General features: G+C 73.3%; 54 protein-coding genes and 7 tRNA genes (2 of these 61 cut by a window edge). 42 read left to right on the top strand and 19 right to left on the bottom strand.

Annotated elements, in window-relative coordinates; genetic code table 11:
- The 8 genes in view from AB0G56_RS08315 to AB0G56_RS08280 are tightly spaced (at most 44 nt apart) and all read left to right on the top strand, a layout consistent with a single transcriptional unit that may run on beyond the window.
- Positions 1–2,243, top strand: partial view of a YfhO family protein gene (locus AB0G56_RS08315; RefSeq protein WP_360965511.1) — the 3' portion only. It extends 811 nt beyond the left edge of the window; only the last 2,243 of its 3,054 coding nucleotides appear in the window; the start codon falls outside the window, past its left edge; its stop codon occupies positions 2,241–2,243.
- A gap of 24 nt (positions 2,244–2,267) precedes the next feature.
- Complete coding sequence (locus tag AB0G56_RS08310; protein ID WP_360965508.1) at positions 2,268–3,218, top strand: glycosyltransferase family 2 protein; 951 nt, start codon at positions 2,268–2,270, stop codon at positions 3,216–3,218.
- On the top strand, positions 3,218–3,613 hold the full coding sequence (locus AB0G56_RS08305) for a GtrA family protein (protein ID WP_360965505.1): 396 nt from the start codon (positions 3,218–3,220) through the stop codon (positions 3,611–3,613). Before AB0G56_RS08310 ends, AB0G56_RS08305 begins: the two co-directional genes overlap by 1 nt.
- 44 nt (positions 3,614–3,657) lie before the next feature.
- Positions 3,658–4,686, top strand: a complete 1,029-nt coding sequence (gene argC, locus AB0G56_RS08300) for an N-acetyl-gamma-glutamyl-phosphate reductase (protein WP_360965502.1) — start codon at positions 3,658–3,660, stop codon at positions 4,684–4,686.
- On the top strand, positions 4,683–5,861 hold the full coding sequence (gene argJ, locus AB0G56_RS08295) for a bifunctional glutamate N-acetyltransferase/amino-acid acetyltransferase ArgJ (protein ID WP_360965499.1): 1,179 nt from the start codon (positions 4,683–4,685) through the stop codon (positions 5,859–5,861). The genes argC and argJ overlap by 4 nt, the downstream gene beginning before the upstream one ends.
- Positions 5,858–6,760, top strand: a complete 903-nt coding sequence (argB, locus tag AB0G56_RS08290) for an acetylglutamate kinase (RefSeq protein ID WP_360965496.1) — start codon at positions 5,858–5,860, stop codon at positions 6,758–6,760. The genes argJ and argB overlap by 4 nt, the downstream gene beginning before the upstream one ends.
- A complete protein-coding gene (locus AB0G56_RS08285) occupies positions 6,757–7,959 on the top strand; it encodes an acetylornithine transaminase (protein WP_360965493.1) in 1,203 nt (400 codons plus the stop codon). The genes argB and AB0G56_RS08285 overlap by 4 nt, the downstream gene beginning before the upstream one ends.
- A gap of 20 nt (positions 7,960–7,979) precedes the next feature.
- Entirely contained in the window at positions 7,980–8,531 is a 552-nt protein-coding gene (locus AB0G56_RS08280) for an arginine repressor (protein WP_360965490.1), read from the top strand.
- Here AB0G56_RS08280 and AB0G56_RS08275 read toward each other — a convergent pair.
- The 3 genes from AB0G56_RS08275 to AB0G56_RS08265 are packed head-to-tail and all read right to left on the bottom strand — an operon-like array spanning position 8,525 to position 11,118.
- Positions 8,525–9,268, bottom strand: coding sequence for an FAD:protein FMN transferase (locus AB0G56_RS08275; RefSeq protein WP_360966043.1), 744 nt, complete (start codon positions 9,266–9,268; stop codon positions 8,525–8,527). The genes AB0G56_RS08280 and AB0G56_RS08275 overlap by 7 nt on opposite strands.
- Before the next feature lie 40 nt (positions 9,269–9,308).
- Complete coding sequence (locus tag AB0G56_RS08270) at positions 9,309–9,758, bottom strand: FMN-binding protein (RefSeq protein WP_360965487.1); 450 nt, start codon at positions 9,756–9,758, stop codon at positions 9,309–9,311.
- A gap of 7 nt (positions 9,759–9,765) precedes the next feature.
- Entirely contained in the window at positions 9,766–11,118 is a 1,353-nt protein-coding gene (locus AB0G56_RS08265) for a ferredoxin reductase family protein (RefSeq protein WP_360965484.1), read from the bottom strand.
- A 154-nt stretch (positions 11,119–11,272) separates the two neighbouring features.
- Between AB0G56_RS08265 and AB0G56_RS08260 the strand changes: the two genes are divergently transcribed.
- On the top strand, positions 11,273–12,022 hold the full coding sequence (locus AB0G56_RS08260) for a response regulator transcription factor (RefSeq protein WP_360965481.1): 750 nt from the start codon (positions 11,273–11,275) through the stop codon (positions 12,020–12,022).
- 86 nt (positions 12,023–12,108) lie between these two features.
- The gene (locus AB0G56_RS08255) at positions 12,109–13,668 is read left to right on the top strand and encodes a HAMP domain-containing sensor histidine kinase (protein WP_360966040.1); all 1,560 of its coding nucleotides are present in this window, start codon (positions 12,109–12,111) and stop codon (positions 13,666–13,668) included.
- Between the two features lie 28 nt (positions 13,669–13,696).
- Here the strand turns inward: AB0G56_RS08255 and AB0G56_RS08250 are convergent, their stop codons facing one another.
- Positions 13,697–14,284, bottom strand: coding sequence for a pyridoxamine 5'-phosphate oxidase family protein (locus tag AB0G56_RS08250; RefSeq protein WP_360965478.1), 588 nt, complete (start codon positions 14,282–14,284; stop codon positions 13,697–13,699).
- A gap of 256 nt (positions 14,285–14,540) precedes the next feature.
- Between AB0G56_RS08250 and argH the strand changes: the two genes are divergently transcribed.
- The 4 genes from argH to AB0G56_RS08230 all read left to right on the top strand — a co-directional run bounded on the left by argH (position 14,541) and on the right by AB0G56_RS08230 (position 19,239).
- Positions 14,541–15,968, top strand: a complete 1,428-nt coding sequence (gene argH, locus AB0G56_RS08245) for an argininosuccinate lyase (protein WP_360965475.1) — start codon at positions 14,541–14,543, stop codon at positions 15,966–15,968.
- Between the two features lie 53 nt (positions 15,969–16,021).
- Positions 16,022–16,993, top strand: coding sequence for an aldo/keto reductase (locus AB0G56_RS08240; protein WP_360965472.1), 972 nt, complete (start codon positions 16,022–16,024; stop codon positions 16,991–16,993).
- A gap of 171 nt (positions 16,994–17,164) precedes the next feature.
- Entirely contained in the window at positions 17,165–17,731 is a 567-nt protein-coding gene (locus tag AB0G56_RS08235; protein WP_360965469.1) for a helix-turn-helix domain-containing protein, read from the top strand.
- Positions 17,728–19,239, top strand: coding sequence for an MFS transporter (locus AB0G56_RS08230; protein WP_360965467.1), 1,512 nt, complete (start codon positions 17,728–17,730; stop codon positions 19,237–19,239). The genes AB0G56_RS08235 and AB0G56_RS08230 overlap by 4 nt, the downstream gene beginning before the upstream one ends.
- A 144-nt stretch (positions 19,240–19,383) precedes the next feature.
- On the opposite strand, the gene AB0G56_RS08225 is transcribed toward AB0G56_RS08230, so the two are convergent.
- Positions 19,384–20,136: a lysophospholipid acyltransferase family protein gene (locus AB0G56_RS08225; RefSeq protein ID WP_360965464.1), complete on the bottom strand. Its 753-nt coding sequence runs from the start codon at positions 20,134–20,136 to the stop codon at positions 19,384–19,386.
- Positions 20,137–20,396: 260 nt separating this feature from the next.
- Between AB0G56_RS08225 and AB0G56_RS08220 the strand changes: the two genes are divergently transcribed.
- From AB0G56_RS08220 to AB0G56_RS08210, 3 genes are all read left to right on the top strand, one after another.
- A complete protein-coding gene (locus AB0G56_RS08220; protein WP_360965461.1) occupies positions 20,397–21,659 on the top strand; it encodes a glycerophosphodiester phosphodiesterase in 1,263 nt (420 codons plus the stop codon).
- A 76-nt stretch (positions 21,660–21,735) separates the two neighbouring features.
- Complete coding sequence (locus AB0G56_RS08215; RefSeq protein ID WP_360965459.1) at positions 21,736–22,242, top strand: sigma-70 family RNA polymerase sigma factor; 507 nt, start codon at positions 21,736–21,738, stop codon at positions 22,240–22,242.
- Between the two features lie 44 nt (positions 22,243–22,286).
- Entirely contained in the window at positions 22,287–22,784 is a 498-nt protein-coding gene (locus AB0G56_RS08210; RefSeq protein WP_360965456.1) for a GNAT family N-acetyltransferase, read from the top strand.
- A gap of 40 nt (positions 22,785–22,824) precedes the next feature.
- On the opposite strand, the gene AB0G56_RS08205 is transcribed toward AB0G56_RS08210, so the two are convergent.
- Together AB0G56_RS08205 and AB0G56_RS08200 are read right to left on the bottom strand one after the other, a co-directional pair.
- Positions 22,825–23,265 (bottom strand): hypothetical protein, encoded by a 441-nt coding sequence (locus AB0G56_RS08205; protein ID WP_360965453.1) that lies wholly within the window; start codon positions 23,263–23,265, stop codon positions 22,825–22,827.
- A gap of 1 nt (position 23,266) precedes the next feature.
- Positions 23,267–23,626, bottom strand: a complete 360-nt coding sequence (locus AB0G56_RS08200) for a hypothetical protein (protein WP_360965450.1) — start codon at positions 23,624–23,626, stop codon at positions 23,267–23,269.
- Positions 23,627–24,206: 580 nt separating this feature from the next.
- On the opposite strand from AB0G56_RS08200, the gene AB0G56_RS08195 reads away from it, so the two are divergent.
- The 8 genes from AB0G56_RS08195 (at position 24,207) to AB0G56_RS08160 (ending at position 36,141) form a co-directional block, all read left to right on the top strand.
- Positions 24,207–25,241, top strand: a complete 1,035-nt coding sequence (locus AB0G56_RS08195; protein ID WP_360965448.1) for an ATP-binding cassette domain-containing protein — start codon at positions 24,207–24,209, stop codon at positions 25,239–25,241.
- On the top strand, positions 25,238–26,011 hold the full coding sequence (locus tag AB0G56_RS08190) for a methionine ABC transporter permease (protein ID WP_360965445.1): 774 nt from the start codon (positions 25,238–25,240) through the stop codon (positions 26,009–26,011). The genes AB0G56_RS08195 and AB0G56_RS08190 overlap by 4 nt, the downstream gene beginning before the upstream one ends.
- A 99-nt stretch (positions 26,012–26,110) precedes the next feature.
- Positions 26,111–26,944, top strand: coding sequence for a MetQ/NlpA family ABC transporter substrate-binding protein (locus AB0G56_RS08185; protein WP_360965442.1), 834 nt, complete (start codon positions 26,111–26,113; stop codon positions 26,942–26,944).
- A 137-nt stretch (positions 26,945–27,081) separates the two neighbouring features.
- On the top strand, positions 27,082–27,720 hold the full coding sequence (locus tag AB0G56_RS08180) for a GNAT family N-acetyltransferase (protein WP_360965438.1): 639 nt from the start codon (positions 27,082–27,084) through the stop codon (positions 27,718–27,720).
- A gap of 126 nt (positions 27,721–27,846) precedes the next feature.
- Positions 27,847–29,073, top strand: coding sequence for a precorrin-6y C5,15-methyltransferase (decarboxylating) subunit CbiE (cbiE, locus tag AB0G56_RS08175; RefSeq protein WP_360965436.1), 1,227 nt, complete (start codon positions 27,847–27,849; stop codon positions 29,071–29,073).
- Positions 29,074–29,467: 394 nt separating this feature from the next.
- Positions 29,468–33,754, top strand: coding sequence for a nicotinate-nucleotide--dimethylbenzimidazole phosphoribosyltransferase (gene cobT / locus AB0G56_RS08170; RefSeq protein ID WP_360965433.1), 4,287 nt, complete (start codon positions 29,468–29,470; stop codon positions 33,752–33,754).
- Positions 33,755–33,962: 208 nt separating this feature from the next.
- Complete coding sequence (cobA, locus tag AB0G56_RS08165) at positions 33,963–35,192, top strand: uroporphyrinogen-III C-methyltransferase (protein ID WP_360965430.1); 1,230 nt, start codon at positions 33,963–33,965, stop codon at positions 35,190–35,192.
- A gap of 130 nt (positions 35,193–35,322) precedes the next feature.
- On the top strand, positions 35,323–36,141 hold the full coding sequence (locus AB0G56_RS08160) for an RNA methyltransferase (RefSeq protein WP_360965427.1): 819 nt from the start codon (positions 35,323–35,325) through the stop codon (positions 36,139–36,141).
- 89 nt (positions 36,142–36,230) lie between these two features.
- Here the strand turns inward: AB0G56_RS08160 and AB0G56_RS08155 are convergent, their stop codons facing one another.
- On the bottom strand, positions 36,231–37,781 hold the full coding sequence (locus AB0G56_RS08155) for a protein kinase (RefSeq protein ID WP_360965423.1): 1,551 nt from the start codon (positions 37,779–37,781) through the stop codon (positions 36,231–36,233).
- Positions 37,782–38,370: 589 nt separating this feature from the next.
- Here AB0G56_RS08155 and AB0G56_RS08150 point away from each other — a divergent pair.
- From AB0G56_RS08150 to AB0G56_RS08140, 3 genes are all read left to right on the top strand, one after another.
- Complete coding sequence (locus AB0G56_RS08150; protein WP_360965421.1) at positions 38,371–38,565, top strand: hypothetical protein; 195 nt, start codon at positions 38,371–38,373, stop codon at positions 38,563–38,565.
- Positions 38,566–38,928: 363 nt separating this feature from the next.
- A complete protein-coding gene (locus tag AB0G56_RS08145) occupies positions 38,929–39,852 on the top strand; it encodes an aminoglycoside phosphotransferase family protein (RefSeq protein ID WP_360966038.1) in 924 nt (307 codons plus the stop codon).
- An 80-nt stretch (positions 39,853–39,932) separates the two neighbouring features.
- Entirely contained in the window at positions 39,933–40,220 is a 288-nt protein-coding gene (locus AB0G56_RS08140; protein ID WP_360965418.1) for a zf-TFIIB domain-containing protein, read from the top strand.
- A 108-nt stretch (positions 40,221–40,328) separates the two neighbouring features.
- Here AB0G56_RS08140 and AB0G56_RS08135 read toward each other — a convergent pair.
- The 5 genes from AB0G56_RS08135 to AB0G56_RS08115 form a co-directional block, all read right to left on the bottom strand.
- Positions 40,329–40,400 (bottom strand) — tRNA-Val (locus AB0G56_RS08135).
- A 34-nt stretch (positions 40,401–40,434) separates the two neighbouring features.
- A tRNA-Val gene (locus AB0G56_RS08130) sits at positions 40,435–40,506 on the bottom strand.
- A 36-nt stretch (positions 40,507–40,542) separates the two neighbouring features.
- Positions 40,543–40,614: transfer RNA gene (locus tag AB0G56_RS08125), tRNA-Val, on the bottom strand.
- 1 nt (position 40,615) lies between these two features.
- A tRNA-Cys gene (locus AB0G56_RS08120) sits at positions 40,616–40,689 on the bottom strand.
- Positions 40,690–40,725: 36 nt separating this feature from the next.
- Positions 40,726–40,798 (bottom strand) — tRNA-Gly (locus AB0G56_RS08115).
- Between the two features lie 177 nt (positions 40,799–40,975).
- On the opposite strand from AB0G56_RS08115, the gene AB0G56_RS08110 reads away from it, so the two are divergent.
- The 3 genes from AB0G56_RS08110 to AB0G56_RS08100 all read left to right on the top strand — a co-directional run bounded on the left by AB0G56_RS08110 (position 40,976) and on the right by AB0G56_RS08100 (position 43,800).
- Complete coding sequence (locus tag AB0G56_RS08110) at positions 40,976–42,040, top strand: chorismate-binding protein (protein WP_360965416.1); 1,065 nt, start codon at positions 40,976–40,978, stop codon at positions 42,038–42,040.
- Positions 42,037–42,858 carry an aminodeoxychorismate lyase gene (locus AB0G56_RS08105; protein ID WP_360965414.1) on the top strand — a complete coding sequence of 274 codons (822 nt, stop codon included), beginning with the start codon at positions 42,037–42,039 and terminating at the stop codon, positions 42,856–42,858. The genes AB0G56_RS08110 and AB0G56_RS08105 overlap by 4 nt, the downstream gene beginning before the upstream one ends.
- A gap of 117 nt (positions 42,859–42,975) precedes the next feature.
- A complete protein-coding gene (locus AB0G56_RS08100; protein WP_360965411.1) occupies positions 42,976–43,800 on the top strand; it encodes a GNAT family N-acetyltransferase in 825 nt (274 codons plus the stop codon).
- 82 nt (positions 43,801–43,882) lie between these two features.
- Here AB0G56_RS08100 and AB0G56_RS08095 read toward each other — a convergent pair whose 3' ends face one another.
- Complete coding sequence (locus AB0G56_RS08095) at positions 43,883–44,410, bottom strand: DsbA family protein (protein WP_360965408.1); 528 nt, start codon at positions 44,408–44,410, stop codon at positions 43,883–43,885.
- A gap of 301 nt (positions 44,411–44,711) precedes the next feature.
- On the opposite strand from AB0G56_RS08095, the gene AB0G56_RS08090 reads away from it, so the two are divergent.
- Both AB0G56_RS08090 and AB0G56_RS08085 read left to right on the top strand, forming a co-directional pair.
- Positions 44,712–45,173 (top strand): hypothetical protein, encoded by a 462-nt coding sequence (locus AB0G56_RS08090; RefSeq protein WP_360965405.1) that lies wholly within the window; start codon positions 44,712–44,714, stop codon positions 45,171–45,173.
- 178 nt (positions 45,174–45,351) lie between these two features.
- The gene (locus tag AB0G56_RS08085; RefSeq protein WP_199811652.1) at positions 45,352–45,504 is read left to right on the top strand and encodes a hypothetical protein; all 153 of its coding nucleotides are present in this window, start codon (positions 45,352–45,354) and stop codon (positions 45,502–45,504) included.
- 67 nt (positions 45,505–45,571) lie between these two features.
- Here AB0G56_RS08085 and AB0G56_RS08080 read toward each other — a convergent pair whose 3' ends face one another.
- Together AB0G56_RS08080 and AB0G56_RS08075 are read right to left on the bottom strand one after the other, a co-directional pair.
- A complete protein-coding gene (locus tag AB0G56_RS08080; RefSeq protein ID WP_360965402.1) occupies positions 45,572–46,132 on the bottom strand; it encodes a CGNR zinc finger domain-containing protein in 561 nt (186 codons plus the stop codon).
- A gap of 220 nt (positions 46,133–46,352) precedes the next feature.
- On the bottom strand, positions 46,353–46,766 hold the full coding sequence (locus tag AB0G56_RS08075; protein WP_004002642.1) for an SsgA family sporulation/cell division regulator: 414 nt from the start codon (positions 46,764–46,766) through the stop codon (positions 46,353–46,355).
- 191 nt (positions 46,767–46,957) lie between these two features.
- Between AB0G56_RS08075 and AB0G56_RS08070 the strand changes: the two genes are divergently transcribed.
- The 5 genes from AB0G56_RS08070 to AB0G56_RS08050 all read left to right on the top strand — a co-directional run bounded on the left by AB0G56_RS08070 (position 46,958) and on the right by AB0G56_RS08050 (position 48,536).
- Positions 46,958–47,422 (top strand): TIGR02611 family protein, encoded by a 465-nt coding sequence (locus tag AB0G56_RS08070; protein ID WP_360965400.1) that lies wholly within the window; start codon positions 46,958–46,960, stop codon positions 47,420–47,422.
- Positions 47,423–47,528: 106 nt separating this feature from the next.
- Positions 47,529–47,600, top strand: a tRNA-Val gene (locus AB0G56_RS08065).
- A 73-nt stretch (positions 47,601–47,673) separates the two neighbouring features.
- Positions 47,674–47,817 (top strand): hypothetical protein, encoded by a 144-nt coding sequence (locus tag AB0G56_RS08060; RefSeq protein ID WP_360965398.1) that lies wholly within the window; start codon positions 47,674–47,676, stop codon positions 47,815–47,817.
- Between the two features lie 161 nt (positions 47,818–47,978).
- The gene (locus tag AB0G56_RS08055) at positions 47,979–48,425 is read left to right on the top strand and encodes an SRPBCC family protein (RefSeq protein WP_360965395.1); all 447 of its coding nucleotides are present in this window, start codon (positions 47,979–47,981) and stop codon (positions 48,423–48,425) included.
- A 39-nt stretch (positions 48,426–48,464) separates the two neighbouring features.
- A tRNA-Val gene (locus tag AB0G56_RS08050) sits at positions 48,465–48,536 on the top strand.
- 38 nt (positions 48,537–48,574) lie between these two features.
- On the opposite strand, the gene AB0G56_RS08045 is transcribed toward AB0G56_RS08050, so the two are convergent.
- Entirely contained in the window at positions 48,575–49,303 is a 729-nt protein-coding gene (locus AB0G56_RS08045) for a 3'-5' exonuclease (protein ID WP_360965392.1), read from the bottom strand.
- Between the two features lie 270 nt (positions 49,304–49,573).
- Between AB0G56_RS08045 and AB0G56_RS08040 the strand changes: the two genes are divergently transcribed.
- The 3 genes from AB0G56_RS08040 to thrS all read left to right on the top strand — a co-directional run bounded on the left by AB0G56_RS08040 (position 49,574) and on the right by thrS (position 53,456).
- Positions 49,574–50,140 carry a DUF4365 domain-containing protein gene (locus AB0G56_RS08040; RefSeq protein ID WP_360965389.1) on the top strand — a complete coding sequence of 189 codons (567 nt, stop codon included), beginning with the start codon at positions 49,574–49,576 and terminating at the stop codon, positions 50,138–50,140.
- Entirely contained in the window at positions 50,137–51,378 is a 1,242-nt protein-coding gene (locus AB0G56_RS08035; protein WP_360965386.1) for a hypothetical protein, read from the top strand. Before AB0G56_RS08040 ends, AB0G56_RS08035 begins: the two co-directional genes overlap by 4 nt.
- 101 nt (positions 51,379–51,479) lie before the next feature.
- A complete protein-coding gene (thrS, locus tag AB0G56_RS08030) occupies positions 51,480–53,456 on the top strand; it encodes a threonine--tRNA ligase (protein ID WP_360965383.1) in 1,977 nt (658 codons plus the stop codon).
- 43 nt (positions 53,457–53,499) lie between these two features.
- Here thrS and AB0G56_RS08025 read toward each other — a convergent pair whose 3' ends face one another.
- Positions 53,500–54,159: a potassium channel family protein gene (locus tag AB0G56_RS08025; RefSeq protein WP_360965380.1), complete on the bottom strand. Its 660-nt coding sequence runs from the start codon at positions 54,157–54,159 to the stop codon at positions 53,500–53,502.
- A 67-nt stretch (positions 54,160–54,226) separates the two neighbouring features.
- Between AB0G56_RS08025 and AB0G56_RS08020 the strand changes: the two genes are divergently transcribed.
- Positions 54,227–54,784 carry an HIT domain-containing protein gene (locus tag AB0G56_RS08020; RefSeq protein WP_360965377.1) on the top strand — a complete coding sequence of 186 codons (558 nt, stop codon included), beginning with the start codon at positions 54,227–54,229 and terminating at the stop codon, positions 54,782–54,784.
- A 22-nt stretch (positions 54,785–54,806) separates the two neighbouring features.
- Here the strand turns inward: AB0G56_RS08020 and AB0G56_RS08015 are convergent, their stop codons facing one another.
- Positions 54,807–55,559, bottom strand: the 3' end of a protein-coding gene (locus tag AB0G56_RS08015) for a hypothetical protein (RefSeq protein WP_360965374.1). The gene runs 903 nt beyond the window's last position; 753 of the gene's 1,656 nt are visible here — the last part of the coding sequence; the start codon falls outside the window, past its right edge; it ends in the stop codon at positions 54,807–54,809.

Genomic DNA, 55,559 nt, shown 5'->3' with positions numbered 1-55,559 from the left:
TCGGCGTGGGCCTGTCGGCGCCGCTGGTGACGGTGATCTACCGCGGCACGCAGCACGCCTACCCGGGCCGGGTCACGCACTTCTCGCCGGTGCCCACCGAGGACGTCCTGGCCCGCCTGCTGCCCACGACGTACGGCTTCGGCAGCCCGGCCCTCTTCGTGGGCACCACGGCCCTGCTGCTCGCCCTCGCCCTGCCCTTCCACCGCGCGGCCCCGAAGCGGGTGCGCGCCGGATGGCCCCTGCTGGTGGCCGCCGTGACGCTGTCCCTGCAGTGGACGCCGACCCACCTGGCCTGGCACGCCTTCGCCACCCCGAACGGCAGCCCCTACCGCCAGGCCTTCGTCCTGTGCGCGCTGCTGGTCATCGCGGCCTGGCACACCCTCTCGTACGGCACTCCGGGCCCGCGCGCGCTGGGGGCGGCTGCCACGCTGCTCGCCCTGATCGCCGCCGTCGCGAGCGGCAGCGGCCTGGTCCGCTCCTTCGCCTGGCCGGTACTGCTCCTGGCCGCGGCGGGGGCCCTCGCGGGACTGCTGCTCCTCGGCCGCGCGGAGCGGGGGGCGGCCGCCGATGGCGGGGGCTCGGCCACCGAGGACGCACGGGGGTTCGCCGACGGCGGGGGATCCGCCACCGAACGCGCGCCTGTGTCCGCCGACGCCGGGAGAACGTCCGCCGACGGCCGACGCCTGCCCGCCGACGGCTCGGAGTCCTCCGCCGCCGGCCCGCACCCGCCCGGCACCGCCCGGGCCGCAGGAGCCGGCGCAGGCCCGCCCACCGCCCCGCGTCCGCCCGCCGTCCGCCGGCCCGGCCCCGGCGGTGCGCCGTCGCCCGCCGGTCGCAGGCAGCGGCGCCGTACCGCCCTCGCGGGACTCGCCGTGGTGCTGCTCACCGCGGTGCAGTTGGGGGAGGCCACCGCCACCTCCGCCGTGGCGACCCGGCTGCGGCTGGCCCACCTGGACGACTACGCGCCCTGGGGGGCGCGGCAGCAGCGGCAGGCGGACGCGATCGCGCGGGCCGAGGACTGGCCCCGCTACCGCACCGACCCGGGCCGGGAGCAGACCGTGGGCAACGACCCGATGATGGTCGGCGGTCAGGGGGCCCAGTACTACAGCAGCCTCACCGCCGACGTCCTCAGCCGCATGCTCACCGCCCTGGGCGACGGCTGGACCTCCCGCGGGCGCAACCTGCAGAGCCTGGACAACGCCGTCACGGACGCCGTCTTCTCCGTGGGCGCCCGCGTGCACTCACCGCCGGACCCGCACCAGGACTGGTACGCGCGCGACCCCAGCCCCCCGTCCGTGTCCCGCCAGGACGTGCCCCCGCTGGTGACCGTACGCCCGTCCGGCGCCGCCGGGCCCGCGCGCGCGGGTGTCGCCGCCTTCGGCCCCTCGCCGTACCGCAACCAGGAGCTGGTCCTCGGCGCCCGCGTCTACACCGTGCCGCGCCTCACCATGCGCACCTGGGCCGGGGAGCAGCCGGACCGCAGCGCCGACGCGGCCCGTCCCGGCCTGCGGTTCGGCGCCGCCCGCCGCGCCGCGGGGGCGCTCCCGGCGCCGAAGCCGTCGATCACCGCCCGCTGCCCGGCCGGCAGCGAGGTCTACCTGTGGGCGCCGCACTTCTACGGCACCGCCCGGCTCACCGCCGCCCCGGCGGGCGGAACCGGAGCGGGCGCCGCGCACGGCTACGGCCCGACCGGACGGTTCAGGTCCGACGCGGCCAAGATCGCCGCCATGCAGCGGCTCGGCCGGGTCCCGGCCTCCGGGCGGTTGCGGATCGAGCTGACCCCCACCAGGGCCGGCACGGTCCCGGACGGTGCGGTCGGCTGCCTGGACACCGCCCGGCTGCGCACCGCCGTCGAGCACCTCGAGGCCACCGGCGCGAGCGAGGTGAGCGTCTCCGACGGCACGCTGCACGCCCGGCTCCCGGCCCACAGCACCGGAACCGCCGTCGTCGCCGCGCCCCGGATCGCCGGCTGGCGGTGTGCCGCGGGCAACGGCCCCGCCGTCCCCGCCGAGCAGTACTACGGCCTGATCGCCGTGCCCCTGGACGGTTCCGCGACCAGCGTCACCTGCACCTTCCACCCGCCCGGCCTGCGCCTGGGCACCGCCGTCGGCGGTGCCTCGCTCGTGGTCCTGGCCCTGCTGGGCGCCCTCGGCGCCGTCCGCCGCCGACGGCGGACCGCCGGCCGCCCCGCCCCGCACCCCACGCCCACACGCCCGCGCGAGCGCACGACCAGCGCTCTCTGACCGCGCCCCCCGGGGAGAACAACCATGCTCATCTCGATCGTCGCGCCCTGCTACAACGAGGAAGACGTCATCGAACGCTTCCACGAGGCGGTCCAGAAGGTCGCCGAAGACCTCCTGCCGCTCGGCCACGACATGGAGTTCGTGTACGTCGACGACGGCAGCCGCGACCGGACACTGACGCTGCTCCAGCGACTGGCCGCCGCCGACGCACGCGTGCGCTACGTTTCGTTCAGCCGCAACTTCGGCAAGGAGGCCGCCCTGCTCGCCGGCCTGCGCCACGCCTCGGGAGACTCCGTGGTCGTCATGGACGCCGACCTCCAGCACCCGCCGGAGCTGATCCGGCGCATGGTCGAGCTGCGCGGCCAGGGCTTCGACCAGGTGCTGGCCCGGCGCAGCAGGAACGGCGACCGGTTCACCCGCACCCTCACCGCCCGCCTGTACTACCGGCTCGTCAACCGGCTCGTCGACGTGGAACTCAAGGACGGCGTGGGCGACTTCCGGCTGCTGTCGCGGCGCGTGGTGGAGGCGGTGCTGGCGCTGACCGAGTACAACCGCTTCTCCAAGGGCCTGTTCGCCTGGGTGGGCTTCCCCACCACCACCTTCGAGTACGAGAACGCGGTACGCGAGCACGGCAGCAGTTCCTGGAGCCTGAAGTCCCTGCTCAACTACGGCCTCGACGGACTGCTCTCGTTCAACAACAGGCCGCTGCGCGCCGCCCTCCACCTGGGCATGTGGCTGCTGCTGTGCGCCGGGGTGTACACCGCGTGGATCGTGGGCGCCGCCCTCGTCAACGGAGTGCAGACCCCCGGATATGTCACGATCATCACGGCCGTCACCGCGCTCGCCGGCGTGCAGATGGTCATGCTCGGCGTCATCGGGGAGTACACGGGCCGGATCTACTACGAGGTGAAGGGGCGCCCGCACTTCCTGGTGAAGGAGAGCAACGTGGAGCGAACGAAGGATCTCATTTCCTGATGCGTAACCCGATGACGAGGCAGATCGTCACCTTCGCCGTGGTCGGCGTTCTCAACACGGCGACGTACTACGTTCTTTACCTGCTGTTCCTCACGCGTCTGCCGTACCTCCTCGCGCATGTGCTCGCCTTCTTCCTCAGCATGATCGGCTCCTTCTTCCTGAACGCGCGCTTCACCTACCGGACCCGGCCGACCTGGCGGAAATTCCTGCTGTTCCCGCTGACGAACGCCGCCAATTTCCTGATCACCACGGCGGGCGTGTACGTGATCGTCGACGTGCTGCACGCCGGGAGCCGGTTCGCCCCGCTGCTCGCCTCCGCGGCGGCGATCCCGGTGACCTTCGTCGTCTCCCGCTGGATCATGCTCCCGAAGGCGGACCCGCCCAGGATTGCATAAACGTGCATCCATACGTATAGTCATGCCATCAAGGAGGAGGGCTCATGGCTGTACGTGTGGCGATCGCCGGTGCCAGCGGATACGCGGGCGGAGAAGCGCTGCGTCTGCTGCTCGCGCACCCCGAGGTGGAGATCGGTGCCCTGACCGGCAACTCCAACGCCGGTCAGCGGCTCGGCGCGCTCCAGCCGCACCTGCTGCCGCTGGCCGACCGGGTGCTCGCCGAGACCGCCCCCGAGGCACTGGCCGGGCACGACGTCGTCTTCCTCGCGCTGCCGCACGGCCAGTCCGCGGCCGTCGCCGAGCAGCTCGGAGACGACGTCCTCGTCATCGACATGGGCGCCGACTTCCGGCTGAAGGACCCGGCCGACTGGGAGCGGTTCTACGGCTCCCCGCACGCCGGCACCTGGCCCTACGGACTCCCCGAACTTCCGGGTGGCCGCGCCGCGCTGGAGGGGTCCAAGCGCATCGCGGTGCCCGGTTGCTACCCGACCGCCGTGTCCCTGGCCCTCGTCCCCGCCTACGCGGCCGCACTCGTCGAGAACGAGGCGGTGGTCGTCGCCGCCTCCGGCACCTCCGGCGCGGGCAAGGCGGCCAAGCCGCACCTGCTCGGCTCCGAGGTCATGGGCTCCATGTCCCCCTACGGCGTAGGCGGCGGCCACCGGCACACCCCCGAGATGATGCAGAACCTCGGCGCGGCGGCCGGCGAGCCGGTCACCGTCTCCTTCACGCCCACCCTGGCCCCGATGCCCCGCGGCATCCTCGCCACGTGCAGCGCCAGGGCCCGCGCGGGCGTCACCGCCGAGACCGTCCGCGCCGCCTACGAGAAGGCGTACGCCGACGAGCCCTTCGTCCACCTGCTGCCCGAGGGGCAGTGGCCCGCCACCGGCGCCGTGCACGGCTCCAACGCCGTCCAGATCCAGGTGGCGTACGACCCCGCCGCGCACCGCGTCGTCGTGATCAGCGCCATCGACAACCTGACCAAGGGCACCGCGGGCGGCGCCGTGCAGAGCATGAACATCGCCCTCGGACTCGACGAGACCACCGGACTTTCCACGATCGGAGTCGCACCGTGAGTGTCACGGCCGCAAAGGGATTCACGGCTGCGGGCATCGCCGCCGGGATCAAGGAGAACGGCAACCCCGACCTGGCCCTCGTGGTCAACACCGGGCCGCGCCGCGCCGCCGCGGGCGTCTTCACCTCCAACCGTGTCAAGGCCGCGCCGGTGCTGTGGTCCGAGCAGGTCCTCAAGGGCGGTGAGCTGACCGCCGTCGTCCTCAACTCCGGCGGCGCCAACGCCTGTACGGGTCCCAAGGGCTTCCAGGACACCCACGCCACCGCGGAGAAGGCGGCCGAGTCGCTCAACACCGCGGGCCACGACGAGACGGGCGGCCACGCGCCCGGCCAGGTCGCCGTCTGCTCCACGGGCCTGATCGGTGTGCTGCTGCCGATGGACAAGCTGCTGCGGGGCGTGGACAAGGCGGTCGCCCAGCTCAGCCCGCACGGCGGCGAGAAGGCCGCCATCGCCATCAAGACCACCGACACCGTGCACAAGACGTCCGTCGTCACCAAGGACGGCTGGACCGTCGGCGGCATGGCCAAGGGCGCGGGCATGCTCGCCCCGGGCCTGGCCACCATGCTGGTCGTGCTCACCACGGACGCCGACCTGGAGGCCGACGTCCTCGACAGGGCCCTGCGCGCGGCCACGAAGGTCACGTTCGACCGCGTCGACTCCGACGGCTGCATGTCCACCAACGACACCGTGCTGCTGCTCGCCTCCGGCGCCGCCGAAGTCACGCCCGGCTACGAGGAGTTCGCCGAGGCCGTACGGACCGTCTGCGCCGACCTCGGCCGCCAGCTCATCGGGGACGCCGAGGGCGCCGGCAAGGACATCCAGGTCGAGGTGGTGGGCGCGGCGACCGAGGCCGACGCCGTCGAGGTGGGCCGCTCCATCGCCCGCAACAACCTCCTCAAGTGCGCCATCCACGGCGAGGACCCCAACTGGGGCCGCGTCCTGTCCGCGATCGGCACCACCGGGGCCGCCTTCGAGCCGGACCGGCTGAACGTCGCCATCAACGGCGTCTGGGTCTGCAAGAACGGCTCGGTCGGCGAGGACCGCGAGAAGGTCGACATGCGCTACCGCGAGGTGCACATCGTCGCCGACCTCGCCGCGGGCTCCGAGACCGCCACCATCTGGACCAACGACCTCACCGCCGACTACGTCCACGAGAACAGCGCCTACTCCTCATGACCACGACGCGGAAACACACGGCACTGCCCAAGGCCAAGATCCTCATCGAGGCCCTGCCCTGGCTCACCCGCCACCACGGCAAGACCGTCGTCATCAAGTTCGGCGGCAACGCCATGATCGACGAGGAGCTGAAGGCCGCCTTCGCCCAGGACGTCGTCTTCCTGCGGCACGCCGGACTCAAGCCCGTCGTCGTGCACGGCGGCGGCCCGCAGATCAGCGCCGCCCTCGACCGGCACGGCATCGTCAGCGAGTTCAAGGCGGGCCTGCGCGTCACCAGCGAGGACGCCATGGACGTCGTCCGCATGGTGCTGGCCGGGCAGGTCCAGCGCGAACTGGTCGGACTGCTCAACCAGCACGGCCCGCTCGCCGTCGGCCTCACCGGCGAGGACGCCCACACCATCACCGCCACCAGGCACACCCCCGAGATCGACGGCGAGCCGGTCGACATCGGGCGCGTCGGCGAGATCACCGCGATCGACACCGGCGCGCTCGAAACCCTGCTCGCCGACGGCCGCATCCCGGTCGTCTCCTCGATCGCCCGCTCCCAGGACGACGGACATGTCTACAACGTCAATGCTGATACGGCGGCTGCGGCACTCGCTGCGGCACTGGGCGCCGAAACCCTCATGGTCCTCACCGACGTCGAGGGCCTCTACGAGGACTGGCCCAACTCCGAGGAGGTGATCAGCCGCCTCACCGCGAGCCAGCTGGAGAAACTCCTGCCGGAGCTGTCCTTGGGCATGGTGCCGAAGATGCGCGGCTGCCTGCACGCCGTACGCGGCGGCGTGAACACGGCCCGCGTCATCGACGGCCGGGTCCAGCACTCGATCCTGCTGGAGATCTTCACCGACGAAGGCATCGGCACGATGGTCGTGCCGGACGAAGAGGGGGAGTCGTGAGCAACGCCGAACTGACCGCCCGGTGGCGGGGCGCGCTGATGAACAACTACGGCACGCCCCGCCTGCCCCTGGTCCGCGGCGAGGGCACGAAGCTCTGGGACGCCGACGGCAAGCAGTACCTCGACTTCGTCGGCGGCATCGCGGTCAACGCGCTCGGCCACGCCCACCCGGCGGTCGTCGAGGCCGTGAGCCGGCAGATCGCCTCGCTGGGCCACGTCTCCAACCTGTTCGTCGCCGAGCCGCCGGTCGCCCTCGCCGAACGGCTGCTCCAGCACTTCGGCCGCGACGGCAAGGTGTTCTTCTGCAACTCCGGCGCCGAGGCCAACGAGGGCGCCTTCAAGATCGGCCGGCTCACCGGGCGCACCCACATGGTCGCCACCCGGGGCGGCTTCCACGGCCGCACCATGGGCGCCCTGGCCCTGACCGGCCAGCCCGGCAAGCAGGAGCCCTTCCTGCCGCTGCCCGGCGACGTCACCCATGTGCCCTACGGCGACGCGCAGGCGCTGGCCGCCGCGGTCACCGAGGACACCGCCCTGGTGGTCATCGAGCCGATCCAGGGCGAGAACGGTGTCGTCGTACCGCCGGCCGGCTATCTGAAGGCGGCCCGCGCGATCACCGCCGCCACCGGTGCGCTGCTCGTCCTGGACGAGGTGCAGACCGGCATCGGCCGCACCGGGCACTGGTTCGAGTACCAGGCCCACGACGGCGTCCTGCCGGACGTGGTCACCCTCGCCAAGGGCCTCGGCGGCGGGCTGCCGCTGGGCGCGACGGTCGCGTTCGGCCGCGCCGCCGACCTGCTCGGGCCCGGACAGCACGGCACCACCTTCGGCGGCAACCCGGTCGCCTGCGCCGCCGGACTCGCCGTCCTGGACACCATCGCGGGCGAGGGACTGCTGGAGAACGTCAAACGGCAGAGCGAGTCGCTGCGCCAGGGTGTCGAGGCGCTGGGCCACCCGCTCGTCGACCACGTCCGGGGCGCCGGCCTGCTCCTGGGTATCGTGCTCACCGGGCCGCACGCGCCACAGGTGCAGCAGGCGGCCCAGGAGGCCGGCCTGCTCGTGAACGCGCCCGCTCCCGACGTCATCCGGCTGATGCCGCCGCTGAACCTCGGCGACGACGACGTGGACGCGCTCCTGCGGGCGCTGCCCGGCATCCTGGACCAGGCCGACGAGGCCGACGTGGCCGACGGGGAGGGATGATCCGCAGAAATGGGACGACGATGAGTCAGGCACAGGACCACGAGCACAGTGACGGCTCAGCCGCCGGGCCCGCCCTGCCGCAGACCCGCACCGCACGCCACCGCCGGATCGTGGACATCCTCAACCGGCAACCGGTGCGCTCGCAGAGCCAGTTGGCCAAGCTGCTGGCCGACGACGGGCTGAGCGTCACGCAGGCGACGCTCTCGCGCGACCTCGACGAGCTGAACGCGGTCAAGATCCGCAACAACGACGGCGACCTCATCTACGCGGTCCCCAGCGAGGGCGGCTTCCGCACGCCGCGCGCCCCGCTGGGCGAGTCCGCCAAGGAGGAGCGGATGCGGCGGCTCTCACAGGAACTGCTGATCTCGGCGGAGGCGTCGGCGAACCTCGTGGTCCTGCGCACCCCGCCGGGCGCCGCACAGTTCCTGGCGTCCGCGATCGACCAGGCCGAACTGCAGGACATCCTCGGCACCATCGCCGGTGACGACACGCTGCTCCTGATCAGCCGGGACCCGAGCGGGGGCCAGGCCCTGGCGGACCACCTGCTGAGGCTCGCGCAGAACGGTCACTGAGCGGCGAGGTACCCGCTCAGCCCCGGCGTGCCCCGCATCTCCCCGTCCGCCGTGATCAGCAGGGCCTCCACGCCGGGCAGCGTCTCCAGCCAGGCGAGCGCGCCCTGCGAACCCCGGGCGAAGGCGGCGGTGGCCCAGCAGTCCGCCCAGGTCAGGCGGGGCGCCAGCACCGTGACCGAGAGCAGGTCGGTGGCGGCGGGCCGGCCGGTGCGCGGGTCGAGGACGTGGGCGCCGCGCTCGGCGGTGCCCGAGGTGGCCACGGCCAGTCCCGCCGCACCGGCCGCCGAGACCACCGCGGCCAGCCGGCCGGGGCGCACCGGGTCCGCCACCCCGACCCGCCAGGGCCGGTGCGGCCCCGGGGAGCCCAGCACCTGCACGTCGCCGCCGCCGTTCACGCTGACCGCGCCGGCTCCCGCAGCCGCGAGGTGACGGGCGGCCCGTTCGGCCGCCCAGCCCTTGACGATGCCCGTCGGGTCCAGTGGCCCCCGGTGGCGCAGGCAGAACCAGCCGCCGCTGGTCTCCTCCGCCTCGGCGCCCAGGGCGAGCACCTCGGCGACCTCCGGATCGCACTCCCGCTCCGCGATTTCACCGCGCGCCAGCCGGGAGACCTGGCTGTCCGGGCGGTAGGTGCTGAAGCGCTCGTCGACCCGGTGCAGCGCGGCCACGGCCTCGGCCAGCGCGGCGCGGACCGCGCCGGGTTCCCCGCCGCGGACGTCGAAGGAGAAGACCGTCCCCATGACCTCCTCCGCGTGTCGCACGGCGGCCGGGGCCGCGGCCTCAGCCACGGCCCCGGTCCAGCGCCGACTGCAACGACCGCCGGTAGCCGTCACTGGTGTACGTGGCCCCCGAGACCGAGTCGATGTCCGCGCTCTGCGCGGCCAGCGCCTCCCTGCGCAGCGCGGGCAGGGCGTAGCTGTTGATCTCCTGGTCGCGCGGGTTGTCCGTGGGGTAGGCGACCGCCGTGACGTCGGTGATCCGGCCGCCTTCGACCGTGATCCGCACCTGGACGGGACCCCAGCGGGTCTGCGCCGTCTCACCGGTGACGCTCCTGGTGCCGGAGGAACCGCCGACGGCAGCGGGGCTGCCCGACGGGACGGGCACCGGCGCCGCGGCGATCCGCGGCGGCGTGTGCGGCTTGAGCGACAGCAGCATCACCAGGCCGGAGACGGTCGCGGCGCTCGCCAGCACGATCCGGCGCAGCGGACGGTTCTTCCTCAACGGGTGCACGGCGGCCTCACAGCTCGAACGACTCGTGGTGGATACGGCGGTCCGGCACGCCGGCGGCGCGCAGTGCCGCGTACACGTCCCGGGCGAAGGCGTGCGGACCGCACAGGTACACGTCGTGCCCGGCGAGGTCGGTGACGGTCGCGCGCAGCGACTTCGGGGTCAGGGCGGGGCGCCGGCCGTGCGGGCCGTTGAGTGCGTACAGCACCCGGGCGCCGCGCCGGCGGGCGATGGCCTCCAGTTCGCCGCCCAGGGCCAGATCCTCGGCGGTGCGCGCCCGGTACAGCAGGGTGACCTCGCCGGGCAGCGTCTCGAACAGCGCCCGCAGCGGGGTGATGCCGACCCCGGCCGCGATCAGCAGCGACCTGGGCGAGGTCTGCCGGTCGGCGGTCAGCGCGCCGTACGGGCCCTCCGCCCACACCCGGGTGCCCGGCCGCAGCAGCGGCACGGCCGCGCTGTGGTCGCCGAGCGCCTTCACGGTGATGCGCAGCAGGCCGGGGCGGGGCGGCGCGGACAGCGAGTACGGCGTCGACGTCCGGCCCATGCCCTCGGACAGGAACCGCCAGCGGAAGAACTGGCCGGGGCGGGCGCCGAGTTCGTCGAGGCGGTGGCCGCGGACGACGACCGAGTACACGCCGGGCGCCTCCCGGTGCACCGACTCGACCCGCATCCGGTGCCGCAGGTTGAGCCGCACCGGCACGAGGACGCGGAACCACAGCACCAGGACGCTCACGCCTCCGTACAGCGCGTACCAGGCGGCCGTGGCGGCGGGCCTGCCGTTGAACTGCTCGCCCAGCGCGAGCTGGTGCCAGAAGGCGAGGAAGACGGCGGCATAGGTGAGCAGGTGCGTCCAGTACCAGAACTCGTGGCTGGTCCTGCGGCGCACCGCACGCGCGGAGGTGACGCCGACGGCGAGGAGGATCAGCGTGCCCGCGGTCGCCATCAGCATGTCCGGGTAGTCCAGGACCACGGTGACCGCCTCGTGCAGCACCGAGGAGCGGTCCTGGGCGGCGTACCCGGTCAGGACCAGCACGACGTGCGCGGCCAGCAGACACACCGTGTACCGGCCGGCCATCGCGTGCCAGCGGGCCACCCGGTCCGAACCGATCCGGTTCTCCAGCAGCGGCACCCGGGCCATCAGGGCGACGAGCACCGCGCAGGAGTAGCCGCACAGCAGTCCCGTGATCCGCCCGGCGCCGGTCAGCTCGCCCGCCGCCCCCACGACGGAATGCGTGTCGTGCCACCACAGGGCGACCACCGCCGCGGCCCCCGCCCACAGCAGGGCCGGCAGCGCCCCGGCGGGCACGCGCCGCGGCGCCGCCGGCACGGGGGGCGCCGTCCGCCGCTCGTCCACCGTGGTCATGCCATCCACGTCCTCTCACCGGGTCCGGGACGCCACTGTGCGGGCCGAACCTCTGAGCGCGCTCTGAGCAGCGGGCCCGCGCGGGCCACTCACAGAGAACTCAGAGCCACCTCGCTCGCCGCACCGGGAGCGGGTCGGCGATGCTGGGAGGGCCATGGACACCTCCCGGCCGGGCCCCTCCGGCCTCCCCGCGCTCACCCGACCCGACGGCAGCCCCGTGCGGGTCCTGGTCGTCGACGACGATCCCGACCTCGCCGAGGTCCTCTCGGGCGCCCTGCGCTACCAGGGCTGGGAGGTGCGGGCCGCGGGCGACGGCGCGGCGGCGGTCGCCGGGGCCCGCGCGCTGCGCCCCGACGCCGTGGTGCTGGACGTGATGCTCCCCGACACCGACGGCTTCGCCGTGCTGCGGGAGCTGCGCGGGGTACGGCCGGACGTCTGCGTGCTCTTCCTGACCGCGCGGGACGCCGTGGAGGACCGGGTCGCGGGCATCACCGCGGGCGGTGACGACTACGTCACCAAGCCGTTCAGCCTTGAGGAGGTGGTCGCGCGGCTGCGCGGGCTGCTGCGCCGCGCCGGCATGGCCCGGCAGCAGGCGGACGGCCCGCGGCTGACCGTGGGCGACCTGGTCATGGACGAGGACGCCCGCGAGGTCACCCGGGCCGGGGAGCTGATCGAGCTGTCCCCGACCGAGTACGAGCTGCTCCGCTTCCTGATGCACAACCCGCGCCGGGTGCTCAGCAAGCCGCAGATCCTCGACCGCGTGTGGTCCTACGACTTCGGCGGCCAGGCCCACGTGGTCGAGCTGTACATCTCCTACCTGCGCAAGAAGGTGGACGCGGGCCGCGAACCGATGATCCACACGGTGCGCGGGGCCGGGTACGTCCTGAAGCCGGCGACGAGGTGAGCGCGACGCCCGAGCCCCGCGCCCCGGGCGGCGCCCCGCGCGCGGCCGGTCCGCACCGGCGCCACGTCCCGCGCCGGCCGCTTTGGCTGCCGTGGCCGCGTACGCTGCGGGCCCGGCTGACCGCCGGTCTCGTCGTGCTGCTCGCGGTGAGCTGCGCGGCCGTCGGCGTGGCGGCGGTGCTCGAACTGGACGGCTTCCTCACCGGCCGGCTCGACGAGCAGCTGCGCCAGACCGGGACGGGTTTCGCGCAGAGCCTGGAACACGGCACCGGCGGGCTGCCCGGGTCCGAGGACACCGTCAAGCCGTCCGACCACGACGGCGACGAACACGGCGACACCCGCCGTCAGGCCGCCGAGACCTTCGGCGCCCGGCTGGTCGGCGGCCGGATCACCAACGCGGCCGTCGTGCCCTCCCGCTACCACCCGGCCTTCGGCGTCACCTTCACCGCCGCCGACCGCGCGGCCCTGGCGGCCCTCCCGGCGGACCGCACCGGTCGCACGGCACACCTGTCGGCTCTCGGTGACTACCGGCTGGTGGCCTGCCCGGGGCGCGACGGCGACGTTCTCGTCACCGGTCTGCCCATGGAGCCCGTCCGGGCCACGGTCCACCGGCTGGAACTGGTCGCCGGGGGCGTCTTCGGCCTCGCACTCGCCGCCGCGGGGGTCGCGGGGGCCCTGTGGGTGCGCTGGTCGCTGCGACCGCTGAGCCGGGTGGCGGCCACCGCCACCCGCGTCAGCGAGCTGCCGCTGGCCAGCGGCGAGGTGGCGCTGCCGCCGCGCACGGGCGCCACCGATCCGCGCAGCGAGGTCGGCCGGGTCTGGGCAGCCTTCGACCGCATGCTGCACCACGTCGAGGACGCGCTGACCAAGCGGCACGCCAGCGAGGAGCGGCTGCGCCGCTTCGCCGCCGACGCCAGCCACGAGCTGCGCACACCGGTCGCCTCCGTGCGCGGCCACGCCGAGCTGGCGCTGCTGCACCCGGGCCCGGTACCGCCCGAGGTCGCCCGCGCCCTGGAACGCATCGCGGCCGAGTCCGCGCGGATGGGCGAGCTGGTCGACGAGATGCTGCTGCTCGCCCGCCTGGACGCCGGCCGCCCCCTGGAGCGCCGCCCGGTCGACCTCACCCGCCTGGTCCTGGACGCCGTGACGGACGCCCGGGCCGCGGGCCCGGGGCACCACTGGGCGCTGGAGCTGCCCAAGGACCCGGAGACGGTGACCGGCGACGCGCACCGGCTCCACCAGGTGCTGGCCAACCTGCTGGCCAACGCGCGGCAGCACACGCCCGCGGGGACGAAGGTGACGGTGTCCCTGGAGCGGGCCGCGGAGACCGGCGGTGTGTGGGTGCTCCTGCGTGTCCACGACGACGGCCCGGGCGTCCCCGAGGAGGTCCGGCCGGGCGTCTTCGAGCGTTTCACCCGCGCCGACCGCCGCCGCGCCGCTTCCTTCGGCGGCGCCGGGGCGGGCCTCGGGCTGTCGATCGTGGCCGCGGTGGCCGAGGCGCACGGCGGCACGGTGGACGTGGAGAGCCGCGCCGGCTCGACGGCGTTCACGGTCCGGCTGCCCGCGGGCGAGGACGGGGGAGCGGGCGGGGGCGACGGCACGGGCGAGCGCCGGCCGGCCGGCGGGGGCGACGGCTGCCCCGGATGACCGTCCTCCGGGCGGCCGGGCGCGCGGCTCAGACCGGGGACGGCGGCAGCGGCAACGGCAGCCCCGGCAGCCCGTCCAGGCTGGTGGCGATGTGCTCCTTCCTGGTGAAGTACTCGCTCAGCGAGGTGTCGTCCTCCCGGGCGAAGCGCCTGCCGTGCAGGTCGCGGTCCTCCTCGTAGGCCATGAAGGGCACCGCGTAGCCGCAGGTGTCCCGGATCAGCGACGCGTGCACGACGACGACGGCGCGCAGCCCGTGCGCCGCCGGGTCGATGTCGGGGAAACGGGCGAGGAGTTCCGGGAAGCGGGGGTCGTCGCGGAAGACCGGCTCACCCCGGCCGTGCACCCGCACGATGTTGGGCGGGCCCTGGAAGGCGCACCACATCAGGGTGATGCGGCCGTTCTCCCGCAGGTGCGCGACGGTCTCCGCGTTGGACCCGGCGAAGTCCAGGTAGGCCACGGTGTGTTCGTCGAGCACCGCCAGGGAGCCCTTGAGGCCCTTGGGGGAGAGGTTGACGGTGCCGTCGCCGGCGAGCGGCGCGGTCGCGGTGAAGAAGAGGGGCTGTTCCTCGATGAACGTACGCAGCCTGCCGTCTATGCGGTCGTAGGTCTTTCCCATGTCCGCCGATTATCCGCGCAACTCTTTCGACCGTCTAAGGATTTGCGGCCCCGGCGTGCCACTGACGCGTCCCCGGCGCACCACTGGCGCACCCCGGACCGACCGGCGGCACCCCGTCGCTCGATTGACGATCCATGCATAGTTCTGCATACTCATGCATGCCAGCTCGCCGCGCGGCGCGATCCGCGGGCACGGCCCGGCGCGGACCCGGCACGAGTACGGTTCGTACACCCACACCTCCCTAGGAGCAGAGCGAGTGAGCAGCAACAGCGGTGACGTACGGCTCTGGGGCGGCCGTTTCGCCGACGGACCCGCCGAGGCCCTGGCGAAACTGTCCGCGTCCGTCCACTTCGACTGGCGGCTCGCCCCCTACGACATCGCCGGTTCGCGTGCCCACGCGCGCGTGCTGCACCGGGCGGGCCTGCTCACCGAGGACGAGCTGACCCGCATGACCGCCGGGCTCGACCGGCTGGAAGCCGATGTGGCGGACGGCTCCTTCACCGGAACCGTCGCCGACGAGGACGTCCACACCGCCCTGGAGCGCGGCCTGCTGGAGCGCGTCGGCCCCGAGCTGGGCGGCAAACTCCGGGCCGGCCGGTCCCGCAACGACCAGGTCGCCACCCTGTTCCGCATGTACCTGCGCGACCACGCCCGGATCATCGGCGCTCTGATCGCCGACCTCCAGGACGCCCTGATCGGCCTCGCCGAGGCGCACCCGGACGTGGCGATGCCCGGCCGCACCCACCTCCAGCACGCCCAGCCGGTCCTCTTCGCCCACCACGTCCTCGCGCACGTGCAGTCCCTGACCCGGGACGCCGAGCGGCTGCGCCAGTGGGACGAGCGGACCGCCGTGTCGCCCTACGGCTCGGGCGCCCTCGCGGGCTCCTCGCTCGGACTCGACCCGCAGGCGGTCGCCCGCGACCTCGGCTTCGAGCACGGCAGCGTCGCCAACTCCATCGACGGCACCGCCTCCCGGGACTTCGTCGCCGAGTTCGCGTTCGTCACCGCGATGATCGGCGTGAACCTCTCCCGCATCGCCGAGGAGATCATCATCTGGAACACGAAGGAGTTCTCCTTCGTCACCCTGCACGACGCCTTCTCCACCGGCTCGTCGATCATGCCGCAGAAGAAGAACCCGGACATCGCGGAGCTGGCGCGCGGGAAGTCGGGCCGTCTCATCGGCAACCTGACCGGCCTGATGGCGACGCTCAAGGCCCTGCCGCTCGCCTACAACCGCGACCTCCAGGAGGACAAGGAGCCCGTCTTCGACTCCTGCGACCAGCTGGAGATCCTGCTGCCCGCCTTCACCGGCATGATGGCCACCCTCACCGTCCACCGCGAGCGCATGGAGGAACTGGCCCCGGCCGGCTTCTCCCTGGCCACCGACATCGCCGAGTGGCTGGTCAAGCAGGGCGTGCCGTTCCGGGTGGCGCACGAGGTCGCCGGCGAGTGCGTCAAGGCCGCCGAGGCCGAGGGCAAGGAGCTGGACGAGCTGACCGACCAGCAGTTCGCGAAGATCTCCGCCCACCTGACCCCCGAGGTGCGCACGGTGCTCGACGTCCCCGGCGCCCTCGCCTCCCGCAGCGGGCGCGGCGGCACCGCCCCGAGCGCGGTCGCCGTCCAGCTCGCCGAGGTCAAGGCGGACGTCGCCGCCCAGCACGCGTGGGCCGGGGCGAAGAACTGACGTGAGGGCATCGCGGGTTAGGTTGGTCGCGAGCCGACCGAACGGAGCCCGCGATGCCTTTCACCCGACTGGCCGCAGCCACGACCCCCACCTGCCACCTCGGCCTCGGCCTCGCCGCCGTCGGGCGGCCCGGGTACATCAACCTCGGCCGTGACCGCGACCTCGGCGCCGACCGCTCCGTCGACGCCCTGCGGGCCCGTACCCACGAACTCCTGGACGCCGCCTACGCCCAGGGCGTGCGCTACTTCGACGTGGCCCGCTCCTACGGCCGCTCCGAGGAGTTCCTCGCCGGCTGGCTGCGCTCCCGCCCGGAGATCGACGACGTCGTCGTCGGCAGCAAATGGGGCTACACCTACACGGCCGACTGGCGCACCGACGCCGAGCGGCACGAGGTCAAGGACCACGGCCTCGCCACCTACGAGCGCCAGCGCGCCGAGAGCGCCGCACTCCTCGGCGACCGGCTCGACCTCTACCAGATCCACTCGGTGACGCCGGACAGCCCGGCCCTGACCGACAAGGAACTGCACGCCCGGCTCGCCGAGGCAGCCGCCTCCGGCCTGACCGTCGGCTTCTCCACCAGCGGCCCCGCGCAGGCCGACGCGATCCGGGCCGCCCTCGCCGTGACCGTCGACGGCGCGCCCCTCTTCCGTACGGTCCAGTCGACGTACAACGCCCTGGAGACCTCCGCGGGGCCCGCCCTCGCCGAGGCCCGCGACGCCGGCCTCACGGTGATCGTCAAGGAGGGCATGGCCAACGGGCGGCTGGCCGGCCCCGGGGCGCCCGAAGCGCTCAGGGACGTGGCCCGGCAGACGGGGCAGGGCTGCGACGCGGTCGCCCTCGCCCTGATCCTGCGCCGGCCGTGGGCGGGCGTCGTGCTCTCCGGCGCGGCCACCCTCGACCAGCTCGTCTCCAACCTGCACGCCCCGGCCGTGGACCTGGACGAGGAGCAGGTGACCCGCCTCGACACCCTGGCCGAGGAGCCGCGGGCGTACTGGGAGCGGCGCGGGCAGCTGCCCTGGCACTGAGCCGCACCGCAGCTCCGTATCCCCGCAGCTCCGTATCCCCCAGCTCCGTATCTCCGCGCCTCGGCGTCTCCGCGTCTTCGTACCTCCCGCCGTCCCTCTGAGAGGCCCAGCCGCTGAGACGCGTACGCCGCCAATGAGACATGAATGTCTCATTCGGTGTATCCTTGTCTCATGGCTGTCGATCGTGACCACGTGCTGCGCAGCGCAGCCGCCCTGCTGACCCGCAAGTCCACCGCGACGATGGACGAGGTCGCCCGCGCGGCCGGGATCAGCCGGGCCACGCTGCACCGGCACTTCGCCGGGCGGGACGCGCTCGTCCGGGCGCTGGAGGCGCTCGGCATCCAGGAGTGCGAAGCGGCGCTGGCCGCCGCGAGGACGCACGAGGGCCCGGCGCGCGACGCCGTGCACCGGCTGGTGCGCGAGGTCGAGCCCGTCGCCGGCCTGCTGTCGTTCCTCTACACCGAGAACCAGCTGTTCGAGGGCGAGGAGCAGAACACGGGCTGGACGCGGATCGACGAACAGATCGAGGCCCTGTTCCGGCGTGGCCAGCAAGGCGGCGAGTTCCGCATCGACCTCACGCCGGCCTGGCTCACCGAGGCGCTGTACGGCCTGTTGGCCTCCGGCGCCTGGGCCGTGGCCGAGGGCCGAGTGGCCCCCAAGGACTTCACCCACATGATCGTGCAACTGCTGCTCGGCGGCGTCCTGCGCGATGACGTACCACGGAGAGAGGAATCATGACCAGCACCCTGCAGCCCGTCCGGGCGGCGGAGACGGAGAAGCGACCGGGCCGCTGGCTCGCGCTCGGCGTCCTCGTCCTGGCCGTGCTGCTGGTGGCCGTCGACGCGACCGTCCTCGGTCTCGCGACGCCCTACATCAGTGAGGACCTGCGCCCCTCGGGCACCCAGTTGCTGTGGATAGGCGACGTCTACTCGTTCGTCATCGCCGGTCTGCTCGTCTCCATGGGCAGCCTCGGCGACCGCATCGGCCGCAAGCGCATCCTGCTCGGCGGTGCCACCGCGTTCGGCCTGATCTCCGTGCTCAACGCGTACGCGACCTCGCCGGAGATGATGATCCTGGCCCGGGCGCTGCTCGGTGTAGCCGGTGCCACGCTGATGCCGGCCACGCTCGCCCTGATCCGCAACCTCTTCCACGACCCGCGCGAGCGCAGCCTCGCCGTCGGCATCTGGGGCGCGACCGCCTCCGCCGGCATGGCCGTGGGCCCCATCGCGGGCGGGTTCCTGCTCGAACACTTCTGGTGGGGCTCGGTCTTCCTGATCAACCTGCCCGTGATGGCCGTGCTCGTCCTGGTCGGCATCCGGCTGCTGCCCGAGTCCCGCAACCCGAACCCGGGCCCGTGGGACCTCGCCAGTGTCCTGCTGTCGCTGGTCGGCATGATCGCCACCGTGTACGCCGTCAAGGAGGCTGCCGCGCACGGGTTCACCTGGGCGGTCCTGGGCGCGGGCGTCCTGGGCGTGGGCGCGCTGTACGGCTTCGGCCGCCGCCAGCTGACCATGCCGACCCCGCTGCTGGACATGCGGCTCTTCCGCAGCCGCGGCTTCAGCGGTGCCGTCCTCGCCGACCTGCTGACCGTCCTGGGCATGTCGGGCCTCGTCTTCTTCCTCTCCCAGTACCTGCAACTGGTCCAGGGCAGGAGGCCGTTCGAGGCGGGCCTGGCCGAGCTGCCGGCCGCCGTGGGCGCGGTGGCGGCCGGTCTGGTCGCGGGCAGCGCGGCCCGGCGCTTCTCGGTGCGGGCGGTGGTCTCCGGCGGGCTCGCCGCGGTCGGCCTGGCCCTCGCGGCGCTGACCATGCTCAGCGGGGCCACCGGCTACCCGCTGCTGGGCTCGGCCCTGCTGGTGGTCGGCGTCGGCGCCGGACTCTCCTTCACGGTGACCGCCGACGTGATCCTCTCCAGCGTGCCCAAGGACCAGGCGGGCGCCGCCTCCGCGGTCTCGGAGACGGCCTACGAACTCGGCGCCGCCCTGGGTATCGCCCTGCTCGGCTCCATCGTGACCGCCGCCTACCGCGACTTCACCGGCCCGGCCGGCACCCCGCCGCAGGCCCACGAGTCACTGGGTGGCGCGGTGGAGGCGGCGGCGACCCTGCCGGCCCCCACGGCGGACGCCCTGCTCTCCGCGGCCCGCGACGCCTTCGTCCACGGCCTCCACCTGGCCTCGGGCGCCGGCGCGGCAGTCCTCCTGGCAGCGGCGGCAGCGGCGTGGGTCCTGCTGAAGAACCAGAAACTCTGAGACCGAAGGCCCGCAAACTCCGAAACCCCGGTGAGGTGGCGCCCCGCAAGGGGCGCGGGGAACTGCGCGATCAACCACAACGGGCGCCGCACCCGGGAAAGCACAGGAACCCCCACGACGCTCGACCGTCCAACCGCCGCAGGCCTACGCCACCTTCGCCTTGGTGGCGTACATGTCCACGTACTCCTGCCCCGACAACCGCATGACCTCGGTCATCACCGAGTCCGTCACCGCCCGCAGCACGTACCGGTCACGGTCCATGCCCTCGTAGCGCGAGAACTCCATCGGCTCACCGAAGCGCACGGTGACCTTGCCCGGCCGGGGCAGGCCCGCGCCGCCCGGCTGGAGCTTGTCGGTGCCGATCATGGCGAACGGCACGACGGGGGCGCCGGTCATCAGCGTGAGGCGGGCGATGCCGGTGCGTCCCCGGTACAGCCGGCCGTCGGGGGAGCGGGTGCCCTCGGGGTAGATGCCGAAGATCTTGTTCTCCTCCAGGATCCGGCGCCCGGTCATCAGCGCCGCGACACCGCCCCGGCCGCCGTCGCGGTCGACCGGGATCATGCCGACGCCGGTGAAGAACCAGGCCATCAGACGGCCCTTGAACCCCTTGCCGGTGACGTACTCGTCCTTGCCGATGAAGAAGACCTGACGGTCGCAGACCAGCGGAAGGATCATCGAGTCGATGAACGTCAGGTGGTTGCCGGCCAGGATGACCGGCCCGTCGCCGGGAATGCGCTCCGCGCCCTCCACCTGTGGGCGGAACATCAGGCGCATGATCGGACCGAGCACTGCCTTGATGAGCGCGAAGCGGGACAACGGGCCCTCCGGTGTCAAGGGATTCTCTATGAAGTCTGTGCAGGTGAGGACGATACTCGCGGCGCGGCCCCGAATGCACATCGGGCACACGACCTCTTACGTACTGTTGACGTACGTTTACCTGCGCGGGAGACACGTCACGCCCCGGTGAGCCGCACGCAACGGTGTGACACAGGTTACGGGCCGTCACCCGGCCGTACGCCCCGCCGGTACCCCGCGTCACTCCCGCCCGCCATCGCGCCATCCGGCGTCATCCCCCCGTTCTGTACGAGGTCTCCCGGACGTCACCCCGGCCCCCCTACGATCGGCGCGCACCGACGACACGAGAGCAGGAGGCGGGCATGGGGACGCAGCAGCCGCAGAGGCGGGCGCGGGCGGAAGGGTCCGGCGAGCGGACCGGCGGGACCGGACGCCGGGCACTGCTCGGCGCCGCCGTGCTCGGTGCCGGGGGAGCGGTCCTCGCGGCGCCCGGCGCGGCCAGGGCCGCCCAGGGCGGCGCCGCACCGCAGGAGGCCGCACCGCAGGAGGCCGCGCGGGCCGGGGCGGCCGGCCACCGGGGCGGCGGTCTCAGGAGCCTGCCCGTGCCGACGATCATCGGCCACCGGGGCGCCAGCGGCTACCGCCCCGAGCACACCTTCGGCTCCTACGAACTGGCCCTCGACCTCGGCGCGCACGTGGTCGAGGCCGGAGACCTGGTGCCCACCCGCGACGGCCACCTCGTGTGCCGGCACGAGCCGGAGATCGGCGGCACCACGGACGTCGCCGACCACCCCGAGTTCGCCGGCCGCCGGACCACCAAGGTCCTCGACGGGGTGCCCACCACCGGCTGGTTCACCGAGGACTTCACCCTCGCCGAGCTGAAGACGCTGCGCGCGGTCGAACGCATCCCGGCCAACCGCCCGCACAACACCCTCTACGACGGCCGCTGGGAGATCCCCACCTTCGAAGAGGTCCTGAAGTGGCAGGACGAGCAGACCCGCCGCCGGGGCCGGCAGGTGTGGATCTACCCGGAGACCAAGCACCCCACCTACTTCCGAAAGCTGGGCCTCGGCCTGGAGGAGCGGGTGGCGGAGCTGCTGCGCAGGCACGGCAAGGACCGGAAGAACTCGCCGGTCATCCTCCAGTCCTTCGAGCCGACCAGCATCCAGCGGCTGCGCAGGCTCGTGGGCAACCCCCTCGCCGTGCTGCTCTCGGGCGCCGACAGCCGCCCGTACGACTTCGTCGAGGCGGGCGACCCGCGCACGGTCGCCGACCTCGTCACCCCCAGGGGTCTGAAGGAGATCGCCACCTACGCGCAGGGCATCGGCCCGACCGTGGACCTGGTCATCCCCAAGGAGGCGGACGGCAACCTCGGCAGGCCCAGCACGCTGGTGCGCGACGCGCACGCCGCCGGTCTGGTCCTGCACCCCTACACCATGCGCAACGAGAACCCGTTCCTGCCGCCGAAGTTCCGCAAGGGCACCGCCAAGGACGCCTACGGTGACGCCTTCGGCCTCTTCCAGGCCTACTTCGCCACCGGGATCGACGGCATCTTCACCGACAACGCCGACACCGGCCTGCTCGCCCGCGAGGACTTCCTGAGCCGCCGGGCCGTCAACCACTGAACCCGCCCGCCCTCGTCAGGGTGAACCGCGGACCGCCCCGGCAACCCGGCGCCGGGGCGGTCGCGTCGTGCCGCATATGACACACGACCTGCTCACCGCCCTGCGTCCCCTGCTCGTCGCGGAGGCCTCGGCGGAGGCACATGCCGCCGGAACGGAGCCGGGTGACCTGGAACAGGCGGTGTGGCTCCGGCTGCTGGAACGGCTGGAGGCGGACGGCCCGCCGCACGACCCCCAGGGCTGGCTGCGCAGGGCCGTCCGCTCCGAGGCCCGTCGCACCCGACGCACCGTCACCATCGAGCGGCCCTACGGGCTGGAGCCCGCCGACGACAGCGAGCGCGGACCCGAACCCATGGCGCTGGCCGCGGCCCGCGGGCGCGCGCTGCGCGAGGCGGTGGGCCGGCTGCCGGGACGCTGCCCCCGGCTGCTGGAGGCGCTGCTGTCTCCCCGGGACCTCACCTACCGGGAGATCGCGGGGGAGTTGGGTATCTCACAGGGCAGCCTCGGCCCGGAACGCTCCCGATGTCTGGGATGTCTGCGGCGTTTGCTCGCACCGGAGGTTGCGGCCCGCCGACCCCGGGGATAGGAGTGGGGACGACAGATGATCAGGTGAGCGGGGAGCGTGCGCACATGGGCATGAGCGTGACCATCTCGGCGGCGACCGAGCAGGACGCGGAGCAGATCTTCAAGCTGCAGTACCTGTGCTTCCAGAGCGAGGCGGCGCTGTACGGCAACTACCGCATCGACCCGCTCGTCCAGAGCCTCGACTCCCTCCGCCGGGAGGTCGCCGCGGACTGCGTCCACGTGGCCCGGCTCGGCGAGGAGGTGGTGGGCTCGGTACGCGGCAGCACGACGGAGGAAGGAGCCGCCTCCATCGGCAAGCTCTGCGTCCACCCCCGGCTCCAGGGGCACGGCATCGGCGCCCGGCTGCTGCGCGCCGTCGAGGCGGCCCTGGCCGAGGAGCGCGGCGCCACCCGCTTCCGCCTGCACACCGGCCACCGCAGCGAGGGCAACCTGCGCCTGTACCGCCGCGTCGGCTACCGGACGGTGGGCACTTTCGACAGCCCCGACGGCGTACCGATGATCCTCCTGGAGAAGCCGGCCGGCACGTACGTGGCGACCGCGTAGACGCCGGAGACGCGCGCGGGCGGGTGGGCCCGGCGGCAGCTCAGGCGGCCGCCGGCGCCTGCCTGCGGGCCTTGCGCAGCCAGTACAGCGCCGACAGCGGAAGCAGTACGGGGATGAAGACGTACCCCATGCCGTAGTCGGACCAGACGGTCGCGTCCGGGAACGCGGACGGCTCGACGAGCGTCCAGGTCCCGACCGTCAGCACGCCCACCAGCTCGGCGGCGCAGCACACCAGCGCCGCCCTGCGGGCCCGCTCCCCGCCGCGCACCAGCGAGTACGTGATGAAGCCGTAGACCACGCCCGCCACCGCCGAGAGCGAGTAGGCGAGCGGCGCCCGGTCGAAGTCGGTCGCGATCTGGTAGACGGAGCGGGAGACCGCGCCGACGACCATCACGCCGTACAGCCAGACGAGCAGGATGCCCGGTCCGCTGATGAGCCGGGCCTTCGCCGCCCTGGCCGGCTTCTCCTCGACAGTGGCCACCTCAGCCTCCCCAGATGTCGTAGAGCCGCACTTCGAGGACGGCGAGGACGATCCCGCCGGCCGCGACCGTCACCGAACCCCAGCGCGTGCGCTCCGCCAGCGACATGAAGCCGGCCGCCGGGACGCACGCGAATGCGCCCAGCAGGTACGCCACGAAGATCGTCGCCCCCTGGTCCGGCTTCTCGCCCCGCGCCAGCTGCACGAGCCCGATCACGAGCTGGACCAGGGCCAGCACCGTGACCACGGCCATCCCGATGAAGTGCCAGTCCTTCGTCGGCTGGTCACGGTAGGCGGCCCAGCCGCACCAGGCGGCGAGGAGCAACGCGGCGACGCCGGTCACCAGCGTCAGGGCATCAAGCATGCCTGTGACCCTATTACGGGGCGAAGACCCCACCGCGCCCGCCCCGGCGCCGACGCCGGCCGTGCGGCGCGGGGGCCGTGGCGTTGACCACAGCCCGCCCCGCGACCGGCGCCGCGCGCCGCCGTGGCCGCACCCCGCACGCCCCTGTCGCCGCTGGTCAGCGGCGCGGGCGAGGCCGTACCCGGCCGCTGCCGGGAGACGTCCATGAACGTCCACGATGCGGACAGCGGTGCCGGGCCGGCGTCAGGGGTCTGGTTTACTGATCGCATGACCACGACGAGCTGCCGCATCCCTGCGACCGAGGCGATGATGACGCCCGGTGCTCGTTGTATGTGTCCTGTGCGTCGAATGTGCGCCTTCTAGAGGGCCCCTGCACCGTCTGAGCCTCGCGCCCCGAAGCGAGTGCCCGCTCATGTCCGCGCCCGTGTCCGGCCCGTCCGCCGCAGGCGACTGAGCCCCGTGCCCCGCGCGCGCCCCTTCCTTCCGCTCTGGGACGTGCCGCGTTCCGGCCGCACCCGACCATGAACGCCGTGCCCGGCGCCCACGACGCGCCGCGCACTCGACAGTGACGGAAACCCACGTGATCACCACATCGGGCCTCACCAAGGTCTACCGCTCGCGCGGCCGCGAGGTCACCGCCCTCGACGGCGTCGACCTGCACGTCGGCGAAGGCGAGGTGTACGGCGTCATCGGCCAGTCCGGCGCCGGCAAGTCCTCCCTGATCCGCTGCGTCAACCTGCTGGAGCGACCCACCTCGGGCACGGTCAGCGTCGCCGGGCAGGACCTCACCGCCCTCGCCGGGCGCGGGCCCCGGGCCGGCAAGGAGCTGCGGCAGGCGCGCAGCCGGATCGGCATGGTCTTCCAGCACTTCAACCTGCTGTCCACGCGCACGGTCCGGGACAACGTCGAGCTGCCCCTGGAGATCCTCGGCAAGTCGGGGAAGGAACGTTCCCGCAGGGCGCTCGAACTGCTCGACCTGGTCGGCCTCGCCGACAAGGCCGGCGCCTACCCCGCCCAGCTCTCCGGCGGCCAGAAGCAGCGCGTCGGCATCGCCCGCGCCCTGGCCGGCGACCCCAAGGTGCTCCTGTCCGACGAGGCCACCAGCGCGCTCGACCCGGAGACCACCCGCTCCATCCTCCAACTGCTGCGCGACCTGAACCGGCAGCTGGGCCTGACCGTCCTGCTCATCACGCACGAGATGGACGTCGTCAAGTCGATCTGCGACTCCGCCGCGCTCATGGAGCGGGGCCGCATCGTCGAGGCAGGCACGGTGAGCGAACTGCTCGCGACCCCGGGCTCCCAGCTGGCGTCGGCCCTGTTCCCGGTGGGCGGCGACGCCACCGGCGAGGACCGCACCGTCGTGGACGTCACCTTCCACGGCGAGGCGGCCACCCAGCCCGTCATCTCCCAGCTGTCCCGTACCTACAACATCGACATATCGATCCTCGGCGCCGCCATCGACACCGTCGGCGGCCTCCAGGTCGGCCGGATGCGCATCGAACTGCCCGGCCGCTACGAGGACAACGTCGTGCCCGTCGGCTTCCTGCGCGAGCAGGGCCTGCAGATCGACGTCGTCGGCCAGGAGAACCCGCTGGTGAAGGAAGGTGCCCGATGAGCTGGTCCGAGATGCAGCCGCTGCTGTCCCAGGCCTGTTGGGACACCCTCTACATGGTCGGCTGGTCCACCCTGATCGCCGTCGTCGGCGGGCTCCCGCTCGGAGTCCTGCTGGTCCTCACCGACCGGGGCGGCCTGCTCCAGAACGTCCTGGCCAACAAGGTCATCGGCCAGACGGTGAACGTCGCCCGCTCGATGCCGTTCATCATCCTCATGGTCGCCCTGATGAACTTCACCCGCTGGGTGACCGGGACCACCATCGGCCGCGAGGCCGCCATCGTGCCGCTCGCCATCGGCGCCATCCCGTTCTTCGCGCGGCTGGTGGAGACCTCCGTGCGCGAAGTGGACGGCGGGCTCGTCGAGGCCGTGCAGTCCATGGGCGGCAACACCTGGACGGTCGTGCGCAAGGTGCTCGTGCCCGAGTCCCTGCCCTCCCTGATCGCCGGCACCACCACGACCGTCGTCGCCCTCATCGGCTACTCCGCGATGGCCGGCACCGTCGGCGCGGGCGGTCTCGGCGACATCGCCATCCGCTACGGCTACCAGCGCTTCGAGACCCAGCTGATGTGGATCACCGTGGCGATCCTCGCCGTGGTCATCTCGCTCATCCAGTTCGCCGGCGACTTCGCCGCACGCGCCCTGCACCGGCGCGGCGGCCGTTCCGGACCGGCGCCCCGGCTGCGGCTGCTCAAGGCCGACGGCTCCGCGACCACCGACGGTCCCGGGACGGCCGGCGATCCCGCGCCGGCCGACGTGAGCAAGGTGGCCTGACCGGGCGGCCCGGCCCCTCAGCCGCGCCCGCACCCCCGCTCGTACCAGACTCCCCGTTCCCCCCTACGGGGTCGCACCACCCAAGGAAAGGCACTTTTCGTGCGTAACACCGCCAAGATCACCTCTGCCGTCCTGGCCGTCGGAGCCCTCGCCTTCGGGCTCTCCGCCTGCGGCGGCTCCGACTCCGGCAAGAGCGACGCCGACGCCACGCTGACCGTCGCCGCCACCCCCACCCCCCAGGGCGAGATCCTCAGCTACGTCAAGGACCACCTGGCGCAGAAGGCCGGCCTCAAGCTGGAGGTCAGGGAGTTCACCGACTACGTGACCCCCAACACGGCCGTCCAGCAGGGCCAGGTCGACGCCAACTACTTCCAGCACAAGCCGTACCTCGACGACTTCAACAAGAAGAACGGCACCGACATCGTGCCGGTGCCCGGCGGCACCGTGCACCTGGAGCCGCTCGGCGTCTACTCCAAGAGCGTCAAGAAGCTCACGGACCTGAAGAAGGGCGCCACCGTCGCCCTGCCCAACGACACCACCAACGAGGCCCGCGCCCTGAAGCTGCTGGAGGCCAACGGCCTGCTCAAGCTGAAGGCCAGCGTCGGCTACGAGGCCACCCCCAAGGACGTCACCGACAACCCCAAGGGCCTGAAGTTCAAGGAGCTGGAGGCGGCCATCCTGCCGCGCTCCCTCGGTGACGTCGACGCCGCGGTGATCAACGGCAACTACGCCCTGGAGGCCAAGCTCAGCCCCGCCAAGGACGCGCTCGCCGCCGAGTCCGCCAAGGGCAACCCGTACGCCAACTTCCTCGCCGTGAAGAAGGGCAACGAGAACGACCCGCGGGTCGAGAAGCTCGCCAAGCTGCTCACCTCGCCCGAGGTGAAGAAGTTCATCGAGGACAAGTACAACGGAGCCGTCGTACCGGCGTTCTGATCCGCCCGGCGCCGCCGCACCCGGGGTCCGCTTCCGCACAGGGGGCGGACCCCGTGGTGCGCCACGCGGCGCCGATGCTGCATGCTGGGCAGTTCAGCAGGCCCTGACGGTATTTCCGAAGGTTACGGAGCGGCGCCATGACTAGCACCTTCCCCAACATCTCCATCAGCACGGAGCGGTTGGTGCTGCGCCCTCTCGACGAGGACGACGTCCCCGCGCTGGCCGAGATGATGAACGACGAACAGGTCGCGGCCTGGACCGACGTCCCCCAGCCCTTCACCGAGGCAGCCGCCCGCCGCTGGATCGGCGACCACGCCCCCGCCGAGCGCACCGCGGGCCGCGGCCTCGACCTCGCGGTCACCGAGTTCCTCACCCAGCGCCTGGTCGGCATCGTCCAGCTGACCAAGACCAACTGGCACGTCCGCGCCACCGAACTGTCGTACGTCATCGCCCCCTGGGCGCGCGGCGAGGGGTACGCCTCCGAATCCGCCCGGGCCACCGCCCAGTGGCTGTTCGGCGACCAGAAGTTCGAACGCATCGAACTGCGCACCGCGGCCGGCAACACCGCCTCCCAGCAGGTCGCCCAGAAGATCGGCTGCATCAGCGAGGGCGTGCTGCGCAACGCCTGCATAGCCCACGTCCGCGCCGAGGACGGCAGCTGGACCGACGTCCGCACCGACTTCATCGTGTGGAGCCTGCTCCCGGAGGACCTGGAGGGCACCGACGAGGAACTGGCCGACAGCAGCGGTTTCACCTCGTTCACCGACTGGAACTGACCGTTCGGGACCCCGGCGCACCGCTGCCCCACCGCGCGCCCCGCGGCTCCACCAGGTAACCTCACGGAGCCCGCACTCGGGCGTCGCCCCTGACGACCTGCTTCATCCCCCTGGAGACTGACAACGATGGCCGACCGGGTCACGGTGATCGGCTGGGACGGCTCGCCGCTGACCGAAGCGGCGCGCGGCGCCCTCGGCGCCGCCACCCTCGTGGCGGGCGCGGCGCACCACCTCGCACTGCCCGAGGTGCCCCCCGCCGCCGAACGCATCCGCCTCGGCAGCGTCGCCCTCGCCGCCCGGCGCATCGCCGGACACCGCGGCACCGCCGTCGTCATCGCCGACGGCGACCCGGCCTTCTTCGGCGTCGTACGCACCCTGCGCGCGCCCGAGTTCGGCCTGGAGGTCGAGGTCGTCCCCGCCGTCTCCTCCGTCGCCGCCGCCTTCGCCCGCGCCGCAATGCCCTGGGACGACGCCCAAGTGGTCGTCGCCCACAAACGCACCCTGCGACGCGCCGTGAACGTGTGCCGCGCCCACACCAAGGTCGCCGTACTGACCGCGCCCGGCGCCGGACCCGCGGAACTGGGCCTGCTCCTCGACGGCGTCCACCGCACCTTCGTCATCTGCGAGGAACTCGGCACCGAGCGCGAACAGGTCACCGTCGTCACCTCGGACAAGGCCGCCGACCACACCTGGCGCGACCCGAACGTCGTCATCGTCATCGGCGGCAACGGCGGCCGGAACGGCGCGGGCGAGGGCGGCGGCTGGATCGCCGGACGCGACCCGGCCGACGGGCCGCGCGGCTGGACCCAGCCCGCCCAGGCCTACGGCGCACCGCTCGGCGAGGGGGAGGCGGACCTGCTGCGGGCCGCCCAACTCGCCCGCCTGGGCCCGCGCGTCGGAGACCTCGTCTGGGACATCGGCTGCGGCAGCGGCGCGTTCGCCACCGAGGCCGCCCGCGGCGGCGCCGCCGTCATCGCCGTCGACCGCGACCCGCAGGCCTGCGCCCGCACCGAGGCCGCCGCGCGCCGGTTCGGGGTCCAGCTCCAGGTCGTGCACGGCATCGCCCCGCATGTCCTGGAGGACCTGCCCGAACCGGACGTGGTCCGGGTCGGCGGCGGGGGAGCGGCCGTCGTCGAAGCCGTCGCCGACCGGCGCCCGCAGCGCATCGTCGCGCACGCCGCGACCCGCGACGAGGCCGAACGCGTCGGCCGCGGCCTCACCGAGCACGGCTACCGCGTCGAGTGCGCCCTGCTCCAGTCCGTCGAACTCGACACCAGGGCCTGGACGGAGACCGAGCGGAGCGTCGCGTTCCTGCTCAGCGGGGAGATGCCGCGCGGGGAAGCCACGCGCTGAAGGACGGCTGCGGGCCGCCCGGCCGGGCCTTTCGGAGCGCGCCCCGTGATCGGGTTGTCGTACCGCGCGCGGTAGGCTGGCCGATCGTTGTACCGCACTGGGGGTTCCGGAGCTTCGTTCGTCAATGTCCGGAAAACCCGCCCGTTTTGCGGGGGGTGTGGTACGGCAGAACCGGAGGACGCGCAACGTGGCGCAGTCCACAGCGGACCGTGACGGATGACGCTGTCGCGGCGGGCGATCGACCGCCACAATGCCACTCAATGGCTTTGTCGCCTTTTTTGGGCGGGTCGTTCGTGCCGCTGGGCACGGACGCTCGTTCTTCACTGGGGGCGGTCGGTGCGCCGTCCCCGGTGAGCTGGTCGTAGGAGCACTAACCGATGGGCGAGGGGTACGCATGACCGACACCGGCCAGGTCCCGGGCGAGGGACTGCCGGAGAGCGCAGGCATGGTGGAGCAGCCGGGCGTCCCCGCACACGGCGCGTACACCTACCTCTCCGAGTCTCCCGCCGAGGACGAAGACCTGCTGCTGCCGGGCTCCCAGGGAGCATGGGGCAACGAAGTGCCGCCGCCCGCCCCGGAGCCGGTCGTCGAGGCCGTCCACCAGCCGGGCCCGCACGAGACGTCCGGCCGCGACAGCGGCTCCGTCGACCTGACCGGAGTCCTGCACCCCGACCCCACGGCCGGGCCGCCCGCGCCCGCGTCGCCTCCGCGCCGGCCGCTGCACCTCGGTCCGCCGACCCCCGACGCCTCCGCGAGCCCGGTGCGGTCGCTGGCCGACCGCGGCCCGGCGGGCGCGCCGGTCCGCCAGCCCGTACCGGCCGCGACCGGTGCGGCGCCCGAGCACTTCGACGGCCGGCCGGCGGGCGCGCAGGCGGCCGTGCCGCAGCCGCACGGGGCTCCCCAGGGGGCGCCGCAGGGCGCGGCTCCGTGGGGCGCGCAGGCCGTGCCGACCCTCCAGGCGCCCGCGCCCGCTCCCGTGGTCCCGCAGGCGGACGCGCGGGCGACGGCTGCGGAAACGGTTGTTCCGGATGCCGAGCCGGCCGGTGCGGCCCAGGCCGCCGTGGCCCGGATCACGGCCCAGGCGGAGACAGCGGTTCCCGATGCGCAGCACGCCCCCGAGGCCGCGCCCGAGCCGGAGGGCGTCCAGCAGCCCGCGGACGGGCAGGCACCGGAAGGCGCGGACGCCGAGGCGAGCGGGCCGAACGAGCTGCGCGAGGAGAGCGCGGCGAGCCCGGCGGCTGTCGGGACGGCTCCCGCCACGGCTCACCTGCCCGCTTCCGGCGCCGATGGCGTGACCGATTCCGCGCGTCCGGTGACCGGGCAGGCGCCTGAGGACGGCGAGACCGTCGCCGCCGCGCAGGGCTCCGAGGGCGACTCCGAGGCCGTACCGTCCGGTGACGCCGGTGAAGCTGCCCCCGCCGCGGAGACGGGCGGCGCCTTTGAAGCGGTCGCGACGGCCGAAGCCGCGTCCACGCCTGTGCCCGGGGCTCCCGCTCCGCAAGTGGCACCCGCTGCCGACGAGGTCCAGGCCACGGAGGCCGACCAGGCTCCGCAAGCGACGGCACCTGTGGAGGGCGAGGCCCCCGAGGGCGAGGCCGCTGCGGAGAACGGCCACGCCGTGGAGGCCGTGGCGGCCGCCCAAGCTCCGCATGTGCCGGAGGCTGCCCAGGTCCCCGGTACGGACGGTCTCCCGCAGGCCGTCCAGCACGGCGTCGCCGACGGGACTCCCGCCGCGGCGCAGGCTCCTGTCGCCGAGGAGGCGGCCGTCCCCGAGGAGACCGCGCCCGCCGAGGAGCCCTCCGCGTCCCAGCAGGCCGCCGAGGGCCCGCAGACACCGCAGGGCTCCACGCCGGTTCCGGCGGCCCCGCAGGAGACCGCTGACCCGCAGACGCAGACCCCCGGCGCCCCCGGCGTGGTCGAGGCGGTCGAGGCAGAGGCCGCGCCCGGCGAGTCGGAGGTGGCGGCGCCCCTGCCCGACGCAGCCGCCCAGGACGAGGCCCCGACCGGTGAGGCACCGGCGCAGGCACAGGCCGCTCAGCAGGAAGAAGCCGTGTCGGTCCCCGTGCAGCCCGTCGCCGAGGCGGTCACCCCGCCGACCGCACCAGGTACCCCGCACCCCACCCAGGCCGCCGAGGCGCCCCCGGCTCCGGGAACGCCCGAAGCGCCTCACGGGTCAGAAGCGCCCGACGCACCGAACGCGCCCGAAGCACCGGACGCGCCCGACGCACCGAACGCGCCCGAAGCAGCCGATGCCCTGCCCCCGGCCGATGCCCCGCAAACGCCCCCGGCTCCGGACCCCGCCGACGCCCCCGCAGAGGTTCCCACCGAGGGCTCAGCCCCCGTCGGAGACCCGATCGCCGCCTCGGCGGTCGCCCCCGGTGCGGCAGCGCCCCAGCCCGCCGAGGCCCCCGAACAGCTCCAGCCCGCCGACCCGATCGCCGCCCCGGCGGCCGACGCGCCCGTGGGGCAGTTCCTACCGGTCGAGGGAACGGTGCCGACCGCCCCCCACCTGTCCCCGACCCCGCCGCACCCGCTCGTCGTCCCGCAGGGCCGGCCCTTGGCCCAGCACGCTCAGACGGACCAGCACGCCCAGACGGACCAGCAGGCGCACCAGCAGCCCACCGCCGAGGCCCCGCAGGAGTCCGAGGACCAGCAGCCCCAGGACCAGCAGCCCCAGGACCAGCAGCCCCAGGACCAGCAGCCCCAGGACCAGCAGCCCCACGGGCCCCAGGAGTTCCAGGAGCCGCAGGAGCCCGCGATCGCCGTCCCGGCGCCCCGCGCGGGCGACGCCGTCCCCGCCGCGCCCGACGAGCCGGACCCCGATGTGGTCCAGCGGGCGGACGACCTGGACACACGGGTAGCCGGCCAGGAAGGCTCCGAGGTGGAGTACCCGGAGGAGCCCCAGGAGGGGAACGCGTCCGCCGTGGCCGAGGCACCGCTGCCCACGGGCCCCGCCGCGCCCGGCTACGACGAGGCCGAGCGCGAGGCCGTGCTCAAGGTGATGCGCGAGCGCCGCGACATCCGCAACGGCTTCCGCAGCGACCCCATCCCGCACGAGGTGCTGCTGCGCGTCCTGGAGGCGGCCCACACCGCCCCCAGCGTCGGTCACTCCCAGCCCTGGGACTTCGTCGTCATCCGCTCCGCCGACACCCGCCGGGCGATGCACGAACTGGCCATGCGGCAGCGCGACGCGTATGCCAAGTCGCTGCCGAAGGGCCGCGCCAAGCAGTTCAAGGAACTGAAGATCGAGGCCATCCTCGACACCCCGGTGAACATCGTCGTCACCGCCGACCCGACCCGCGGCGGCCGGCACACCCTCGGCCGGCACACTCAGCCGCAGATGGCTCCGTACTCCGCCGCGCTCGCCGTCGAGAACCTGTGGCTCGCCGCCCGCGCCGAGGGCCTCGGCGTCGGCTGGGTCAGCTTCTTCGACGAGCGGGAGATGGTCCGCGCCCTCGGTCTGCCCGAGCACCTGGAGATCATCGCGTACCTGTGCGTCGGGTACGTCGACGAGTTCCCGGACGAGCCCGAGCTGATGCAGGCCGGCTGGTCCAAGCGCCGCCCGCTGTCCTGGGTGGTCCACGAGGAGACGTACGGCCGTCGCGCCCTTCCCGGCGAGGACCCGCACGACCTGCTCGCCGAGACCGTCGCCGGGATCCGCCCGCTGGACGCCAAGGCGCTCGGCGAGGCCTGGGAGCGGCAGAAGCGGATGACCAAGCCGGCCGGTGCCCTCGGCATGCTGGAGATCATCTCCGCGCAGCTGTCGGGCCTGTCCCGGCAGTGCCCGCCGCCGATCCCGGAGCCCGCGGCCGTGGCGATCTTCGCCGGTGACCACGGCGTGCACGCCCAGGGCGTCACTCCCTGGCCGCAGGAGGTCACCGCCCAGATGGTGGCCAACTTCCTGGGCGGGGGAGCGGTCTGCAACGCCTTCGCGAGCCAGGTGGGCGCCGAGGTCTGCATCGTCGACGTGGGCGTGGCCGCCGACCTCCCGGCCACCCCGGGCCTGCTGCCCCGCAAGATCCGCGCCGGCACGTCCGACATGACCACCGGTCCCGCGATGACCCGCGAAGAGGCCAAGCAGGCCATCGAGGTCGGCATCGAGACCGCCCGCGACCTGGTGGCGGCCGGGAACAAGGCACTGCTCACCGGCGAGATGGGCATCGCCAACACCACCGCGTCCGCGGCTCTCATCTCCGTCTACACCGGCGCCGACCCGGCCGAGGTCACCGGCCGGGGCACCGGTATCAACGACGAGACGCTGGCCCGCAAGACCGAGGTGGTCCGCCGCGCCCTCGACGTGCACCGGCCCGACCCCGCCGACCCCATCGGCGTGCTCGCCGCGGTCGGCGGGTTCGAGCACGCGGCCATGGTCGGTCTGCTCCTCGGCGGCGCGTCGCTGCGTACGCCGGTGATCCTGGACGGCGTCAGCGCCGGCGCCGCGGCGCTGGTGGCCCGCGCGATCGCCCCGGAGGTCCTGGCCGCCTGCATCGCCGGGCACCGCAGCGCCGAACCGGGCCACGTCGCCGCGCTCAACAAGCTCGGCCTGCGCCCCCTGGTCGACCTCGACCTGCGCCTCGGCGAGGGTACGGGCGCGCTGCTCGCCCTGCCGCTGGTGCAGAGCACGGCACGCGCGATGCACGAGGTGGCGACGTTCGACTCGGCGGGCGTCACCGAGAAGTGACGGGTACGGCCGGGGCCGGGACGGGCGCCTCCTGCGCGCCCCCCGGCCCCGCCGTACCCTGAACCCACGTCTAAAATCCGCACGTCAGGGCCGCTCCGGAGCCGCAGCGCCCGCTCAGTACCCCTCAGTACGCTTCGACTGCTTCGATCGCTTCCCCACGCCGCGCACCGCCGCCGCGACCGCCGCCCGGACGAGGAGCCGCACACCCATGGCCGAACACCCCGCCTACCCCGTAGGCCTCCGCCTGACCGGCCGTCGTGTGGTCGTTCTCGGCGGCGGCCAGGTCGCCCAGCGCCGCCTGCCGGCGCTCATCGCGGCCGGCGCGGACATCGTCCTCGTCTCGCCCGAGGCCACGGCCTCCGTCGAGGCCATGGCGGACGCCGGTGAGATCGCCTGGCAGCGGCGGCCGTACCGGGACGGCGACCTCGCGGACGCCTGGTACGCACTGATCGCCACCGGCGACCACGACGCCAACACCCGGGCCTCCGCCGAGGGCGAGCGCCGGCGCGTGTGGTGTGTGCGCGCCGACGACGCCGACGAGGCGACGGCCTGGACCCCGGCCACCGGCCACAGCGCGGGCGTCACCGTCGCCGTGCTCACCACCAGCGCGAGCGATCGCGACCCCCGCCACACCGCCGCCGTCCGTGACGCGGTCGTCGAGGGCCTGCGCGACGGCACGCTCGTCGCCCCCCACCACCGCAACCGCACCCCCGGCGTCGCCCTGGTCGGCGGCGGCCCCGGCGACCCGGACCTGATCACGGTCCGCGGGCGCCGCCTCCTCGCCGCGGCGGACGTCGTCATCGCCGACCGGCTCGGCCCGCGCGACCTGCTCGCCGAACTCCCGCCGCACGTCGAGGTGATCGACGCCGCGAAGATCCCCTACGGCCGTTCCATGGCCCAGGAGGCCATCAACAACGCGCTCGTCGAGCACGCCAAGCAGGGCAAGGCGGTGGTGCGGCTCAAGGGCGGCGACCCCTACGTCTTCGGCCGCGGCATGGAAGAGGTGCAGGCGCTCGCCGAGGCGGGCATCCCGTGCACGGTGGTGCCCGGCATCTCCAGCTCCATCTCCGTACCGAGCGCCGCTGGCATCCCGGTCACCCACCGCGGAGTCGCCCACGAGTTCACGGTGGTCAGCGGCCATGTGGCCCCCGACGACGAACGTTCCCTGGTCGACTGGCCCAGCCTGGCGAAGCTGACCGGCACGCTCGTCATCCTCATGGGCGTCGACAAGATAGGCCAGATCGCCGAGGCGCTGGTGGCCCACGGCAAGTCCCCGGACACCCCGGTCGCCCTGGTCCAGGAGGGCACGACGGCCGCACAGCGCCGTGTCGACGCCACCCTGGCGACCGTCGCCGAGACCGTGCGCGCCCAGCAGGTGAAGCCGCCGGCCGTCATCGTCGTCGGCCCGGTCGTCGCCGTGGGCCCCCGCCCGGCCTGATCCGGGCCGCCCGCAGCAGAAGCCCCGCCGACGGGAACCCACTGACGGGAACCCACCGCACCAGGAACCCACCGCACCAGGGATCCTCCGCACCAGGAATCCTCCGCACCAGACAAGGCAGTATCTTCCCGTGGCCCATCTCATCACCGTCGAGGACCCCGACGACCCGCGTCTGCGGGACTACACGGACCTGACCGACGTGGAACTGCGCCGCCGGCGCGAACCCGCCGAGGGCCTGTTCATCGCCGAGGGCGAAAAGGTCATCCGGCGGGCCGGGGACGCCGGGTACGAGATGCGCTCGATGCTGCTGTCCGCCAAGTGGGCCGAAGCCATGCGCGACGTCATCGACGCGCTCGACGCGCCGGTCTACGTCGTCGCCCCCGCCCTCGCCGAGCAGGTCACCGGCTACCACGTGCACCGCGGCGCCCTCGCCTCCATGCGGCGCAAGCCGCTGCCCACGGCCGCCGACCTGCTGGGCAGCGCCCGCCGCGTCGCGATCATGGAGGCGGTCAACGACCACACCAACATCGGCGCGATCTTCCGTTCCGCCGCCGCCCTCGGCATGGACGCGGTCCTGCTCTCACCGGACTGCGCCGACCCGCTCTACCGCCGGAGCGTCAAGGTCTCGATGGGCGCGGTCTTCTCCGTCCCGTACGCCCGGCTCGACACCTGGCCCATGGGCCTGGGCGCGGTCCGAGAGGCCGGATTCACCCTGCTCGCCCTCACCCCCGACGAGCAGGCCCGCGCCCTGGACGAGGTCGCCCCGCACCGGATGGACCGGGTCGCGCTGATGCTCGGCGCGGAGGGCGACGGCCTGTCCCGCCGGGCGCTCGCCGCGGCCGACGCGTGGGTGCGCATCCCCATGTCCCACGGCGTCGACTCCCTGAACGTCGGCGCCGCCGCCGCGGTCGCCTTCTACGCCGTCGCCACGGGCCGCGCGGACACCTAGAACGACGATCCGTCCGGCGGGTGCGGCGGGTCCGGTGATCCGGCGGGTCCGGTGATCCGGCGGTCTGGCGGATCTGACGGACCCGGCGGTCAGGCGGATTCGCCGGGTTCTGTGGCGAACGCGGCGGAACGCTGGTCCGCCCCGGGCCGGACACCGGAGGCCGAGACGTCCCCCGGAACGTGCGCCTGCCCCACCCGCACGCCGCCCCCGTCGCCACCGAGCCCCCGCGAGGGGCCCTGGCAGCCCTGCGCCGCCGCGATACCGAGCGCCACCAGCAGCGTCACCACCACGAACACGAACAGCCGCTGTCGCAGCAGCCGCGGGTTGGCGGGCCGCAGACCGGTGGACGTACCGCGCGGACGCTGCCGCCCCGGGCCGCCGCGCGCAGCGGGCCGCCCGCCGCCCGTCCGCGAACCGCTCCGGGACGCCGGGATCGACCGCCCGCTGCCTGCGCGGGAGGGCGTGCCCGTCCCGCGCGGTGCCCCGCCGTCCCGCGACGGTGCGCCGCCCCGCGAGGAGGGAGCACCGCCGCGCGAGGACGGCGCGCTGCCGCGCGGCGCGGGCGTACGGGGGGAGGCCGGGGAGGCGGCCTGCGGACGCCGCCGGCCGCGCGCGGGGGAGGGGGTGACCTGCTGCTGCTCGCCGCCGCGCCGCTGCTCGGGGTAGGGGGCGCGCTGCGGTTCCGGACGGGGGGCGCGCTGCCGGCCGGGGTAGGTGGCGCGCTGCTGGTCCGGGTAGGTGTCGACCATCCGGCCGGTCGGCCGGTCCGCCTCTGCGGCGCGCGGCGCCGGCGGCCGCAGCTCGCCCAGGCCCTGTGCCTCGCGCGCGGCGATCTCCTTGAGCCGCAGCGAGAGCTGCAGGGTGCTGGGCCGTACCTCGGGGTCCTTGGCCAGGCACGCCCGGACGAGCGGAGCCAGCGCATCCGGTACGCCGTGCAGCTGGGGCTCCTCGTGCACCACGCGGTACAGCATCACCTCGGAGCTGCCGTGCCCGAACGGCGAGTCGCCCGTCGACGCGTAGGCGAGCGTCGCGCCCAGCGAGAACACGTCGGTCGCCGGGGTGACGGCGGCGCCGCGCACCTGCTCCGGGGCGAGGAACCCGGGTGAGCCGACGGCCGTGCCGACATGGGTGAGCGTCGAGGCGCCGGTCGCCCACGCGATGCCGAAGTCGATGATCCGCGGGCCCTTGGGCGACAGCAGGATGTTGGACGGCTTGAGGTCCCGGTGCACCACACCGGCCTCATGGACGGCGACCAGTCCCTCCGACAGGGCGGCCCCGATGGCGGCGGCCTCCGCCGCGAACAGCGCGCCCTCGTCGGCGACCTTGTCGTGCAGGGAGGGTCCGGGCACGTACTGCGTGGCGAACCACGGGCGGTCCGCCTCCAGGTCCGCGGCCACCAGCCGCGCCGTGCAGCCGCCCCGGATCCGCCGGGCCGCCGACACCTCGCGCGCGAACCGGGAGCGGAACTCCTGGTCCTCCGCCAGATCCGGCCGGATGACCTTCAGCGCGACCCGCTGGCCCTTCCGGTCGGAGCCGAGGTAGACCACGCCCATCCCACCCGCGCCGAGCCGTCGGTGAAGCCTGAACGAGCCGACGACGCGCGGGTCCTCGCGCCTCAGGCGCATCATCGCCATGTTCATCCCCGCTGCCCGGTCCCTGTGACGAGCCACAGCTTACGTTTCCGGGACCGCTCACGCGCAGAGGCCGCGCCCTCTCGACGCGATCGATTGTCAGTGCCGTGCGGGAGAGTTGAGGGGCGGTCAGTGGTTCGGACGACGCGCCCACCGCTCCCCGTAGGAGATCCCAACCACCCGCTCCGGGAGGGGGATTGGGCACCGCCGGGACCAGCACAGACGTACGACGGGCGCCACGGGGGACACCGTGGGGGAGAGGGGGAGGACGGCGGCCGGGACGGACGGCGAGCGCGGGAGAAGGGCGTCCGTCCGGCAGACGGAAGTGAGCGATGTCACCGCCCGTGTCCGGAAAAGCCGGGCAGTCCGGGCACCCCTTCAGGGAAGACCCCGAGACGAGCGAGCGCGTCTCCACCCAGGGGAGTACGCCCCGGCCGACGGCTCATCCTCCGGGAGGCCCGCCAATCGGTACGAGGGCATGACGCCCGGCATCCGCCGTACGCCTAGATTTGAGGTCAAGCGGCGGGTGCAGCACTCGTCCCCCGAGGTCAGACACTCGCCGCTGCCGACGACAACCGAAAAGGTCAGGAGAGGGACCATGGCCCACACGGCACCGCGGACACTGCTCCGCACGCAGGGGCGCCTCACGCGTCCCCGCCGCACGGGCCGCCGCCACCCCCTGGTGGCGACCGTGATGGCCCTTCCCCTGGCGGCCCTGCTCCTGCTCGTCTTCGACGGCTGGGACACAGTGGCCACACAGGCGTCGTCCGTGGGAGTGATGCTGGGGCGCTGAGCGGCGCCCCAGGCCCGGAAGAGCGGTCCGGGCGGGGACATCGACCCATGAAACCCCGTGGGGACGGGGGTGCGGCGGACGGCAGAATGCCGGCGCAGCTGGGGAGCTGCGCCGGCATTGTCGTGCCCGGAACCCTCCCTGTGCCGCCCGCGCCCACCCTGCGCACCCCGCACACACCACGCCCCCGTACACCCGCCGCGCGCGCCCGCCGCCAGGCCGACCCCGTACGCTCACCGCCACCACGCCGTACGTACTCCAGGGAAGTCCGTGACAGCCGCCGAAGCCGATGCCGATGCCGATGCCGAAGCCGAAGTCAATGCCGAAGCCGACGCCGAAGCCGTCGTCGATGCCCATGCCCATGCCCTGCTGCCCGAGTTGACCGCGCGAGTCGCCGAGGCGGCCCACGCGGAGGTGGCCGGCTGCCCCCGCGCGACCACCGTCCTGGCCGACCGCCCCGACGCCACGGTGGTCCGCCACTGCGGCACCGTGGCGAAGGCCCACGCACCCGGCACGGACCCCGCCGCACTCGCCCTCCGCCTCGCCACGGCCGCCCGCCTGCCCGGGATCCTGCTCCCGCCGCTCGACCCGGCCCCCACGGCCCTCGCCGGCCGACTCGTCACCCTCTGGCCGTACGGGACACCCGTGGACGCCGACGCCCCCGAGGCGGCCCCCTGGGAAGCGGCCGCCACGCTCCTCGCCCGGCTCCACCGCAGCCCGGCGCCCGCCGGACTGCCGCCCATGCGCGGCCCGGTCAAGGCCGCCCTGGCCGTCACCCGGCTCCGCGCCGCGGCGCCCGGCCACCCGGCGGCCCGCCCGGTCCTGAGGGCCTGGACCACCCTGCCCGCCTGGGCCCGTGCCGAGGCGCCCATGCCCGACGCGCGCACCGTCTGCCACGGTGACCTGCACCTGGGCCAGCTCGTGCGTCACCCGGTCCCCGGCGGCCCCTGGCTGCTGATCGACGTCGACGACCTGGGCACCGGCGTACCGGCGTGGGACCTGGCCCGCCCCGCGGCCTGGTTCGCCTGCGGGTTGCTGCCGCCCGGCGACTGGACGCGGTTCCTCACGGCCTACCGGGCGGCGGGCGGCCCGGCCGTCCCGGTGGACGGCGACCCGTGGGCGGCGCTGGAGACCGCCGCCCGTGCCCTGACCGTGCAGACCGCCGCACGGGCCGTGGCCAAGGCGGACGCGGCGGGCCGCCCGCTGGACGAGGTGGAGCAGGCCGTGGTGGACGCCTGCGAGCGAATGGCCGCGATCCCCGCCCAGTTGGCCGACGGCCTGCCGAAGTAGGGTGCAACCGACCGCGACCGGACGGAGTCTGTCCAGGCGGTACCCGAAGCAGGACCCACCGGTGAGGAGTTGAGCCGAGCATGCAGTGTCCGAAGTGCCATGCGCCCATGCACACCTACAACCGCAACGGCATCCAGATCGAGCAGTGCAGCGGCTGTCGCGGCATCTTCCTCGACTACGGCGAGCTGGAGGCGCTGACCCGGCTGGAGGCCCAGTGGTCGCAGCCCGCGCCGCCCCCGCCCGCCCCACAGGCCTACCCGGCCCCGCCCGCGCCCGCGTGGGGCGCACCGCACGGCGGCGGCCACCACGGCCACTACGGGCATGGCCACCGGCACAAGAGCTTCGGCCACATGCTGTTCTCCAGCTGAGCCCGGCCCCCGGAGCACCCGCCATGGAGCATCGGGCACGGGGCGCCGGGCCCGGGCGGCACGAAGAAGCCCCCGGTCGTACGAGACGACCGGGGGCATTCTGCGATGTGGACGATACTGGGATTGAACCAGTGACCTCTTCCGTGTCAGGGAAGCGCTCTCCCGCTGAGCTAATCGTCCTCGGGACCGTGACCCGAAGGTCACAGGCTGTGCGTGCGCGATACTGGGATTGAACCAGTGACCTCTTCCGTGTCAGGGAAGCGCTCTCCCGCTGAGCTAATCGCGCGGATCCGGACCATGCCGTACGAGCCGACTGATCCAGTGGACGATACTGGGATTGAACCAGTGACCTCTTCCGTGTCAGGGAAGCGCTCTCCCGCTGAGCTAATCGTCCTTGGAGGTGGAGACGGGATTTGAACCCGTGTAGACGGCTTTGCAGGCCGTTGCCTCGCCTCTCGGCCACTCCACCAGGAGTGCAGGGGACCGGGAGTCCCCTCTTCCTGCGAGCGGACGACGAGGCTCGAACTCGCGACCTCAACCTTGGCAAGGTTGCGCTCTACCAACTGAGCTACGTCCGCCTGTCGGTTCGGTCCGCTTGCGCGTCCCGGCGACGTGTTGAACTCTAGCGGATTCCCGGGCCAGCACAAAAACGCGTTTGCGCAGCGTGCTGCGGCGCGTCCCCGGGAGGACCTGGTCAGACCCCCGCCGGCCCGCACAGGGACCATCAGCCGGGCACCGGACCTAGACTCGGAGCCGTGCTCGACCTCCTCCCGCTGGCCCGTTTCGGCGACCGCGTCGCCACCGGCCTGACCGACGTCACCAGTGATCCCGCCGCCCTGGACTCCACCGGCTTCTGGGCCGTCGCCGCCGACTACGAGGGGCGCCTGACCTGCGCCCGCTTCCGCGACGTACGCAAGGAACCCGTGCCCGCCCCGGCGCCCGGCGCATGGCGCGGTCCGGCCGCCGGTGACTGGACGTCCTCCCTCGACCGCGCCGCGTACACGGCGGCCGTGCGCCGCATCCGCGCGCACATCGCGGCCGGCGAGGTCTACCAGGTCAACCTCTGCCGTGTGCTGTCCGCGCCGGTCACCCCCGACGCCGACGTGGACGCGCTGACCGCCGTGCTGGCCCGCGGCAACCCCGGCCTGTACGCGGGAACGATTCGCCTGCCGGAGCACGGCGTGGAGATCGCCACCGCGTCCCCGGAGCTGTTCCTGCGCCGCGCCGCGCGCGCGGTGGAGTCCGGCCCGATCAAGGGCACCGCCCGCACCGAGGCGGAACTCCTCACCAAGGACTACGCCGAGAACGTGATGATCGTGGACCTGGTCCGCAACGACCTCGGACGCGTCTGCACCACCGGCAGCGTCACCGTGCCCGACCTGTGCGCCGTGGAGAAGTACCCCGGCCTCGTCCACCTCGTCTCCTCCGTCCGCGGCGAGCTGCGCGCCGACGCCGGCTGGCCGCAGCTGCTCGCCGCCGCCTTCCCGGCCGGCTCGATCACCGGCGCCCCCAAGGCGAGCGCCCTGCGCGTGATCGACTCCCTGGAGACCGCCCCCCGCGGCCCCTACTGCGGCGCCGTCGGCTGGGTCGACGCCGACCGGGGCACGGGCGAGCTGGCCGTCGGCATCCGCACCTTCTGGATCGACCGGCCCGGCGGGACACCCGGCGCCCCGGCCGTGCTGCGCTTCGGCGCCGGAGCCGGCATCACCTGGGACTCCGACCCGGACGGGGAGTGGCACGAGACCGAACTGAAGGCGGGCCGGCTGCTCGCGGTAGCGTCAGGGGCGTACGAGGACGGCGGAGAGGACCTGCGGGAATGAAGATCTGGCTCGACGGCGGGCTGCGGGACACCGAGTCCGCGCGCGTCTCCGCCCTGGACCACGGGCTGACCGTGGGCGACGGCGTCTTCGAGACGGTCAAGGCGACCGGGGGGAAGACGTTCGCGCTCACCCGCCACCTGGACCGGCTGACCCGCTCTGCGCGCGGTCTGGGCCTGCCCGACCCCGACCACGACGAGATCCGCCGCGCCTGCGCCGCCGTCCTGGACGCCAACCCGGCGCCGCTCGGCCGCCTCCGCATCACCTACACCGGAGGCGACGGCCCCCTCGGCTCCGACCGGGGCGAGCACGGCACGACCCTCGTCGTCGCCCTCGGCGCGACCACCCGCCGCCCCGAATCCACCGCCGCCGTCACGGTCCCCTGGACCCGCAACGAACGCGGCGCGCTCACCGGCCTGAAGACCACTTCCTACGCCGAGAACGTCGTCGCCCTGGCCCGCGCCCGCGAACACGGCGCCTCCGAGGCCCTGTTCGGCAACACCGCCGGACGGCTCTGCGAGGGCACCGGCTCCAACGTCTTCGTCGTCCTGGACGGCGAGATCCACACCCCGCCGCTCGCCTCGGGCTGCCTCGCCGGCATCACCCGGGCGCTGGCGATCGAGTGGACGGGCGCCCAGGAGACCGACCTGCCGCTCGACGTCCTGGAGCGGGCCGAGGAGGTCTTCCTGACCTCCACCCTGCGCGACGTCCAGGCCGTGCACCGCGTGGACGAGCGCGCGCTGCCCGGCACGGCGGGCCCGGTGACGGCGAAGGCCATGCGGATCTTCACCGAACGCTCCGGCGACGACCTGGACCCGTAGGCGAGCGGTGGCGTGCCCGGGCCCGCACCGGCCCGGCGTCCGTCCCCGCACGGGCCCGGCGGACCGGGTGCGGAAAATGGGCTGACGCGGGCGGTCGTGGCGGGTAGAAATCCCGTGATGACCACGACCCTGCGGCCCACCGAGCCGCTCCAGCACCACGCCGACGGAACCCGTTCGCGCCGCTACCAGGTCTGCGTGAACAGCCGCCCCGTCGGCGTGACCCACCTGTCGACCCACCCCGTCTTCGGACCGGCCGTGGCCCGGATCCAGGAACTGCGCATCGACGCACCGGACCGCGGGCGGGGCCGCGGCACCGTGGCCGCGCTGGCCGCCGAGGAGGTGGCGCGCGGCTGGGGCTGCCGGCGCATCGAGATCGCCGTGCCGGCAGGCGAGGCGGCCGGGCTCCGGCTGGTGACGGCGCTCGGCTACGTCCAGCGCAACCGCGGCATGGAGAAGCAACTCGGCACCACCGCGCCCGAACTGCCCGCCGGTACCCGGGGCAGACCGCTGACCGAGGACGAGTACGGGCCGTGGATCGCCCGGGGCAAGGCCACCTACGCGCAGACCTGGATCGACCGCGGCGTGCCCCCCGAGGAGGCCCGCGCCAAGTCGGAGGCGGACCACGCCAGGCTGCTCCCCCGGGGACCGGCGTCCCCCGGCGTGCTGCTCAGTGTCCTGGAGCACGAAGGCACACCGGTCGGCACCCTGTGGGTCGCCATCGAGGAGGACAGGGCCTACGTCTACGACGTCGAGGCCTGCGCGCGCTTCCGCGGCCGGGGCCACGGCCGCTCCCTGATGCTCCTCGCCGAGGCGCAGGCGGTGGCCGCGGGCAAACGGGTCCTCGGCCTCAACGTCTTCGCGGGCAACACCCCCGCGGAGCGCCTGTACGACTCCCTCGGATACCGCCCGGTCCTCCACTCCTTCTACAAGGAACTGCTGTGAAGGAACTGCTGTGAAGGCACGAGGAACCGTGGGGCGACGAGGAACCGCCGGGAGGGAACGGCCGTAGGGCGACCGGCGGCCGTCAGGCCTCCGGTCCGGACCCCGCCAGCAGCCGGTCGACGATCTCCTCGACGCGCTCGCGCAGCCCCTCCTGGCTCTTGCCGCCGTCCAGGCGCTCGCCGTCCACCACGTACGTGGGCGTGCCCGTCACCCCGATCGCCTTGCCCTCGGCCTGGTCGGCGTCCACGATCAGGATGTGCCGGCCGTCGATGAGCGCGGTGTCGAACTCGTCGGCGTCCAGGCCCAGTTCCCGGGCCACCTCGACCAGGAGGGGTTCTCCCGCACGGCCCAGTTCCTCGACCCGGGCGAGCACCGCCTCGACGTACGGCCACAGCTGCCCCTGCACGGCGGCCTCCTCGGCGGCCTGCGCGGCGGCGAAGGCGTGCTGGTGCTTCTCCAGCGGGAAGTGCCGCAGCCGCAGCTCCAGCCGGTCGCCGTAGCGTGCGCGCAGCGCGCGCAGGTCGTCCAGCGCGGTGCGGCAGTCCGGGCACTGCAGTTCGCACCAGACCTCGAGAACGGGGACCGTGCGGGCGGGGGAGGAGTCGCTCATGCCCCCAGTCTTCCAGGCCCGCCGTGCGAGGCCCAATCACCTAGGGAAGCGATCAGCGCACGGGGCGGGCACCGTCCGGGCCCATCCGCGCACGGGGCGGGCACCGTCCGGGCCCGTGAGCGTCCGGAGCGAGCACCGTCCGGGACGATCAAGGTCCGGGACGGCGTCGAGCGGCACCTGCGGAGGAGGCGACCCGGAGATCTCCCTGATGTCCGTCCCGGACGTGGCCTCCCGGCCCGCGGACGGTGCAGGATGGAAGGGACGAACCGCCCCGACCGCAGAGCGCCGCATGGAGGACCGGATGATTGCCGAGACCGTCTGTTCCGCCGTCTCCGCGGCCGGCCTGGGCATCGCCGCGGTCACCGCGTACCGCAGGCGATTCCTCGCGGCGGCCCGCGTCGCCGCCTACTCGCTCGTCCCGGTCGCACTCGTGATGACCGGCGCCGTCGGCTGGCTGGCGCACACCGCCTTCAGCCCGGCCGCCTGGGCCGGCTTCGGCCTGCTCGGCTGCGCCTGGGTGCTCTTCGCGACCACCCGTGCGGTCGAGCGCCGCCGGGGCGGTACGCGCAAGGAGCGCCGGGCGGCGGCCCGCGCCGCGGCACCCGACGCGGTGGCCCCGGCCGCCTCCGCGCCCTCCCTCGGAGCGTCCGCCCGGCCTGCTGCCCGCCCGGCCGGCACCCCTGCCTCCCGCCCGGCGTCCGCGCCCCGCGCGGAGGAGGACTTCAGCGACATCGAGGCGATCCTGAAGAAGCACGGCATATGACGGGGCCGTGAGGCGCCCTGGTCGACGGAGGGCTGCGGCCCCGCTTCCCCAAGTGATCCCGGAAACGATCAGGCTCGAGCCCGATCCGAAGCGAAGATCATGGAATCCGGCGACGTCCCGGACATTCCGTGCGTGTTGATCGCGCCCCGGGTGCCGACTGCGTCATCATCGCCGCGAAATGGTGGACACGACCCAGAGCGAGGCCGCGCCGCAGAAGGACAAGCCGCGCGGGTGCCTCTTCGCCCTTTCCCAGCCACCGCTGATGATCTTCCTAGCGGTGATCGGGAGTCTGCTGCTCATGGCTGCTTTGCACGACCTGCTGTTGCTGTGAGCCGTACGCGTGGCTCCTCGGCGTCACCCGCCGGGGACCACGGCACCACCGGGAGCGATGTGGGCCGTCAGCCCGCCGCTTCCTTGCGCCGCGCCCGGTACGCGGCCACGTGCAGCCGGTTGCCGCAGGTCCGGCTGTCGCAGTAGCGCCGCGAGCGGTTGCGGGAGAGGTCGACGAAGGCCCGTCGGCAGTCGGGCGCCTCGCAGCGCCTGAGGCGCTCCTGCTCCCCGGCGACCACGAAGAACGCGAGCGCCATGCCGCAGTCCGCCGCCAGGTGGTCGGCGACCGAGGCTCCGGGGGCGAAGTAGTGCACGTGCCAGTCGTAGCCGTCGTGGTCCGTGAGCCGGGGAGTGGTACCCGCGGCGGCCACCAGCTCGTTGATCAGCCCGGCGGCGGTACGGGGGTCCGGGGCCGCGAAGATCCCGGCGAACCGGCTGCGGATGCGGCGCACCGACGAGAGATCGAAGGCCGAGAGGACCCCGACATCGCTCATCTCGTGTTTTCGTACGAAGTCCGCGAGCGCCGCGACGTCCGCCAGCCCGTCCGGCGCCGCGTCGTCCTCCGGCGCGGTGTTCACCAGATCGACCACGGTGTCGAGCGCGCACCGGGTGTCGTGGGTGATCAGCACGTTTCGCTCCCTGGCCTGGGGATCGGGCACACGCCCGCCGATGCAGGCCGATGGTAGTGGCTGCGCCGTCACCCCATGCGCGGGCGCACGGGCACGCACCGGCGCCGGCCCCCCGGTGGGAGGTCCAGAACCGGTGCGTCCTGTGTGCGGTTGTCCTGGCCCGAGCCGTCTCCCCGAGTGGACGGCAACGGGCAGCTCGAAGGGCCTCGACGGCCTACCGCTAACTTTCCGCGAGGATGTGCGACAGCTCCTGATCGAGATCGAAGTGCCGGTGCTCCGTGCCGGGGGGCACGGCCGCGTCCGTCCGCTTCAGGAAGGACTCCAGGGCCCGCGCAGGGGCCTCGAGCAGGGCCTCGCCCTCCGGGGAGCTCAGGGCGATGCACACGACGCCCTGACCATGACTGCGCGACGGCCAGACTCGGACGTCGCCGGTTCCCGTGGGACGGTGAAGCCCTTCGGCGAGGAGGTCGCGGGCGAACACCCACTCGACGGTCTCCTCGGCTCCGGTGTGGAAGGTGGCGTGCACGGCGTAGGGGTCGGCCGTGTCGTACCGCAGGCCTGCGGGGACAGGCAGGGATGACTCGCTCGACACAACGAGGCGCAGGTGCAGCTCGCAGCTGACCGTGGTGTTCATAAGCGCCAGGGCCTTTCGCTCAGTGTGCGCTCGGGGATTCGCACGTCGGCGAAATCGACATGCCACCTACGGTGCCGTTGTAAACCCCTCTGAGTGTTTTGCCTGGCTTTAGGTAACTCTTCCGGCCGAGAACCCGTTCGGGCGGTACGCCCATTCCGGTGACGGGTTTCTCTCCGGTAGGGTTCAGCCGTATGAATACGGGGAGTGACCGGCCGGGTGAGGTTGCCGGGGCGTCGGACGGAGCGAAGATGGAGGCGGAGGCGGACGAGGGGCAGGGTCGGCGGGGCCTCGGCTCCCGGGCGCCCGAATTCATCCGGTCACGCCGCGTGCTCCACGTGAGCTGGCAGGTCGGTGTCTTCGTCGTCGGTCTGGCGGTCGTCGTCACCGGCATCATCCTGCTCCCGCTGCCCGGACCGGGCTGGGTGGTGATCTTCGGCGGCATGGCGATCTGGGCGACCGAGTTCGTCTGGGCCCAGCTGGTGCTCCGCTGGACCAAGCGCAAGGTCACCGAGGCGGCCCAGCGGGCCCTCGACCCCGAGGTGCGCCGCCGCAACATCATCCTGACGGTGACCGGCATCGTGATCATCGCCGTCCTGCTCGGCGTCTACCTGTGGAAGTTCGGTCTCGTCATGCCCTGGGAGATCAGGAACCAGTGACCGGGCCGGGCCGGCCCGGCGTGAGGCGGTCCGGGCCGCCCGCGGCCCCTTCCGGCACCCTGGTCCCGGGCACTGCCTGACATGCGGTAATGTTCTTCCTGTGCCCGGGCGATTAGCTCAGTGGGAGAGCGCTTCGTTCACACCGAAGAGGTCACTGGTTCGAACCCAGTATCGCCCACCCGGACGACGGCCCGTCTGCGAACACGCAGGCGGGCCGTTTTCGTGTCCTGCTGGGCGGCACCGAAGGCGGGGTGGCCGGCAACGCGGTGACGGTCCGTTACTTGCGACGGCGCGCCGGGGAGCGCACCGCGGGGATCAACCGCACCATTGCTCTCTTCGAGAAGAAGTATCCGAAGATCAGTGAAGACGGACTTTTGGGACCGGCGGACTTTTGAGACCGCTTTCTTTCCGGGAGGAGTTCCGGGCCGGGGCCTGCGGCGTAAATCCACCGGGCGTTTTCCGAAACTCCGTCACTTCCCTTCGGCAGTACGACAAGAACAGGCGATGTCCTCCGGCCGGGGGCGGTCCCGGCCGCGCCGCCGGGCAGACTGGGGCCATGGACTGGACGCACTACCGCTTCCGCAGCCTGTGGCCCCTGCCCGCGCCGCCCGCCACCGTGTACACGGCACTGGAGAGGGTCGAGGACTACCCGCGGTGGTGGCGCCAGGTGCGCGAGGTCCGGCGGACCGACGACGTCACCGGCGTCATCCGGATCCGCTCCCTCCTGCCGTACGACATGACCTTCACCGCCCGCGAGGTGCGCCGCGATCCGGCCGCCGGGGTCCTGGAGGTGGCGATGAGCGGCGACGTCGACGGCTGGGCGCGCTGGACCCTGGCCGCGCGCGGCACCGGCACCCTGGTCCGCTACGACCAGGTCGTCGACGTGAACAAACCGCTGCTCAGGCGGCTGGCCGTACCGGGCAGGCCCGTCTTCCGGCTCAACCACCGGCTCATGATGCGCGCCGGACGGCGCGGGCTGGCGGCGCACCTCGAAGCGGTTTGAAGGAAGGCCCCGGGGCCCTGTATCGTTCAGTGCGTTCCCGGGCGATTAGCTCAGTGGGAGAGCGCTTCGTTCACACCGAAGAGGTCACTGGTTCGAACCCAGTATCGCCCACCGGGAAAGGCCGGTCCGCATCGTCGGACCGGCCTTCTTCATGCCGCCGCGGGCAGCTGCGGGCGCAGCGGCCAGGACGGGTCCACCGTCTCCTCCGTGCCGGTGCGCGCGAACCACGCCTGCAGGCCGCGTGCCTGGGCCGCGTGCCAGCCCGTCTGCAGGGCGTGCAGCTCGGTGGGGGACAGGCGCTCCAGCCGGGCCGCGAAGCGGCGGCCGAGCGCCCGGACGACCTCCAGCGCGGCCAGCGCGTCCGCCGCCGCGTCGTGCGCGTCGGCCAGCGCCACCTCGTAGTGCGCGCACAGATCGGTCAGGGTGCGCCGGCCCTTGCGGTAGCGGTCGAGGTGCTTGTCCAGCACCCGCGGATCGAGCACGCAGAGCGGAGACGCCTCCAGCCGGCGGCCCAGCGAGGACGCGCGGTGCCGGCGCAGCTCCCGGTCGAGCAGCGTCAGGTCGAACGGCGCGTTCATCACCACGAGCGGGCGGCCCAGCGCGGCCTGTTCCGCCAGCTCCTCGGCTATCTCGTGCATCACCGGGGCGGGCCAGCGCCCGTTGCGGTGCAGATGGTCCTCCGTCAGCCCGTGCACCGCCGTCGCGGCCTCGGGCACGGGCACTCCCGGGTTCACCAGCCAGCGCACCGTGCGCGGCCGGGCCCCCGGGGCGTCCTGGACGACGACGGCGGCCGACACGATGCGGTCGGTCTCGACGTCGACGCCCGTGGTCTCCGTGTCGAAGGCGGCCAGCGGCCCCTCGTACCAGCAGCACGTCATGTCGACCAACTCCTCGCTCCACCCAGGCGGCTGACGTACCGTCCGCCGCCCGATCCGGTGATACCCGGGCCGTTTGCGCCGTACGCCGGAAGGAGACAACAGGAGTACGGGTCTTTGCAGTTCACGGACCCGCTGCGGGGACCGGGGCCCGCGCCCCGACGACTCACCGGCAACCACCCGGCATTCACTTCGGCACGCACTCAGCAGTTCGCTCAGCACTGCACTCGGCATCTCACTCGGTAATCACCTTGGTTCGGAAGGCTGTTGGTCATGGTGATGGCGCAGCCCGAGCGGGGCGGGCTGCTGCCCGACCGTGCGGACACCCGGCGCGGCACGCTCGCCACCACCGCCTGCATGGAGACCCTGCAGGTGGGCTACCTCCACGCGGTCGCCGCCGCGGCCGGCTGCTCGCTGTCCCAGCCCTTCCCGGACAACGGCATCGACTGGCACGTCAGCCACAGCGCCCCCGGGCACACCGTCGACGACGAGGTGACCATCAAGGTGCAGCTGAAGTGCACGTACCAGATCCCGCCCCACCCGCCGGGCCCGTACTTCTCCTTCACCCTGGACAACGCCCACCTGGCGAAGCTCGCCCGTACCCCGGTCTCGGTCCACAAGATCCTGGTCGTGATGATCGTGCCGCGCTCCCAGGACCAGTGGCTGCGGGCCGGGCACGACCGGCTCGACCTCAGGCACTGCTGCTACTGGGTCAACCTCGCCGGCCACCCCGTCACGGGCCGGCACCGCACCACCGTGCGCATACCGACCTCGCGCATCTTCGACGACCGGGCCCTGTGCGAGATCATGACGCGGGTCGGGACGGGAGGCAGACCATGACGCACCGCCCCCTCGACGAGCCGCTGCGTCCGGCGCGACCGCACCCCGTCGACGCACCGCTCGGCGGCACCCCCCGCCCTGCCGACGTCGACCCGGCCGTGCTCGCCGCCCTGCTGCACCGGCACGGCTGGCAGCGGCACGGCGGCGCCGCCGGACAGTACGGCCGCTGGACGCCACCCGGGCCCGGCGGCGCCGCGACGAGCCTGCTGGTGCCCGTCAGCCGGGCCTTCCCCGACAGCGACGACCTGCTCGGTGAGGCGCTGGACGCACTGGCCCGCAGCCGGACGCCGTCCGCGCGCGCCGTGCTGGTCGCCCTCGCCGTGCCCAGTGACGAGATCCACTGGTGGCGGGACGTGCCGGGCGGCCCCGCGGGGACCGCGCCCTGGACCGTCGAGGAGCGGCTGCGCTCCGCCGCCCGGCAGACGCTGCTCGCCGCAGCGCTCGCCACGCGCGCGCGTGCCGGGTACCACGGCGCACGGCACCGCCGCCCGGCCGCCGCCTGCCTCGGTCACGTCCTCGTCGGCTCCGCGACCGGCGGCGGCAGCCTGACCGCGCTCGTGCCCGTCGATCCCGCCCGGCCGCTCGCCGTACGGCTCCACCAGGCCGTCTACGCCGTCCGCGAGGCCATCGACTACCGGCGGGCCACCGGCGCCCTGGACGCCTTCGACGGCGCGGTCCGAGCCGGCGCCAGCCGCGAGCTGACCGAGGCCCTGGTCGCACTGGTGCGCGGCACCGAGGGTGCCCGGATCGCGGTCGACTGGGCACCGGCCGCGGGCGCCCCGGCGGACTGCGCCGCAGCCGAGGCCGTCGAGTTCTCGCCCGGTGACCTGCCCGTCCTGCGCGAGGCGGGCGCCCGCTACCTGCGCGCCGAGCCGTCCGTGCCCGTGCGCGTCACCGGCGCCGTGGTCCGGATGCGCAGGACCCAGCCGCACGGCGAGGGCACGGTGCGGCTTCGGGTGCTCTCGGGCGCCGAGGTGCCCTACGTCCGCGTGACGCTGGACGAGGAGGACTACCGCACCGCCGGTCACGCCCACCTCGTCGGCCTGCCGGTGCGGGTGCTCGGCCGGCTGGAGAGCCGGGGCGGCTTCCGCCGGATCACGGGCGCCTGCGAGGTCGTCCCCGTACACGTGGACGACGAGGAGCGGGACCGGCTGATGAAGTCGCTGCAGGAGGAGCCGAAGGACACGGACTTCTTCGGGGAGCCGGACCCGGGGCAGGAGCCCGCCCCGGGCGCCTGAGGGACAACCGCTTCGCGGAGCGCCCCCGTGTCTCGGTACCATCCCAGTCATGCGCGCGCTCCCGGTATGGCGCCGCACCCACCTTCAGTCAGGAGAGACCGGTGTCAGACGTCCGTGTGATCATCCAACGCGATTCCGAGCGGGAAGAGCGCACGGTGACGACGGGCACCACGGCCGCCGACCTCTTCGCCGGCGAGCGCTCGATCGTCGCCGCGCGCGTGGGCGGCGAACTGAGGGACCTGGCGTACGAGGTCCAGGACGGCGAGACCGTCGAGGCCGTCGAGATCTCTTCCGAGGACGGCCTGAACATCCTGCGCCACTCCACCGCGCACGTCATGGCCCAGGCCGTGCAGGAGCTGTTCCCCGAGGCCAAGCTGGGCATCGGCCCGCCGGTCCGGGACGGCTTCTACTACGACTTCGACGTCGTGCGGCCCTTCCACCCCGATGACCTCAAGGCCATCGAGAAGAAGATGCAGGAGATCCAGAAGCGCGGGCAGAAGTTCGCGCGCCGTGTGGTCACCGACGAGGAGGCCCGCGCGGAGCTGGCCGACGAGCCGTACAAGCTGGAGCTGATCGGCCTCAAGGGCTCGGCCTCCGCCGACGACGGCGCGGACGTCGAGGTCGGCGCCGGCGAGCTGACCATCTACGACAACCTGGACGCCAAGACCGGCGAGCTGTGCTGGAAGGACCTCTGCCGCGGCCCGCACCTGCCCTCCACCCGCCTGATCCCGGCGTTCAAGCTGATGCGCAACGCGGCCGCCTACTGGCGCGGCAGCGAGAAGAACCCGATGCTCCAGCGCATCTACGGCACCGCCTGGCCGTCCAAGGACGAGCTGAAGCAGCACCTCGACTTCCTCGCCGAGGCCGAGAAGCGCGACCACCGCAAGCTGGGCAACGAGCTGGACCTGTTCTCGATCTCCGACCAGATCGGCTCCGGCCTGGCCGTCTTCCACCCCAAGGGCGGCACGATCCGCCGGGTCATGGAGGACTACTCGCGCCGCCGCCACGAGGAGGAGGGCTACGAGTTCGTCTACACCCCGCACGCGACCAAGGGGAAGCTCTTCGAGACCTCGGGCCACCTGGACTGGTACGCCGACGGCATGTACCCGCCCATGCAGCTCGACGAGGGCGTGGACTACTACCTGAAGCCCATGAACTGCCCGATGCACAACCTGATCTTCGACGCGCGCGGCCGGTCCTACCGGGAACTGCCGCTGCGCCTGTTCGAGTTCGGGACCGTGTACCGCTACGAGAAGTCGGGCGTCGTGCACGGCCTGACCCGCTCGCGCGGCTTCACCCAGGACGACGCGCACATCTACTGCACCCGCGAGCAGATGGCCGAGGAGCTCGACAAGACGCTCACCTTCGTGCTGAACCTCCTGCGCGACTACGGTCTGACCGACTTCTACCTGGAGCTGTCCACCAAGGACCCGGAGAAGTTCGTCGGCTCCGACGAGGTGTGGGAGGAGGCCACCGAGACCCTGCGCCAGGTCGGCGAGAAGCAGGGCCTGGAGCTGGTCCCGGACCCGGGCGGCGCCGCGTTCTACGGCCCGAAGATCTCCGTCCAGGTCAAGGACGCGATCGGCCGCACCTGGCAGATGTCAACGGTCCAGCTGGACTTCAACCTGCCGGAGCGGTTCAACCTGGAGTACACGGCGGCCGACGGCTCCAAGCAGCGCCCGGTCATGATCCACCGCGCGCTGTTCGGCTCCATCGAGCGCTTCTTCGCCGTGCTCCTGGAGCACTACGCGGGCGCGTTCCCGGCATGGCTGGCGCCGGTGCAGGCGCTCGGCATCCCGATCGGCGACGGGCACGTGGAGTACCTGGAGAAGTTCGCCGCCGCGGCGAAGAAGAAGGGCCTGCGGGCCGAGGTCGACTCGTCCTCCGACCGCATGCAGAAGAAGATCCGCAACGCCCAGAAGCAGAAGGTGCCCTTCATGGTCATCGCGGGCGACGAGGACATGGCGAACAACGCCGTCTCCTTCCGCTACCGTGACGGCTCCCAGGAGAACGGGATCCCCTTCGACGAGGCCATCGCGAAGATCGCGAAGGTCGTCGAGGAGCGGGCACAGGTCTGATCCGGCACCATTGATCCGCCACGCCGAAGGCCCCCGGAGAGACTCAGCTCCCCGGGGGCCTTCGCTCGTCGCCCGGCTGCGCGAAGCGCTGCATCAGCCACGACGAGAACGAGCCTGTCACCGCGCCCAGCAGCGCCAGCCCGCAGCCCATCAGGCCGACCGCCACCACCCGGCCCGTCGCCGTGACCGGCACGACGTCGCCGTAGCCGACCGTGGCCAGCGTCGAGCAGGCCCACCACACCGAGTCGCCGAACGTGCGGATCGTGGCGTGCGGGGCGCGGTGCTCCACGCCGTACACGCTCAGGGACGCCGCCAGTCCGAGCAGCAGCGCCGACAGGCCCGCGTACAGCATCACCCGCGCCTGCAGCGGCCACCGCGGGCCCCCGCGCCGGCGCTGTACGGCGTCGTAGACCCGCACGATCCGCACCGGCCTGAGCAGGGGCAGCAGCACGACCAGCGTGTCCAGCCAGTGCCGGCGCACGAAGTGCGCGCCCCGGCCGTTCAGCCGCCAGCGCACGCCGTAGTCGAGGGCGAACACCGCCCAGCTCACGGCCAGCACCGTTCGGCAGCCGACGGCCACGGCCGTGGGCAGGCCCTCGCCGAGGACCAGCACCGCGTACGAGGCGAGGTAGAGCAGGGACGCCACCGCGAGCGGCGCGTCCACCCGCCGCTCCCAGCGGGTCACAGGGCTGTCGTCGTCCACCGGCCCAGCTTGGCCGCACCCCCCGCCCCGGGCGCCCCGCCGACACGCCGCGAACGGCCGAAGCCATATGCTGCCTTGCATGACGAGTGAGCCGGAGCAGCAGATCGGAGTGGGGACGCAGGACGCGTTCCAGCGCCTGTGGACGCCCCACCGGATGGCCTACATCCAGGGCGAGAACAAGCCGACCGGTCCGGGGGCCAAGGACGGCTGCCCCTTCTGCGCCATCCCGGCCAAGTCGGACGAGGACGGCCTGATCGTCCGGCGGGGCGAGCAGGTGTACGCCGTGCTCAACCTGTACCCGTACAACGGCGGCCACCTGATGACCGTGCCGTACCGGCACGTCGCCGACTACACCGACCTCACCGAGGCGGAGACCGCCGAGCTGGGCGAGCTGACCAAGCAGGCCATGCGCGCGCTGCGGGCCGCCTCGGGCGCCCACGGGTTCAACATCGGCATGAACCAGGGCACGGTGGCGGGCGCGGGCATCGCCGCCCACCTCCACCAGCACATCGTGCCCCGCTGGGGCGGCGACACGAACTTCATGCCGGTGGTCGGCCACACACGGGTCCTGCCGCAGCTGCTCGCGGACACCCGGAAGATGCTCGCGGAGGCCTGGCCCGAGTAGACCCGGCCCCCGCCGGCCGGTCCTACGCGTCGTACAGGTCGGCCTTCCTGGGCGAGGCGTCCTGGACCGCGCCGCTGAGCACCGACGAGCGGTTGCCGAACTTCTCCACGTTCACGCCGTTCTCCCTGAGGACCTTCAGCGCCGCGGCGTGCACCACCCGCAGCACCGGGGTGGCGGCGCGCAGCGCGTCGTCGGCCATGAAGCGGTGGCGCCAGGGCTGGTCGGCCCAGGCATGCCGCAGGCCGAACGGCTCGGGCAGGCCCAGGCTGCCGCCGAGCCAGTTGAGCAGCGGCGGGTACCAGGTCAGCGGGGCGCGGGCGGCGAGGCGTACCACCTCGTCGGCGTCGATCAGGGGCAGCTTCACCTTGCGGGTCTCCCAGAACCGGAACGCCTTCTGCACCTCCTTCTCCTTGGCCGCGGGCTTGCCGTTGAACAGCGGGTGGACCGGGCCCAGGGCGTGGCCGGTGACCTCGATGCGCAGGGTGTCGTGCAGCACGGTGACCGTGATGAGCATGGTGATCACCAGGTGGCCGTCCCACAGCGTCCACTGCACGCCGAGGTAGTGGCGGTCGCCGCTGCCGAACTGCTGCTTGTTGCAGATGTCCTGGACCGCGTGGCTGCGGACGGTGTACGCGTCCACGTCCGCGCCGCCCGGCCGGGCGACCTCCTTGGCGTTCTCCCCGATCGGCGTGACGATCCAGTGCGTGATCGTGGGCTTGGGGAAGCCGCCGGTGTTGATGGACGTGCGCTCCAGCATGCCGAGGCCGCCCTGGAT

It is taken from the genome of Streptomyces sp. NPDC021356 (assembly GCF_040641015.1).
Classification (GTDB): Bacteria; Actinomycetota; Actinomycetes; order Streptomycetales; family Streptomycetaceae; genus Streptomyces.
Note: the sequence above shows the minus strand (reverse complement) of the source record. Positions and strands in the feature narration are given on the sequence as shown.

Coding starts and splice junctions, on each gene's coding strand:
- AB0G56_RS08040 (WP_360965389.1), top strand. CDS start 49,574: ATGGTGATGGCGCAGCCCGAGCGGGGCGGGCTGCTGCCCGACCGTGCG.
- AB0G56_RS08235 (WP_360965469.1), top strand. CDS start 17,165: ATGGCTGTCGATCGTGACCACGTGCTGCGCAGCGCAGCCGCCCTGCTG.
- cobA (WP_360965430.1), top strand. CDS start 33,963: ATGGCCGAACACCCCGCCTACCCCGTAGGCCTCCGCCTGACCGGCCGT.
- AB0G56_RS08310 (WP_360965508.1), top strand. CDS start 2,268: ATGCTCATCTCGATCGTCGCGCCCTGCTACAACGAGGAAGACGTCATC.
- AB0G56_RS08045 (WP_360965392.1), bottom strand. CDS start 49,303: ATGACGTGCTGCTGGTACGAGGGGCCGCTGGCCGCCTTCGACACGGAG.
- AB0G56_RS08215 (WP_360965459.1), top strand. CDS start 21,736: ATGACACACGACCTGCTCACCGCCCTGCGTCCCCTGCTCGTCGCGGAG.
- AB0G56_RS08230 (WP_360965467.1), top strand. CDS start 17,728: ATGACCAGCACCCTGCAGCCCGTCCGGGCGGCGGAGACGGAGAAGCGA.
- AB0G56_RS08150 (WP_360965421.1), top strand. CDS start 38,371: ATGGCCCACACGGCACCGCGGACACTGCTCCGCACGCAGGGGCGCCTC.
- AB0G56_RS08190 (WP_360965445.1), top strand. CDS start 25,238: ATGAGCTGGTCCGAGATGCAGCCGCTGCTGTCCCAGGCCTGTTGGGAC.
- AB0G56_RS08225 (WP_360965464.1), bottom strand. CDS start 20,136: ATGTGCATTCGGGGCCGCGCCGCGAGTATCGTCCTCACCTGCACAGAC.
- AB0G56_RS08020 (WP_360965377.1), top strand. CDS start 54,227: ATGCTGCCTTGCATGACGAGTGAGCCGGAGCAGCAGATCGGAGTGGGG.
- argC (WP_360965502.1), top strand. CDS start 3,658: ATGGCTGTACGTGTGGCGATCGCCGGTGCCAGCGGATACGCGGGCGGA.
- AB0G56_RS08075 (WP_004002642.1), bottom strand. CDS start 46,766: ATGAACACCACGGTCAGCTGCGAGCTGCACCTGCGCCTCGTTGTGTCG.
- AB0G56_RS08280 (WP_360965490.1), top strand. CDS start 7,980: ATGAGTCAGGCACAGGACCACGAGCACAGTGACGGCTCAGCCGCCGGG.
- argB (WP_360965496.1), top strand. CDS start 5,858: ATGACCACGACGCGGAAACACACGGCACTGCCCAAGGCCAAGATCCTC.
- AB0G56_RS08035 (WP_360965386.1), top strand. CDS start 50,137: ATGACGCACCGCCCCCTCGACGAGCCGCTGCGTCCGGCGCGACCGCAC.
- AB0G56_RS08305 (WP_360965505.1), top strand. CDS start 3,218: ATGCGTAACCCGATGACGAGGCAGATCGTCACCTTCGCCGTGGTCGGC.
- AB0G56_RS08210 (WP_360965456.1), top strand. CDS start 22,287: ATGGGCATGAGCGTGACCATCTCGGCGGCGACCGAGCAGGACGCGGAG.
- AB0G56_RS08140 (WP_360965418.1), top strand. CDS start 39,933: ATGCAGTGTCCGAAGTGCCATGCGCCCATGCACACCTACAACCGCAAC.
- cobT (WP_360965433.1), top strand. CDS start 29,468: ATGACCGACACCGGCCAGGTCCCGGGCGAGGGACTGCCGGAGAGCGCA.
- AB0G56_RS08240 (WP_360965472.1), top strand. CDS start 16,022: ATGCCTTTCACCCGACTGGCCGCAGCCACGACCCCCACCTGCCACCTC.
- AB0G56_RS08055 (WP_360965395.1), top strand. CDS start 47,979: ATGGACTGGACGCACTACCGCTTCCGCAGCCTGTGGCCCCTGCCCGCG.
- AB0G56_RS08275 (WP_360966043.1), bottom strand. CDS start 9,268: ATGGGGACGGTCTTCTCCTTCGACGTCCGCGGCGGGGAACCCGGCGCG.
- AB0G56_RS08090 (WP_360965405.1), top strand. CDS start 44,712: ATGATTGCCGAGACCGTCTGTTCCGCCGTCTCCGCGGCCGGCCTGGGC.
- AB0G56_RS08105 (WP_360965414.1), top strand. CDS start 42,037: ATGAAGATCTGGCTCGACGGCGGGCTGCGGGACACCGAGTCCGCGCGC.
- AB0G56_RS08250 (WP_360965478.1), bottom strand. CDS start 14,284: ATGGGAAAGACCTACGACCGCATAGACGGCAGGCTGCGTACGTTCATC.
- AB0G56_RS08265 (WP_360965484.1), bottom strand. CDS start 11,118: ATGACCACGGTGGACGAGCGGCGGACGGCGCCCCCCGTGCCGGCGGCG.
- AB0G56_RS08095 (WP_360965408.1), bottom strand. CDS start 44,410: ATGAGCGACTCCTCCCCCGCCCGCACGGTCCCCGTTCTCGAGGTCTGG.
- AB0G56_RS08155 (WP_360965423.1), bottom strand. CDS start 37,781: ATGAACATGGCGATGATGCGCCTGAGGCGCGAGGACCCGCGCGTCGTC.
- AB0G56_RS08220 (WP_360965461.1), top strand. CDS start 20,397: ATGGGGACGCAGCAGCCGCAGAGGCGGGCGCGGGCGGAAGGGTCCGGC.
- AB0G56_RS08260 (WP_360965481.1), top strand. CDS start 11,273: ATGGACACCTCCCGGCCGGGCCCCTCCGGCCTCCCCGCGCTCACCCGA.
- AB0G56_RS08200 (WP_360965450.1), bottom strand. CDS start 23,626: ATGCTTGATGCCCTGACGCTGGTGACCGGCGTCGCCGCGTTGCTCCTC.
- AB0G56_RS08085 (WP_199811652.1), top strand. CDS start 45,352: ATGGTGGACACGACCCAGAGCGAGGCCGCGCCGCAGAAGGACAAGCCG.
- AB0G56_RS08100 (WP_360965411.1), top strand. CDS start 42,976: ATGACCACGACCCTGCGGCCCACCGAGCCGCTCCAGCACCACGCCGAC.
- cbiE (WP_360965436.1), top strand. CDS start 27,847: ATGGCCGACCGGGTCACGGTGATCGGCTGGGACGGCTCGCCGCTGACC.
- AB0G56_RS08070 (WP_360965400.1), top strand. CDS start 46,958: ATGAATACGGGGAGTGACCGGCCGGGTGAGGTTGCCGGGGCGTCGGAC.
- AB0G56_RS08180 (WP_360965438.1), top strand. CDS start 27,082: ATGACTAGCACCTTCCCCAACATCTCCATCAGCACGGAGCGGTTGGTG.